Origin of the sequence: Hydrogenophaga pseudoflava NBRC 102511 (assembly GCF_001592285.1) — a bacterium.
GTDB lineage: Bacteria > Pseudomonadota > Gammaproteobacteria > Burkholderiales > Burkholderiaceae_C > Hydrogenophaga > Hydrogenophaga pseudoflava.
In genome coordinates this window covers 440937-496785 of sequence record NZ_BCWQ01000001.1, presented here as the reverse complement: position 1 = coordinate 496785, position 55849 = coordinate 440937, and the positions used below count along the sequence as shown (strand labels likewise).

Genomic DNA, 55849 nt, shown 5'->3' with positions numbered 1-55849 from the left:
CCGCGTCCTGCAGGGGGGCGTTGATCGTGGTGTCGAGGCGGACGTCGAGCCGGTCGAGGTTGTAGAGCGAGGTGCCCAGCCAGCCGGCCAGGCGGCTGCGCGCGGCGGTCGTGCCCTTGCCCGGGCTGGCGGGCAGCTTCGGCGGCTGGCGGGTCATGTCGCGGAACACCAGCCGCTGCCGCAGGGCGGCGTCGCGCCAGCCGGTGTCGATGAGGCCTTCGGCGGCCAGCAGCCGCAGGTAGGCGTCGGTGGTCCGGTCGAGCTCCTCGCGGCCCTCTGCCAGGTACCAGGACGGCCGCCGGTGCGCCACCATGAGTGCCACCACCTGCCGCAGCACCTGGGCCCGCTCGGCCGGGTCGGCCGCGAGCCCCTGGGCGGGCGTCAGCAGCGTCCGCGCGCGCTCGAAGTCGGTCCCGAACCACACCCACAGGCCGTCGCCCAGCCCGTGCACCTCGCCATGGCGAGGCGCCGCCGACAGCGGCACGGAGTTCAGGTAGTCCAGCAGGATCTGGCGCCGCACCGGCAGCGTGTCGGCACCCTGCCGGTAGGCGCGCACCGAGGCCGACGCCATCTGGCGCAGCTTTTCGCGGGCATCCTGCGTGAAGCCATCGGGCGAGTGGCGGTACTTTTCGATCTGGGTGGCCAGGGTGCTGCCGCCGGGGCTGTCCATGTCGGCGTCGATGCGGCTGGCCAGCTGGCCCAGCACCGCGCGGGTGAAGCGCACCCAGTCGACCGCCGGGTTCATCTGCGGCCGGTCGGGGTCGAGCAGGTCGCGGTTCTCGATGAACATCAGGGCCTGGGTCACCAGCGGCGGCACCTGCTCGAAGCGCTCGAATGTCCGGTACGGGTAGCGGAAGCTGTAGACCGGCTCGCGGTGGCAGTCCAGCACGGTCAGGCCGGTCCTGATCTTTTCGGTAAATGGGGCGTACAGACCGCGGTCCAGATAGGCCTGCAGCTCCGGGCTCTGACGCGCCTGTTCGGTGACCACGAAACCGCGCGGCGCCAGCCGGGACACCACATCCGGGATGGCGGTGTAGCCCAGCCGCTGGTCGAACGGGCCGTGGGTCGGGAAACGAATCCGGTCGCTCGCGCCCGGGGCGGTCTGGTGTTCCAGACCGGCGGCGTAACGGGTGAGGAGCCGGGCCTGCAGGCGGGACGTATGGGCCTCGTACACCGCAAGCCCGCCCACCGCCGCGCCCGCCAGCAGAAGCGCCGCACCGATCCATACCAGGCGCCGGGACGGGCGCCATCCGCGCCGCGGCAGGGTGGCCACGAGGCCGGTTTCTTCGGGCAAGGGGGGCTCCATCTGCTGTATCGCAACAATTGTGGGCCATCGGGTCCGGCCCCGGGATGAACCGTGGGTCGAAGGCACATTCAGTTACGTGCCATTCACCTGCGCCGCACACGCCGACCGGATAATTCGCGCCCATGTCTTTGCGTCTCTCGCGCCGCCTCCTTCTGGGCCTGGCCCTCACTGCCCCTGCCCCGCTGCTGCTGACCGCACCAGCGGCCCACGCCTCCACGTTCGACCTGCCGCCCATCGACCGGATCGTTCACTACCAGCCCAAGCTGCCGCTGCAGGTGTTCACCGCCGACGGCGTGGAGCTGGCCCAGTTCGGCGCCGAACGACGCGAGTACGTGCCGCTGTCCAAGACTCCCAAGCTGCTGCAGGACGCGGTGCTGGCGGTCGAGGACGCACGCTTCCGCGAGCACTCCGGCGTCGACCCCAAGGGCATGGCGCGCGCGGCCCTGGCCCTGATCACCGGTGGCCGCAAGCAGGGGGCCAGCACCATCACCCAGCAGCTTGTGCGCACCATGCTGCTCACGCGCGAACTGACGGTCGAGCGCAAGGCCAAGGAAATCCTGCTGGCCTTCAAGGTGGAGGAGGCGCTGTCCAAGGACCGGATTCTGGAGATCTACCTCAACGAGATCTTCCTGGGCCAGCGGGCCTACGGCTTCGCTGCCGCCGCGATGACCTACTTCGGCAAGTCCATGGACCAGCTGACGATCGCCGAAACCGCGATGCTCGCCGGCCTGCCGCAGAACCCGTACTACGCCAACCCGGTGGCCAACATGGCCCGTGCCACAGCGCGCCAGCGCGTGGTGCTGCAGCGCATGCACACGGTCGGCGTGATCGACGATGCCCAGCTGGCCGCCGCCCGCGACGAAAAAATCACCCTGCGCTCGCCCGGCCAGCGCGATGTGGATGCCGCCCACGTGGCCGAGATGGCGCGGCGGGTGGTGTTCGAGCGTTTCGGCGAGGCCGCCTACTCGCGCGGCATCCGCGTCACCACCTCCCTGCGCGCGGCCGACCAGCGCGCCGCCTACGCCGCGGTGCAGCGCGGCGTGCTGGCGCAGGACCGCCGCAATCCCTGGCGCGGCCCCGAGGGCAAGGAAGACTTGCCCGCTGCCAACGACTCCGAACTGGAACGCGCCGCCGCCGAGGCGCTGAAGGACCACCGTGACGACGACACGCTGCGCGCCGCCATCGTGCTGGGTGTGACGCCCAAGGAAGTGCGGGTGCAGCTGGCGAGCGGCGAACAGGTGCGCATCAAGGGCGAAGGCCTGCGCTGGGCCCAGCCGGGCCTGTCTGCCAAGGCCAAGGACGCGCTGCGCATCCAGCGAGGCTCGGTGCTGCGCGTGGTCAAGAACGGCAAGGACTGGTCGATCACGCAATGGCCCGAGGCCGAGGCCGCGCTGGTCGCGCTGGACACGCACACCGGTCGCGTGCGGGCGCTGGTCGGTGGCTTCGACTTCGCGCGGCAGCCCTTCAACCACGTGACCCAGGGCTGGCGCCAGCCAGGCTCCACCATCAAGCCGCTGCTGTATTCGGCTGCGCTGGAAGAGCGTGTGATGCCCTCGACCCTGGTCGACGACGGCCCCTTCACCGCACCCAACGGCTGGTCGCCCGGCAACAGCGGCAACGCCACCGGCGAGCCCCTGACCGTGCGGCACGCGCTCACCAAATCCAGCAACCTGGTGAGCGTGCGCGTGCTGCAGCACACCGGCACGCAGCGCGCGCGCGACTGGCTGGGGCGTTTCGGCCTCGACGTCGCCAAGCAGCCCGACAACCTCACGCTGGCGCTGGGCACCGGGCAGGTGACGCCGCTGCAGATGGCCCGCGCCTACGCCACGCTGGCCAACGGCGGCTGGTCGGTCGAGCCGGTGGTGATCGAGAAGATCACCGATGCCCAGGGCAAGGTGCTGTTCGAGGCGCCCACCGCGCCCGTGCTGACCGAGGAGAACCGCGCGATCCCCGCGCGCAACGCCTATGTGATGGGCAGCATGCTCAACGACGTGACCAGCGTCGGCACCGCCGCCCGCGCCCAGGCCCGGCTCAAGCGCAGCGACATCTACGGCAAGACCGGCACCACCAACGACGTGCTCGACGCCTGGTTCGCCGGCTACCAGCCCGGGCTGGCGGCGGTGGTCTGGATGGGCTACGACAAACCCCGCAGCCTGGGCGACCACGAGTCGGGCGGCCGGCTGGCGCTGCCCATCTGGACCGACTACATGGCCGCCGCACTCAAGGGTGTGCCGGTCGCCGCACCGGGCGATGCACCGGCGGGGCTGACCCGCATGAACGACGACTGGATTTACGCCGAATGGGCCAACGGCGGCGCCGTCGCCACCATCGAGGATGCGGCGGGTGCGCAGTACGCCGGACCGCCGACGATCCTCGACGCGATCCGGGAACTGTTCAAGAACTGAGCGGGGCGGGCGCGCTCAGCCCGCGCAGATGCGCGCCTTGGCCTCGGCGTATTCGCGCCGGAAGCGCGCCACCAGATCGGCCGCCGGCACCACCTCGCGGATGGCGCCGATGCCCTGGCCGCAACCCCAGATGTCCTTCCAGGCCTTGGCGGCGTTGGCGCCTTCGCCGGTGCTGAAGTTCATCTTGCTCGGGTCGCTCTCCGGCAGGTGGTCCGGGTCCATGCCGGCGTTGCGGATGCTGCCCTTGAGGTAGTTGCCGTGCACACCGGTGTAGAAGTTGCTGTAGACGATGTCGTCCGAGTTGCTCTCGGTGATCATCTGCTTGTAGCCCTCGACCGCACGGGCTTCGTCGGTGGCGATGAAGGCCGAGCCGATGTAGGCGAAGTCGGCGCCCATGGCCTGCGCCGCCAGGATGGCGCCACCCGAGGCAATGGAGCCCGACAGCGCCACCGGGCCGTCGAACCACTCGCGGATCTCCTGCACCATGGCGAAGGGGCTCTTGACGCTGGCGTGGCCGCCGGCACCGGCAGCCACCGGGATAAGGCCGTCCGCGCCCTTCTCGATCGCCTTGTGCGCGAACACGTTGTTGATGACGTCGTGCAGCACCACGCCGCCCCAGCTGTGCACGGCCTGGTTCACGTCTTCGCGGGCACCCAGGCTGGTGATGATCACCGGCACCTTGTACTTGGCGCAGAGCTCCAAGTCGTGCTCCAGCCGGTCGTTGCTCTTGTGCACGATCTGGTTGATCGCGAACGGCGCGGCCTTGTTGTCGGGGTTCGCCTTGTCGTGGGCGGCCAGCGCCTCGGTGATCTCGGCCAGCCACTCGTCCAGCTGCGAGGCCGGGCGCGCATTGAGCGCAGGCATGGAGCCCACCACCCCCGCCTTGCACTGGGCAATGACCAGCTTGGGGTTGCTGATGATGAACAGCGGCGAGCCGATCACCGGGAACGGCAGGTTCTGCAGCACCGGGGGCAGGTAGCGTTGGCGTTGGGTCATGGGGTCTCCAGTCTTGTCGGTGTCGGTTGTCAGAAGGCCTCGGCCGGCAGTGCGGTCACGGCCTCGGCACCTTCCACGATCGCATCGCGCACGCCCGGGGCGCGGCTGAGGATGTGGTCGGCGTAGAAGCGGGCGGTGGTGATCTTGGCCTGCATGAAAGGCACGTCCTGTCCCTTGGCGGACAGGTCTTCGGCCACCAGCAGCGCGCGCGCCAGCTGCCAGCCCGCCATCAGGTTGCCGGCCAGCAGCAGGTAGGGCACGCTGCCCGCGAAGGCCGCGTTAGGATTGCTCTTGGTGTTGGCGGCGATGAACTCGACCACATCCACGAACGCCTGGCGCGCGGCACCCAGGCGCTTGGCCACCGCCAGCGCGTTGGCACTGCCACGGGCCTTCAGTTCGGCCTCGGTCTTCTCGATCTGGGCCGCGATGGCTTTGGCCGAGGTGCCGCCGTCGCGCGCGGTCTTGCGGCCCACCAGGTCGTTGGCCTGAATGGCCGTCGTGCCTTCGTAGATGGTCAGGATCTTGGCGTCGCGGTAGTACTGGGCCGCGCCGGTCTCTTCGATGAAGCCCATGCCGCCATGCACCTGCACGCCGAGGCTGGTGACCTCCAGGCTCATCTCGGTGCTGTAGCCCTTGACCAGCGGCACCAGGAATTCGTAGAAGGTCGCGTTCTGCTTGCGCACCTCGGCGTCCGGGTGGTGGTGGGCCGCGTCGTAGGCGGCGGCGGCCACGCTGGCCATGGCGCGGCAGCCCTCGGTGGCGGCGCGCATGGTCATGAGCATGCGCTTGACGTCGGCGTGGTGGATGATGGGCGCGGCGGTGGTGAAGCTGCCGTCCACCGGGCGGCTCTGCACGCGGTCCTTGGCGTACTGCACGGCCTTCTGGTAGGCGCGCTCGGAGACGCTGATGCCCTGCACGCCCACCGCATAGCGGGCGGCGTTCATCATGATGAACATGTATTCGAGGCCGCGGTTCTCTTCGCCGACCAGGTAGCCGATGGCGCCGCCGTGGTCACCGTACTGGAGCACGGCGGTGGGCGAGGCCTTGATGCCCATCTTGTGCTCGATGGACACGCAGTGCACATCGTTGCGTGCGCCCAGCGTTCCATCGGCGTTGACCATGAACTTGGGCACGACGAACAGGCTGATCCCCTTCACACCCTCGGGCGCGCCGGTCACACGGGCCAGCACGAGGTGGACGATGTTCTCGGCCATGTCGTGCTCACCGTAGGTGATGAAGATCTTGGTGCCGAAGACCTTGTAGGTGCCGTCGGGCTGCGGCTCGGCGCGGCTGCGCACGGCGGCCAGGTCGGAACCGGCCTGCGGCTCGGTCAGGTTCATGGTGCCGGTCCACTGGCCGCTGACCAGTTTCTCCAGGTAGGTGGCCTTGAGCTGGTCGGAGCCGGCGGTCAGCAGCGCCTCGATGGCGCCGTCGGTCAGCAGCGGGCACAGCGCGAAACTCATGTTGGCGCTGTTGAGGATTTCGCCACAGGCCGCGCCGATGGTCTTGGGCAGGCCCTGACCGCCGAAGTCCACCGGGTGCTGCAGGCCCTGCCAGCCGCCTTCGGCGTACTGCCTGAAGGCCTCCTTGAAACCGGGCGTGGTGGTGACCTGGCCGTCCTTGAAGAAGGACGGGTTCTTGTCACCCTCGAAGTTCAGCGGTGCGATCACGCCTTCGTTGAGTTTGGCGCACTCCTCCAGCACGGCCTGTGCGGTCTCCAGACCAGCGTCTTCGAAGCCGGGCAAGGCGGCAACCTGGTCGATGCGCGCCAGGTGCTCGATGTTGAACAGCATGTCCTTGAGGGGGGCGGTGTAGCTCATGAAAGTCTCCGTGGATCGAATGCGGGTGCAAAAAAAGGGCATCGCACGCGATGCCCTTGTGGGTGCCGTCGGCTTACAGCTTCGACACCAGTTCCGGCACAGCCGTGAACAGGTCGGCTTCCAGACCGTAGTCGGCCACGCTGAAGATCGGGGCCTCGGGGTCCTTGTTGATCGCCACGATCACCTTCGAATCCTTCATGCCGGCCAGATGCTGGATCGCACCCGAGATGCCGGCCGCGATGTACAGCTGCGGCGCGACGATCTTGCCGGTCTGGCCCACCTGCAGGTCGTTCGGGGCGTAGCCCGCGTCCACCGCCGCGCGGCTGGCACCGATGGCCGCGCCCAGCTTGTCGGCCAGCGGCGTCATCACTTCGTTGAACTTCTCGCTGCTGCCCAGCGCCCGGCCACCGGAGACGATGATCTTGGCGGCCGTCAGTTCCGGGCGGTCGTTCTTGGCGATCTCGCTGCCCAGGTAGGTGCTCTTGCCGTTGCCCGAGGCAGCGGCGACGGTTTCCACCGCCGCTGAGCCACCCTGACCCGCGGCGTCGAAGCCGGTGGTGCGCACGGTGATGACCTTGGTCGCATCCGCGCTCTGCACGGTGGCGATGGCGTTGCCGGCGTAGATCGGGCGCTCGAAGGTGTCGCCACTCACCACCTTGGTGATGTCGCTGATCTGGGCCACGTCCAGCTTGGCGGCCACGCGCGGGGCCACGTTCTTGCCGCCAGCGGTGGCGGGGAACAAGATGTGGCTGTAGTTGCTGGCAATGGCCAGCACCTGGGCGGCGATGTTCTCGGCCAGGCCGTGGGCGAAGCCTTCGCCGTCGGCGTGGATCACCTTGCTGACGCCGGCGATCTGAGCGGCAGCAGCGGCGGCAGCGCCGGCGTTGTGGCCCGCGACGAGGACGTGTACATCACCACCGCAGGCAGCGGCGGCGGTGACGGTGTTGAGGGTGGCGCCCTTGATGGAAGCGTTGTCGTGTTCGGCAATGACGAGTGCGGTCATGTTCGGTATTCCTCTGGATCGTTGGGTTCAGCGGTCTTCAGATGACCTTGGCTTCGTTTTTCAGCTTGTCGACCAGGGTCGCGACATCAGGCACCTTCACACCGGCACCTCGCTTGGCCGGCTCGGCGACCTTGAGCGTCTTCAGGCGCGGGCTCACGTCCACGCCCAGGTCCGCGGGCTTGACGGTCTCCAGCGGCTTCTTCTTGGCCTTCATGATGTTGGGCAGCGTCACGTAGCGCGGCTCGTTCAGGCGCAGGTCGGTGGTGACCACGGCCGGCAGGCTCACTTCCAGGGTTTCCAGGCCACCGTCGATTTCGCGGGTGACCTTGGCCTTGTCACCGGCCACCTCCACTTTGGAAGCGAAGGTGGCTTGCGGCAGGTCCGCCAGCGCAGCCAGCATCTGGCCGGTCTGGTTGGCGTCGTCGTCGATCGCCTGCTTGCCCAGGATCACCAGGCCGGGCTGTTCCTTGTCCACCAAGGCCTTGAGCAGCTTGGCCACGGCCAGCGGCTGCAGTTCCACGTCGGTTTCGACCAGGATGGCGCGGTCGGCGCCGATGGCCATGGCCGTGCGCAGCGTTTCCTGGCACTGGGCCACGCCGCAGGAGACGGCGATCACTTCGGTGGCCGCGCCCTTCTCCTTCAGACGCACGGCTTCTTCCACGGCGATCTCGTCAAACGGGTTCATGCTCATCTTGACGTTGGCGATGTCGACGCCGGTGCCGTCGCTCTTGACGCGCACCTTGACGTTGTAGTCCACCACGCGTTTGACGGGGACGATGACCTTCATGTTCGGTTGCTCCTGATGAATGGAAAAGGCGGGTTGAAACGGGTGCTCGAATTGACGTGCACGTCAATTCGGATTGTAGGCGTCTGACGAGCAACGCGACATTTCTGGCCAGACTTTTGCTGCACGGCCACAAAATAGAACGATCGTGCTTTTTTTTGAATTATAGAAGAAGAATCGTGATGATCGCGAATGCCCCCAGGCGCGTCTGCCGCCACAACGACAAAGCAAGGGAAATCCCTATTAACCGACCAGTCGGTCGGCCAATTCGGGTAATTCACTAGGGGGCCGGCAAGGGGATTCGCCTATAGTGAATCAGGGTATTTTGTTTATCTTTCGTAACGATCCAACCCACTCCCAGGAGACAACACATGAAGTTCCGCCTTGCCGCCACCGCGGCGCTCACCGCTACCTTGTTCGCGGGCGCCGGCGCCCAGGCCCAGACCGTGTTCACCGCCTCGACCTGGGTACCACCCACGCACACGCTGAGCGTGGCGCAAAAGGAATGGTGCGATGCCCTGGAGAAGGAAAGCGCTGGACGCATGAAGTGCAACATCCTGCCGAAGTCCGTGTCGGCCCCTCCCGGCACTTTTGATGCCGTGCGCGACGGCCTGGCCGACATCTCCTTCACCGTGGACGGATACACCCCGGGCCGCTTCGTCAACACCCAGATGGCCGAGTTCCCCTTCCTGGGCGACAACTCCATGGCCACCTCGGTCGCTTACCAGCGCATCTACAGCAAGTACTTCGCCCCGCTGGGCGAGCACAAGGGCGTGAAGGTGCTGGGAGTGTTCACCCACGGGCCCGGCACCATCTTCAACAGCAAGAAACCGGTCAACAGCCTTGCCGACGGTGCCACGCTCAAGTGGCGCATCGGTGGCGGCAACATCAACGAGCTGACCAAGCTGATGGGCTGGAACACCACCCTCAAGCCTGCCACCGAAGCGTTTGAACTCCTGTCCACAGGCGTCATGGACGGCACACTGTTCCCCGACGAGTCGATCGCGTCTTTCAAGCTGAGCATGATCAAGCACGCCACCACCCTGCCGGGCGGCCTGTACAACACGAGCTTCGTGTTCATGATGAACCCGGCCAAGTACGACGCCCTCTCCGCGCAGGACAAGGCAGTGGTCGACAAGCTTTCGGGCGAATACGCGGCCCGCCTGTTCGGCGCCGGTTGGGACAAGGTGGACGACGCCTCGGTCAACGGCGCGCAGAAAGCACAGGGTGTTCAGCGCATCAAGGCCTCCGATGCGTTCGTGAACGAGATCAAGGCCAAGCAGGCCCCGCTGGAAGACAAGTGGGCTGCGGCGGCCGAAGCCAAGGGCCTGAAGAACGCCAAGGCGGTGCTGGCCGAGTTCCGCGCCGAAATCGCGAAGGTCAAGTAAGCCTGGTGCCAGCCAGGCACCGTCTGATAACCGGCGGGGTGGCCGCATTGGCTGCCCCGCCGGTTTGTCTTGTCTGACACCCATCATGCTCCAGACCCCCGAGAAGTTTCTGCGCTGGTCCAGCGGCCTGATCGCATCCATGGCGCTGTTCGCCATCATGTGGCTCACCCTCATCGACGTGACGGGCCGCAAGTTCTTCAACCATTCCGTGCCCGGCGGGCTGGAGCTGACGGAGATCCTCATGGTCATCGTCATCTTCGGCGCGCTGCCGCTGGTTTCATGGCGCAGCGAACATGTGGTGTTCGACTCGCTGGACGCCGTCGTCCCGGCCTGGCTCAAGGGCATTCAGGCGCGGCTGGTGCACCTGGTCTGTGCCGGCACCTTCGGCCTGCTGGCCTGGCTCATGACCACGCGCGCCCAGCGCTTTGCCGAATACGGCGACACCACGGTTCACCTGCAGCTGGCCATATCCCCTGTCGCCTGGCTGATGGCGGCGCTGCTGCTGCTGACCGCGCTGGTGCATGCCCTCTTCGTGTTCTCGCCACCCATTCCGGTGGCCCACGGGGAGACCACGCCATGACCGCCGCACTGCTGGGTTTCCTGGTGGTGTTCGCGCTGGCCTTCCTGCGTGTGCCCCTGGCTGTGGCCATGACCATTGCCGGCCTGGGGGGACTGGGCCTGATGCGCGGCTGGCAGCCGGCCTTTGCCAGCACCAGCCAGGTGATCTTCGAGACCGGCTTTCACTACGTGCTATCGGTGATTCCGCTGTTCGTGCTGATGGGGAATCTGGTGGCGCGCGCGGGCATGGCCAAGGAACTGTTCACCGCCGCCAACGCCTTCGTGGGGCACCGCCGCGGCGGGCTGGCCATGGCCAGCATCATCGCCTCGGGCGGCTTCGGCTCCATCTGCGGCTCCTCCATCGCCACCGCCGCCACCATGTCGCGCGTGGCCTATCCCGAGATGAAGGCCCACGGCTACAAGGACACGCTGGCCACCGGATCGATCGCCTCGGGCGGTACGCTGGGCATCCTCATCCCGCCGTCCACCATCCTGGTCATCTACGGGATCATCACCGAGACCGACATCGGCAAGCTGTTCATTGCCGGCATCCTGCCCGGCATCGTGGCCATCGTCTGCCTGTGCATGGCGGTGGTGTTCGTCACCTGGCGCGACCCCGCAGCGGGCCCGCCGGCCGAACGCTTCACATGGCCGCAGCGTCTGGCCGCCATCCGCGGCATCTGGAGCGTCGCCCTGCTGTTCGCACTGGTCATTGGTGGCATCTACGGTGGCGTGTTCACCGCCACCGAGGGTGCTGGGGTGGGCGCGGCGGGCGCCTTCCTGTTTGCACTGGCCCGCCGCACGCTCACGCCGCGCGTGGTCATGGACATCCTGCAGGAGAGCGCGCGCACCACGGCCATGCTGTTCACCATCCTCATCGGAGCCATGGTGTTCACCAGCTTCATCAACTTCACCAGCATGCCGGGTGACCTGCGCGACTTCGTGCTGCAGTTCAGCCCCAACCCCATCATGGTGGTCATCGTGATGATGGGTATCTACCTCGCTCTGGGCATGGTGATGGAGGAACTGGCCATCGTGTTGCTGACCATTCCCGTGTTCTTCCCGGTCATCACCGGCCTGGGCTTCGATCCCGTGTGGTTCGGCATCCTGATCGTCACCATCGTGGAAATCGGCATGATCTCGCCCCCGGTGGGTCTGAACCTCTTCGTGCTCAACTCGCTGCTGCCCGCAGTCAAGCTCACCACGCTCTACCGCGGTGTCTGGCCCTTTGTGATGGCCGACATCGTGCGCCTGGGCATCCTGATCGCTTTCCCCATCATCTCGCTCTGGTTGCCCGGTTTCATGGCCCGCTGAGGGCCTGCACCGCTCAGCTGGTGGGGCGCATGTGCACCACGCGCTGCGGATACGGAATCTCGATGCCGTGCATGCGCAGCGCGGCCAGCACCGCCAGGTTGATGTCGGAGCGCAGGTTCAGCTGACCATTCTCCGGATCGGCGATCCAGTACCCCAGCGTGAACTCCAGCCCGTCCGCCCCAAAGGCCGACAGCGCAGCACTCGGCGCCGGCTCGCGCAGCACGCGCGGCTGCGCCAGCGCGGCCTCCACCAGCAGGCGCCGCACCGCGTCCACATCGCTGTCGTAGCCCACCGACACCACGGTGGACTGCCACACCTTCGGGTCGGCCAGCGACAGGTTCTCCACCCGGTTGGTGATGAGCATCTCGTTGGGCACGATGGACTCGCGCCCCGCCGCCGAGCGGATCAGGGTGTAGCGGGTGGTGATGTCGGTGATGCGCCCTTCGAAGTTGTCGACGCGCACGTTGTCGCCGATGCGCATGCTGCGCTCGGCCAGGATCACGAAGCCGCTGACGTAGTTGGCCGCCAGCTTCTGCAGGCCGAAGCCGATGCCCACACCCACCGCGCCGCCGAGCACGGACAGCGCCGTCAGGTCGATGCCCACCGCGGACAACGCGACGATCAGGCCCAGGAACATCAGGATGGCGCGGGTCGCATTGCTCAGCGCCTTGCGCAGCGACAGGTCGCCGCCGATCGCCGACTTGAGCAGGCGCGCTTCGAGCGCCGCAGAAATCCAGAGTGTCACGATGAGCATGGCGCCCGCAGTCAGCGCCCCTTCGATCAGGGTGCGCAGACTCACCGTGCTGGCGCCCATCTTCCAGGTGATCTGCTCCATCTCTTCCAGCACGATGGGCAGCAGGCCGCTGACCCACAGCACCATGAAGCCCCAGGCCAACCAGGAGATGGTGCGCTCCATCACCCGCACCCAGGGCGCCGACGAGAACGCCGCCTGCAGCACTTTCACACCGAACCGGATCACCACCAGGGACACCAGCACCGGAATGGCGACCTTGAACACCGCCAGTGGCACCTGCTGGGCCAACGCACTGCGCGCCACATAGGCCAGGGTCAGCAGAAGCACGGGAAACAGCACGCCGTCGATCACCTGCCGGCCGAACAGGATCGACGACCCTTCCTGCTGCATGTTGAGCGCGCGCCGCAGCAGGGCCCCCAGCCCCCAGGCCATGCCGACGCACAGCGCCAGCACGCCGAGTTCGATCCACACGGTGGTCTGCTGGAATCCGGAAAGCCAGGCGTCGAAGTCCTGAATGGGCGGTGGTGCAGCGCTGTTGTTGCTCACCATCGGGGCGCCCTCTTCTCGATGAAGGCCTGCACACCCTCCTGCGCCACCTCGTGCACCATGTTGCAGGCCATGGTCTGGCCGGCCAGTTGGTACGCCGATTCCATGCCGGTTTCCAGCTGCCGGTAGAACAGCGCCTTGCCCATCGCGAGCGCCTCGCGCGGTTTGCCCAGGATGCGGTCGACCAACGCGGCCACTTCGGCGTCCAGGGCGTCGGCCGCCACCACACGGTTGACCAGCCCGCGGGCCTTCGCCTCTTCGGCCGAGATGAAGTCACCGGTCAGCAGCATCTCCATGGCCTGCTTGGGCAGCATGTTGCGCGACAACGCCACGCTGGGCGTCGCGCAGAACAGGCCAACGTCGATGCCGTTGACGCCGAAACTCGCCTCTTCCACGGCCACTGCCAGGTCGCACTGGGCGACGAGCTGGCAGCCGGCGGCGGTGGCCAGGCCATGGACGCGTGCGATCACCGGAACTTCCAGCTTGCGGATCGACAGCATCAGCTTCGAGCAGGTCGCAAACAGGGACTGGTAGTAGGCCAGCTCGGGACGTGCCTTCATCTCCTTGAGATCGTGTCCCGCGCAGAAGGCGCGGCCCTCGGCGGCGATCACCACAGCGCGCGCCGAGGGGTCGGCGGCCACGTCGTCCAGCGCCCGCTGGAACGCGGCCATCATGGCCTCGGACAGGACGTTGAAGGCCCTGGGGTTGTTCAGTGTGAGTGTGTGCACGCCGCGGTCGTCGCGGGTGCGCATCAGGACAAGGTCGTTCATTGCGTATCAGAAACAGATGCCACGGGAGGCGGATAGGAGCTGGTGGCGGCAAGATCCTGCGCCACATCGCGCCAGGAGAAGGCCGGGTCCGCGGGACCGACCTTCTCCACCACGATCTCCGAGTGGCCGTACAGGTTGTTCACCGGCTGATCCAGCAGGTAGCCCTGGCTTCCCTTGGCGAAGCGGCCGACGATGGGGCTTGAGAGACCGCTGTCGATCACCCGGAAACCCAGCCTCGGGTGAAACAGCTGCTCCAGGGCGCGGCTGTTGAACTGGAAGAAGTGCCACGGCGCTTCGTGTTCCGAGAAGGAAAAATGGGTTTCGATGAACGCCTTGCCCCCCGGGCGCAGCACCTTCGAAATCTCCTCCACCACGAGCCATGGGCACACAAGATGCTCGAAGACCGCACAGGAGAAGACGAAGTCGAACTGTCGGCCGGGGAGGTACTGCGAGAGGCGGTGAGCGTCGCCCACCACGTCCACATTGGGGCCCGGCAGGTAGTCGAACCCGGTGTACTGCACATCGGGCAGGTACTCCTTCCAGAGCGCGCGCGCCACCACCAGCCGAGAGCCGATTTCCAGCACCTCCAGCCCTGGCCGGTTGATGTGCTCCTGCAACCAAGGCCAGACGACGCTGTGCCCGCAGAAGGCAGGCGCTCGCGAACCAGCTTCCGGCAGCAGGATGTCGTCCAGATCAGAGCTGGCCCCGCACAACTGCAGTCGACCGATCATGTCACGGGCCTGCTGCAGCTCCCCTTGCAACCGCAAGCGCTCTTCATGGGCCCTTTGCTCGCGCTCCTGACCCGCCTGCACCTGCAGGCGCAGATCCGTCAGCTCCTGGGCCAGGCCTCTCAGACCTGGCATCCTTTTCAGTACTTTCTTCAGCATCTCAGTTCAAAACCCGTTCGGCCTCACAGGGCGTCTCTCGTTCCAGTCAAAGCCCCGCCAGCACACGCAGATGCGCCTCGACACTCCGCGCCAGAGCGCTGAGGTCGTAGCCTCCTTCGAGGCAGCTCACGATGCGGCCCTGGGCGTGGCGCTTCGCGACTTCCTTGATGCGTTCGGTGATCCAGGCGTAGTCGTTCTCCACCAGCCCCATCTGGCCCATGTCGTCTTCGCGGTGAGCGTCGAAGCCGGCGCTGATGAAGATCATCTGCGGCCGGTGGGCATCGAGCCGGGGCAGCCACATCATGTCGATCAGCTCCCTCACATCCATGCCCTTGGTGTACGCCGGCACCGGAAGGTTCACCAGGTTGGGTGCGGTCGAGTGGTTCCAGGGTGGGTAGAAGGGGTGCTGGTAGAAGCTGCACATGAGGATGCGCTCGTCGCCCGCGACGATGTCCTCGGTGCCGTTGCCGTGGTGCACGTCGAAGTCGATGATGGCCACGCGCTGCAGGCCGTGGCGCTCCAGGGCGTACTTGGCCGCCACCGCCACGTTGTTGACGAAGCAGAAGCCCATGGCCTGGTTGCGCGTGGCGTGATGACCCGGCGGACGCACCGCACAGAAGGCGTTGGCCAGCTCGCCGGCCATGACCGCGTCGGTGGCGTCGATGGCGGCGCCCGCGGCCATCAGGATCGCGTCCCAGCTGTGCACATTGATCGAGGTGTCGGGGTCGATCTGCGCATGGTCCGGGCCGCCGGCGGCGATGTCGTCGCGCAGCTGGTCCGACAGGCCGCGCAGCGCCGCCAGGTGCATGCGGCCATGGGCCAGTTCGAGGTCGGCCAGGGCGGCCGCGGTGGCCTCGCGCTTGTCCAGGGCAATGTCCAGCCCGGAGGCCAGCAGACGGTCCTGGATCGCATCCAGGCGGGCGGGGCATTCCGGGTGCCCCGGCCCCATCTCGTGCCGCCAGCAGTCCCTGTGGGTGAAATAACCGGTGGACTGGCTCATCACTTTTTTACGGTAAGGTTCGCGGCATGCAAGCCGACACAAAAATCAGACAGCTTCTGGACCAGCTTAACACGGTCATTGTGGGCAAATCGGCCCAGGTTTCAGACTGTGTCGGCTGTCTTCTGGCCGGTGGACACCTGCTGATCGAGGACGTTCCCGGGGTCGGCAAAACCACCCTCGCCCATGCGCTGTCGCGGTCTTTCGGACTGCAGTTTGCGCGCGTGCAGTTCACCGCCGACCTGATGCCCAGCGACCTGGTCGGCATCTCCATCTACGAACGCGGCCGCGAGGGTTTCGTGTTCCACCCCGGTCCGGTGTTCGCGCAGGTGCTGCTGGCCGACGAAATCAACCGCGCCAGCCCCAAGACCCAGAGCGCGCTGCTCGAAGCCATGGAGGAAAAGCAGGTCACTGTCGAGGGGCAGACCCGGGCCCTGCCGGTGCCCTTCTTCGTGATCGCCACCCAGAACCCGTTCGACCAGCTCGGCACCTACGCCCTGCCCGAATCGCAGCTGGACCGCTTCCACATGCGCATCTCGCTGGGCTATCCGGACCGCGCCGCCGAGCGCGAGCTGCTGCGCGGCGCCGACCGGCGCGAGCTGATCGAACAACTGCCGGCCGTGCTCTCGCCGGCCGACCTCGCACGGCTGCAGGCCGATGTGCTGGCCGTCCACGCGGCCGAGCCGGTGCTGGAGTACCTGCAGGACCTGGTGGCCGCCACGCGCTCGGGCCGCTGGTTCGCCCAGGGGCTCTCGCCCCGGGCCGCGCTGGCGGTGGTGCGGGCCGCCAAGGCGCAGGCCTTTCTGCAAGGGCGCAATTACGTGGCGCCGGACGACATCGCCGCCATCCTGCCGCAGACCGCCGCGCACCGGCTGGTGCCAGTCAGTGACGCCGGCCGCGGAGCGATGGAGCAGGTGCGGGCCATGATCGACGCCACGCCCATCCCGTGAGCCCGCTGGCCCCGCTGCACGCCCTGCGCCGACGGCTGCGACAGTGGTTCCATGCGCGGCTGCCGCGCAGCGACACCCTGCTGCTGACCCAGCGCAACGTCTACATCCTGCCCACCCGCGCCGGCTGGATGCTGGCGCTGACCCTGCTCCTGCTGCTGGTGGGCAGCATCAACTACCAGCTGAACCTGGGTTATCTGCTGACCTTCCTGCTGGCCGGCAGTGCGCTGACCGGCATGCACAGCAGCCACGCCAACCTGCGCGGCCTCACCCTGCACCTGAGTCCGCCCGCGCCGGTGCATGCCGGCCACGCAGCGGCGCTGGACATCCGGCTGGCCAACGAACAGGGCAAGGCGCGCCACGGCATCGGCATTGGCGTGATCGGTGATGCATCCGCTGGCGACACACACCTGGCGTGGACCGATGTGCCGGCCCAGGGCAGCACGCGCCTGCAGGTCGCAGCGGTGTTTGCCCGGCGCGGCCTGCACGCGCTGGCGCCGCTGACTGCGGTCACGCTGTTTCCCATGGGCACCTTCCGCGTCTGGACCGTGTGGCGCCCCGCGGCCCAGGTGCTGGTCTACCCCGCACCCGAGACCCACCCGCCGCCGCTGCCGCCCGGTGAGCCGCAGCCGGGCTTCGCCGGCAGCGCGAGCGTGCAGACCACCGGCGAGTTCGACGGCGTGCGCGCCTACCGGCGGGGCGACCCGCAGAAATCCATCGTCTGGAAGAAGGCGGCGCAGACCTTTGCCGCCGGTCGCGACGACCTGGTCAGCCGCGATGCCCTGTCCACGCAGCGCCAGCAGCTCTGGCTGGACCACACCCGCTGCGGCGCCCCCGACCTCGAATCCCGCCTGTCGCGCCTCACCGCCTGGGTGCTGATGGCCGAGCGCCTGGGGCTGGACTATGGCCTGCGCATCCCCGGCCGCGAACTGGCCCCCGACCAGGGCCCGACCCACCGCGCCCGCTGCCTGGAGGCGCTGGCCCTGGTATGAAACTCCCCCTGCGCCGCTCCGCGTCTTCCCGCGAAAGCTGGACAGCCACCTTGCCCAGGGACACGCGCGACACCCTGTTCCTGCTGGCCGTCATCGCCTGGGTCGTGATGATGCAGGTGCCGCACATCCCGTGGTGGTGCTCGGCGCTCACCGCTTGCGTGCTGGTCTGGCGCGCCTCGCTCACCCTGCGGGGCCGGCCGCTGCCCGGATGGCGCTGGCGCATCGGCCTGCTGCTGGTCACACTCGCCGCCACCTGGTGGACCCACAAGACCCTGCTCGGCCGCGACGCAGGGGTCACGCTGATCGTCGTGCTGCTGGCGCTCAAGACGCTGGAGCTGCGGGCGCGCCGCGATGCCTTCGTGGTGTTCTTCCTCGGTTTCTTCACGCTGCTGACGCACTTCTTCTATTCGCAGTCGCTGCTGACGGCCGCCGGCATCCTGGTGGCGCTGCTGGGGTTGCTGACCGCCGTCGTGAATGCCCACATGCCGGTGGGGCATCCGCCGCTGCGGCAGACCGCGGGCATTGCGACGCGGCTGGCCCTGCTGGGCGCGCCGATCATGGTGGTGGCCTTCATGCTGTTCCCCCGCCTCTCGCCGCTGTGGGGCGTGCCGGGCGACGGCATGGACGGCCGCTCGGGTCTGTCCGGAAAGATGCGGGTCGGCCAGATCGCCGAGCTGGTGCTGGACGACCGCATTGCGCTGCGTGTGCGCTTTGACGGTCCGGTGCCGCCGCAGCGCGAGCTGTATTTCCGCGGACCGGTGCTCACCGATTTCGACGGCGTCGAATGGAAGCCGCTGCGCTCGACCTTTCCGCCCCACATGGAGCTGCAGGCCAACCTGACCTTTGCGGGTGAGCCGATCCGTTACGAAGTCACCATGGAGCCGAACCACCGGCCCTGGGTGTTCGTGCTCGAGGCCGCGAGCCAGGCGCCCGAGCTGCAAGGTATGCGGGCCTTCATGACGCCCGACCTGCAATGGTTCGTGCGCCGGCCACTCACCGAGCTGGTGCGCTACCGCGCCGAGAGCCACACCCGCTTCCGCCACGGTCCGCTGGAGCCGTCGCTGGCGCTGCAGGACCAGATCGCGCTGCCCGCCGGCTTCAACCCGCGCACCCTGGCCTTCGCCCAGGAGCTGCGGCGCGAGCACGGGTCGGGGCCGCAGTCCGCTCCGGCGCTGATCGAGGCGGCACTCAACCGCCTGCGCACCGGCGGCTACACCTACACACTCGATCCCGGGGTCTATGGCCAGCACACCGCCGACGAGTTCTGGTTCGACCGCAAGGAAGGCTTCTGCGAGCACATCGCGTCCAGCTTCGTGATCCTGATGCGCGCGCTCGACATCCCGGCCCGCATCGTCACCGGCTACCAGGGCGGCGAGCTCAACGCCGTCGACGGCTACTGGACCGTGCGCCAGCGCGACGCCCACGCCTGGGCCGAGGTCTGGCTGCAGGGCCAGGGCTGGGTGCGTGTGGACCCCACGAGCGCGGTGGCACCGTCCCGCATCGGGTCGTTCGAGCGATTGGTGGCGCCCCAGGGCGCCATTGGGGCGGCCCTGGGCACGCTGAATCCCACCCTTGCGCAGCAACTCCGCGACGTCTGGGAAGCGGTGAACAACAGCTGGAACCAGTGGGTGCTGAACTACACCCAGGGCCGCCAGCTGGACCTGCTCAAGAGCCTGGGCTTCGAGTCGCCGAGCTGGACCGATCTGGCCTATGTGCTGATCGGCGTGATCGTGGTAGTCAGCCTTCTGGGCGCCGCCTGGGCCCTGTGGGAACGCCAGCAGCACGACCCCTGGCTGCGCACGCTGGCGCGCGTGCGCCGGCGCCTGGCCCGACTGGGCGTCGAGGCCAGTGAGCACGCGACACCGCGCGAACTGGCGCGCGTCGCATCGGCGCAGCTTGGTGACGGCCTTTTCACGCAGCAGCTGAGTGCCTGGCTGCTGCGCCTCGAAGCACTGCGCTACGCGCCCCACAGCCCGGATACGCTGGCCGCGCTGCAGAAACAGTTTCAACAGATGTCCTGGCCCGAACGGCGGGCAACCCCATGAGCACACGATCCCGCTCCGCCCTGGTGTCCGCACTGCTGCCCCTGTCTCTCGCCTGGGCGGCCGCGCAGGCCCAGACACAGACGCCGGTGGAAACCACACCTGTCGCACCCACCCTGGTACCGGCCACCCCGCTGCCCGCGGCTGAGCCGGCTGGCGAGCCTCTGGCGGCCGAGCCCCGGCCTGCTGCACCACCGCCTGTTGCGCCAGCGCCCACACCACCTGCAGCGGAGATCACGGTGTACGCCGAGTCGCCGGCGGCCATGGCGTTTGCCGACGACCTGGCCCAGCGCCGCGGTCTCGACCCCCAATGGGTGCGTGAGCAGATCGGCGCCGCCCGCCGCCAGCCCACCGCGATCCGGCTGTCGCTGCCGGCGCCCCGCGCCGCCTACAAAAACTGGGCCGCCTACCGCGCACGTTTCATCGAACCGGTGCGGCTGCGCGCCGGGCAGCGCTTCTGGGACACCCACCGCGCAGCCCTGGAACGCGCCGAGCGCGAGTACGGCGTGCCCGCCAGCCTGATCGTCGGCGTGATCGGGGTCGAGACCCTGTATGGCCAGCACACCGGCAATTTCCGCGTGATCGACGCGCTGGCCACGCTGGCCTTCGACTTCCCGGCCAGCCACCCGCGCGCCGAGGCCCGGGCCGAGTTCTTCCGCAGCGAGCTGGAACAGTTCCTGAGCCTGACCCACCGCACCGGCATGGACCCGCAGGCCCTGCGCGGCAGCTACGCCGGCGCCATGGGCTGGCCGCAGTTCATGCCCAGCAGCTGGGCGCGCTTCGCGATCGACTTCGATGGCGACAGCAAGATCGACCTGTTCAACAGCCCGGTCGACGCCATCGGATCGGTGGCCAACTACTTCAAGGCCTACGGCTGGCAGCCTGGCCAGCCCACGCACTACCCGGTGAGCTTCGACCTGAACACGCTGGACAAGGACGCCCTGCTCGCCCCCGACATCCTGCCCAGCTTCAGCGCAGAGAGCTTTGCCGCCAAGGGCGCCGTGCTGGAAGCCGAAGCGAAGAAACACATCGGCAAGCTGGCGCTGATCGAACTGCAGAACGGCGACCCGGCCAACGGCGGGTCGGCCCCCACCTACCTCGCCGGCACCGACAACTTCTACGTCGTCACGCGCTACAACTGGAGCAGCTACTACGCACTGGCGGTGATCGAGCTGGGCCAGACCATCGAAGCCTTGGTCAACCGCCGACAGTGACTCACATCCAGGGGCCGATGCGGATGTCCACCGCCATGTCCTCGTCGCCCCCGCCTCGCCGCAGCCCCTTGACCGGCGTGCAGGCGCTGTAGTCGGTGGCAGCCGCGAGGCGGATGTGGCGTTCGTCGGTCGGGCAGCGGTGGGTCACGTCCAGGCTGAGCCAGCGCCGGTTCGCCGGGTCCACGCACACGTCCACCCAGGCGTGGCTGGCCAGATCGGGTTCGTTGGCGGCGTAGAAATACCCGCTGACGTAGCGCGCCGGCAGGCCGATGCTGCGGCACACCGCCACCATCACATGCGCCTGGTCCTGGCACACGCCCAGCTCCCAGTCGAAGGCCTCCAGTGCGGTGGTCTCCACCCCGGTGCTGCCTTTGCGGTACTGCACCTTGTCGGCCACGGCGCCGGCCAGGGCCACCAGGTCGGCGGTGCTCGGCCGTTCACCCCGCCCACGCGCGGCCATCAGGCCCGGCACCGCCTGCAAAGCCCACATGGCCATGCGCGGGTGCGGCTCGGCCAGCGGGGTCGAGCGCAGGTAGAAGCCGGGCGGCGGCAGGGTCGGCGGATCGGTGAACTCGGCCACCCCGTGGGTCACCACGGTCCCCCGGGCGGTGACGCTGTTCTCGCGCAGGTTCTTCTCGGGCCGCGCGGAGAGCGAGTAGCTGTGCACACGGTTGCCCTCGATGTCGGGCTGGCTGCACAGCGTGCCGGGCACGCGCAGCTCCCAGTGCTCGACGCTCTGGCAGGCGCTGCTCACAGGCCACAGGTGAAGCGACTGCACCGTGTGGAGCAGCGGCTGGCTGTAACGGAAGCGGGTGTGGTGGTGGATGACGAGTTTCATGCGGGTTCCGGTTCGCGCCGGGGACCCGCATGGTACCCGTCCGGATCAGTGACTCGGCACCAGGAAGTCCTGGCTGATGCGGCCGCCGAGTTCGTTCACCCGGTCGAGGAACTGCGTGAGGAAGGCGTGCAGGCCGGTCGAGAGGATCTCGTCGATGCGCGCGTATTGCAGGTCGGCCTTGAGCTTGCCGGCGCGGCGTTGGGTTTCACCTGAGATCTCGTTGGCCACCACGCTCAGGTTGGCCACCACCTCGTTCATGCAGGCGGCCAGGCTGCGCGGCATGTCCGGGCGCAGGATCAGGAGCTCGGCCACGCGCTCGGGCGTGATGACGTCGCGGTAGACCTTGCGGTAGACCTCGAAGCCGGACACCGAGCGCAGGATCGCGCTCCAGTGGTAGAAGTCGTACTCCTGATCCTGCTCGCTGGCGGCACCGAAGAAGTCGCTGTGCACCGCATGGAACTTCACATCCAGCAGTCGCGCGGTGTTGTCGGCCCGCTCCAGGAAGGAGCCCATGCGGTAGAAGTGGAAGGCCTCGTCCTGCAGCATGGTGCCCACCGCCACACCACGCGACAGGTGCGAGCGGTGCTTGACCCATTCGAAGAAGGCGCCCGGGTCGCGCTCGAAGTCCCTGGACTTGAGGTATCCCGCCAGCTTGAGCCAGGTGGCGTTCTGCGTCTCCCACAGCTCGGTGGTCAGCGCGCCGCGCACCGCCCGCGCGTTCTCGCGCGCCGCGCGCAGGCAGGACACGATGGACGACGGGTTGGACTCGTCGCGCACCATGAAGTCCATGACGTTGCGCGGCGTGATGTCATGGCCGTACTTGGCGGTGTAGCTGGGCATGAGCTCGCTGATCGACAGCAGGCCCTGCCAGCCCACCTGCGCCACCGCGGCGGACTGCGGCAGCAGCGAGGTCTGGTAGTTCACATCGAGCATGCGCGCGGTGTTCTCGGCCCGCTCGGTGTAGCGGGACATCCAGAAAAGGTGGTCGGCGGTACGCGAAAGCATGTCGTGTCTTTCTCAGTTTTCCAGAATCCAGGTGTCTTTGGTGCCACCGCCCTGCGACGAGTTGACCACCAGCGAACCTTCTTTCAGCGCCACGCGCGTCAGGCCACCGGGCACCATCTGCACCTCCTTGCCACTGAGCACGAAGGGCCGCAGGTCGATGTGGCGCGGGGCGATGCCGCTGTCCACATAGGTCGGGCAGGTCGAGAGGCTGAGCGTGGGCTGCGCGATGTAGCCGTCGGGCTTGGCCCTGACCACGGCGCGGAACTCGTCCACCTCGGCTTTGGTCGCAGCGGGGCCGACCAGCATGCCGTAGCCGCCCGCGCCGTGCACTTCCTTGACCACCAGTTCGTGCATGTGGTCGAGCATGTACTTCAGGTCGTCGGGGTTGCGGCCCATGAAGGTCGGCACGTTGTTCAGGATTGGTTTTTCGCCCAGATAGAACTCGATCATCTTGGGCACGTAGGGGTAGATGGACTTGTCATCGGCGATGCCGGTGCCCACCGCGTTGCAGATGGTCACGTTGCCGCTGCGGTAGACGCCGAGAAGACCGGCGCAACCCAGTGTGGAGGTCGGGCGGAACACCAGCGGGTCGAGGAAGTCGTCGTCCACGCGGCGGTAGATCACGTCCACGCGCCTGGGGCCCTTGGTGGTGCGCATGTAGACGAAGTTGTCCTTGACGAACAGGTCCTGGCCTTCGACCAGCTCCACGCCCATCTGCTGCGCCAGGAACGCATGCTCGAAGTAGGCGCTGTTGTACATGCCGGGCGTGAGCACCACCACCGTGGGCTCGGCGGTGGTGGCGGGGCTGACCGCGCGCAGGGTCTCCAGCAGCAGGTCGGGGTAGTGCGCGACCGGCGCCACGCGGTTCTGGCCGAACAGGTCGGGGAACAGCCGCATCATCATCTTGCGGTCTTCCAGCATGTAGCTCACGCCGCTGGGCACGCGCAGGTTGTCTTCGAGCACGTAGTACTCGCCCTCGCCTTGCGCATTCGGTGCCCGCACGATGTCGACGCCCGCGATGTGCGAGTAGATCTGGCTGGGCACCTGCACGCCCATCATCTCGGGGCGGAACTGCGCGTTCTGGAAGATCTGGTCGGCCGGGATGTGGCCCGCCTTGATGATCTCCTGGTCGTGGTAGACGTCGTGGATGAAGCGGTTGAGCGCGGTCACGCGCTGCACCAGCCCGGCCTGCATGCTCTTCCACTCGTGGGCGGGAATGATGCGCGGGATGAGGTCGAAGGGGATCAGGCGCTCGGTGCCGGCGCCGTCCTCGTCCTTGGCGCCATAGACCGCGAAGGTGATGCCGACGCGGCGGAAGATCATTTCCGCCTCCTCGCGGCGCGATGCCATGACTTCCTCGGGTTGTTGTGCCAGCCACCGTGCGTAGTTCAGGTAGTGGGCCCGCACCTCGGTGGGCGAGGCGTTCATTTCGTCAAACATCGGTCGGCTCATGGGCTTTTTCTCCTGCACCCAGCATAGCAAGGAGCGGGCCAGTGGTCACCCGCCGGGGTCCGCCTCATCGCCCTCGTCCGCCACAGGCGCACCCGGATGGTGCCAGTAGCGGCGCACTGCATCCCGGTGGCAATGCACGCTCAAGGGCCCATCGCTGCGCCACAGAGCCGCACCACATTGGGGCGATGCCACCCACCGCATGCCCCGCGCGTCGTAGCGGTCCCGGACCACCGGTGCCGGGTGCCCGAACCGGTTGCGGTAGCCCGACTGGACCAGCGCCACCGAAGGCCGCAGGGTGTTGAGCAGCACCGGGCTGCTGGACGAGGCACTGCCGTGGTGCGGTGCCAGCAGCAGGTCGGCCCGCAACTGTGGCTGCGCCAGCGCCAGCCGGGTTTCGCGCTCGGCATCCAGATCGCCGCTGAGCCAGGCCCAGCGCCGGCCATTGCCCACGCGCAGCACGCAGGACATGGCGTTGCTCGGCAGCCGTCCCTGGCCGGTGTCGTCAAAGTGTTCCGGCGACGGATGCAGCACTTCGAAGTCCACCCCGTCCCAGTGCCAGCGCTGACCGGCCAGGCAGCGCTCACCCTCGCCGAACGAGGACAGCCAGCGCGCCCTTGGCCAGGCCGCGTGCACCGCGCCCGAACCACCCGAGTGGTCGCTGTCGCGGTGGCTCACCACCACGGTGTCGGGCGCCTCGCCCAGCGCGCGCAGCAGCGGCACCACCACCCGGTCGCCGGCGTCGCTGCCGGGGCCGTAGCGCGGACCGGTGTCGTAGAGCAGGCTGTGGCCGGCGGTGCGCACCAGCACCGCACTGCCCTGGCCGACATCCACCGCCAGCACCTCGAACTCGCCGGTCTCAGGCCGCTGGGGTGTCCAGGCCAGCATCGGCCCCAGCAGCACCAGCCCGGCCGAGCGCAACGACCAGGGCAGGCGCAGCACCAGCAGCAGCCCGCCGGCCACTCCACACAGCGCCAGCGGCAGGGGCGGGATGGGCTGAAACAGCGTGGCCCAGCGCCAGCCGCCCAGCCACTCCAGACACACCACCAGCCCCTGAACGGCCCACGCCGCCAGATCCCACAGCGGCGGCACGATCACGCCCAGCATGGCCAGCGGCGTGACCACACCCGTCACCCAGGGAATGGCCAGCAGGTTGGCCACCAGCCCCGCCAGCGACAGCTGCCCGAACAGCAGCACCCCCAGCGGCGCCAGCGCCACCGTGACGACCGCCTGCTCGCGCAGCAGGCGGCGCACCGGCCCCGCCTTCTGCCGCGATCCCGAGGCGAACAGGATGCCCACCGCCACAAAGCTGAGCCAGAACCCCGGCTGCACCAGCGCCCAGGGGTCCAACGCCAGCACCGCCACCATCGCCAGCAGCCAGACCAGGGGCCAGGGCCACTGGCGCACGCCCTGCCGCAGCCCCACCACCAGCGCCAGCATCAGAACCGTTCGTTGCGCCGGCACGCCCCAGCCCGAAAACAGCGCGTAGGCCGCCGCGGCCGCCACACCACCCCAGGCCGCCGCCCGCGGTGCCGGCACCGCCAGCAGCACCCCCGGCCACGCATGGGCCCAGCGCCGCCAGCCCCAGCCGATGCACGCCGTGGCCAGCCACGCAAACACGGTGACATGAAGACCGGAGATGCTCATCAGATGAGCCACACCCGTGTCGCGGAAAAGGGTCCAGTCGCTGCGCTCGATCGCCGCCTGGTCACCCACCACCAGCGCCGCCAGCACACCGGCGCTGCGCGGGTCCTGCACACGCGCAGCGATGCGGCCGGCGACCCACTGGCGCGCGGCTTCGACCGGGTGGCTGCCGCTGGTCCCGAGGAACAGCGGCGCCGGGTCGCGCGGGCCATCGCGCAGGTAGCCGGTGGCGCCGATGCCCTGCTCCCAGAGCCAGCGCTCGCGGTCGAAGCCATGGGGGTTGGAGGCACCGTGCGGACGCTTGAGACGCACCGTCAGCCGCCAGGCGTCGCCCGCGCGCCAGGTGCGTCCCGCCCCCCGACCCCGGAAGTCGCTGATCAGCAACCGTGGCGGCAGGTCCACCGCCTGGCCGTCCCGCGTCGCCGATTCGACGGTGAACTCGAAGCGGTCGTTGTCGGCGCCGCGCTGGGGCATGGTGGCCACCTGCCCGGTGACCACCAGGTTCACGCCTTCCAGACCGGTGGCCAGCGCCTGCGCCTGGTGGCGCGCAGCGCGCAGGCCCGTTGCTCCGGCTGCCGCGAGCGCACCCGCCAGCAGGGCGGCGCCCAGCGCAAGCCCGGCACGTCGCCTGGCCCCGACCCGTGCAGCAACGCCGGCCAGCAAGAGCGCCGCCGCCAGCAGCCCCGCGTACCCCGCCACCGGCCACAGCCGGGCCTGCAGCAGTTGCAGGGCCACGCCCAGCACAGCACCGGGCAGCACCGCCCACAGCGGGTGCATCAGCCCGCCTGCCAGAGGGCCGTGCGCCGTGGCGCGGGACTTGCTAGTTTTTGTCGAACGCGCGCGGCAGCCCGCCCTGGCAGCGTTTTCATTGTTTGTGACTCCCTGTTGAAAGTGACCCCAGCATGGCCATCCATGTCGCCCTGAGCCACATCACCCATTATCGGTACGACCGCCTGGTCAAACTCGGCCCGCAGGTGGTCCGCCTGCGGCCGGCACCGCACAGCCGCACCAAGGTGCTGTCGTACTCGCAGAAGATCGAACCGGCGGGCCATTTCATCAACTGGCAGCAGGACCCGTTCGCCAACTACCAGGCGCGCCTGGTCTTTCCCGAGCCGACCACCGAGTTCAAGGTCACGATCGACCTGGTGGTCGAGATGGCGGTGCACAACCCGTTCGACTTCTTCCTCGAACCACGCGCCGAGAAGTTCCCCTTCACCTACGACGAATCCCAGAAGCGGGAACTGGCCCCCTACCTGGCCACCGCACCGATGACGCCCCTGCTCAAGGGCTATCTGGAGCAGGTCGACCGCAGCGAGCAGCGGACCATCGACTTCCTGGTCGGCATCAACCAGAAGCTCTGGAAGGACATCGCCTACACCATCCGCATGGAACCGGGCGTGCAGACGCCAGAGGACACCCTCACGCTCAAGAGCGGCTCCTGCCGCGACTCGGGCTGGCTGCTGGTGCAGTTGCTGCGCCACCTGGGTCTGGCCGCGCGCTTTGTCTCGGGCTACCTGATCCAGCTCACGCCCGATGTGAAGGCCATCGACGGCCCCAGCGGCCCCGAGAAGGACTTCACCGACCTGCACGCCTGGTGCGAGGTGTTCCTGCCCGGCGCCGGCTGGATCGGGCTGGACCCGACCTCGGGCCTGCTGGCAGGTGAAGGACACATCCCGCTGGCCTGCACGCCGCAGCCCTCCAGCGCCGCGCCGGTCGAAGGCGGCGTGGACAAATGCGAGGTCGAGTTCAGCCACCACATGGCCGTCACCCGCATCTACGAATCGCCGCGCGTGACCAAGCCCTACACCGAAGACCAGTGGGCCGAGGTGCTGAAGCTGGGTGAGCAGGTCGACGCCGATCTGGTGAGGGGCGACGTGCGGCTGACCCAGGGCGGTGAGCCCACCTACGTGGCCGTGAGCGACCGCGACGCCGCCGAATGGAACACCGACGCGCTGGGCCCGACCAAGCGCGGCTACGCCACCGAGCTGCTGGGCCGCCTGCGCGAGCGCTACGGCGACGGCGGTTTCGTGCACATGGGCCAGGGCAAGTGGTACCCGGGCGAACAGCTGCCGCGCTGGGCGCTGTCGGTGTTCTGGCGCGCCGACGGCGAACCCTGCTGGGGCAACCCAGCCCTGCTGGCCGACGAGCGCGACGAAGCCCACTACAGCGCCGACGACGCGCAGCGCTTCACCCAGGCGCTGGCGCGCCGCCTGGGCCTGTCGCCCCAGTACATCACCCCCGGCTACGAGGACACCTGGTACTACCTGTGGCGCGAGCGGCGCCTGCCGGTCAACGTCGACCCGTTCGATTCCAAGCTCGACGACGAGCTGGAGCGCCAGCGCCTGCGCCGCGTGTTCGGCCAGGGCCTGGACGCCACCGTGGGCTACGTGCTGCCGCTGCAGGCCTCGGGCCACGGCCCGCTCTCGAACAACGGCAAGAGCAGCTACCACCGCGTCAGCGGCACCGTGTGGTCCACCGGCCCCTGGTTCTTCCGCGACGAGCGCATGTACCTGATCCCAGGCGATTCGCCCATGGGCTACCGGCTGCCGCTGGATTCGCTGCCCTGGGTGTCGATGGGCGACTACCCCTACCACATCGAGCAGGACCCACACAGTGCGCGCGACCCGCTGCCCACCGGCGCGGCGCTGCGCCACCAGGTGCACCCGCACACCGTGGGTGGCGGTTTCGCCGAAGGCGGCACCGTCTCGCTGCAAGGCACCGACTGGTTCGACGAACAGGGGCCGGGAAACGAAACCGAAGCACTCGGCCTGCGCCGCGGCCACCCGCACCCGGGCTCGACCCCGGCGCAGCAGCTCTCGTCCCGCTTGCCGCAGCGCGGCGAGTCGGCCGCCTGGCTGACCCGCACCGCGCTGGTGGTGGAGGCGCGCGACCCGCAGCGCGCCAACGGCCCCAAGGCCGAGAAGGCCAGCGGCGGCAAGGTCCAGCACCTCTACGTCTTCATGCCGCCGATGCAGCGGCTGGAGGACTACCTCGACCTGCTCTCCGCGGTCGAGGACACAGCCGAGCGCCTTGGCGTGAAGATCGTGCTCGAAGGCTACCCGCCGCCGCGCGACCCGCGCCTGACGATGCTGCAGGTCACGCCCGACCCCGGTGTGATCGAGGTCAACATCCACCCCAGCAGCAGCTTCGCCGAACTGGTCGAGCGCACCGAGTTCCGCTACGAGGCGGCGCACCAGACGCGCCTGTGCGCCGAGAAGTTCATGACCGACGGCCGCCACACGGGCACCGGTGGCGGCAACCACTTCGTGCTCGGCGGCGCCACGCCATCGGACTCGCCCTTCCTGCGCAAGCCCGAGCTGCTGGGCAGCCTGGTCGCCTACTGGCACAACCACCCATCGCTGTCCTACCTGTTCAGCGGCCTGTTCATCGGCCCGACCAGCCAGGCCCCGCGCGTGGACGAGGCGCGCAACGACCAGCTGTACGAGCTGGAGATCGCGCTCAACCAGATCGAACAGAACCGACAGCGCTTCGGCCAGGACATGCCGCCCTGGCTGGTGGACCGCACGCTGCGCAACATCCTGATCGACGTCACCGGCAACACCCACCGCAGCGAGTTCTGCATCGACAAGCTCTACTCGCCCGACTCGTCCACCGGCCGCCTGGGCCTGCTGGAGCTGCGCGCCTTCGAGATGCCGCCGCACGCCCGCATGAGCATCGCCCAGCAGCTGCTGCTGCGCGCCCTCATCGCGCGCTTCTGGCAGCAGCCCTGGCGCGGCCAGCTCACCCGCTGGGGCACCGAGCTGCACGACCGCTTCCTGCTGCCTACCTTCATCCGCATGGACTTCGAGGACGTGCTGGCCGATCTGGCCGGGGTGGGCTACCGCTTCGACATGGCCTGGTTCGAGCCGCACTTCGAGTTCCGTTTCCCGCTGGTGGGCCAGGTGGCCGCGCGCGGCATCGAACTCACGCTGCGCAACGCGCTGGAGCCCTGGCACGTGATGGGTGAAGAAGGCGCACCCGGCGGCACGGTGCGTTATGTGGACTCGTCGCTGGAGCGCATCGAGGTGCGCGTGAGCGGCTACAACGACAGCCGCTATGTGATCACCTGCAACGGCCGCGCCCTGCCCCTGCAGCCCACCGGCACCGCGGGCGAACACGTGGCCGGCGTGCGCTACAAGGCCTGGAACCCGCCGTCGGCGCTGCACCCTTCCATCGGCGTGCATGCCCCGCTGACCTTCGACATCGTCGACACCTGGATGCACAAGTCGCTCGGCGGCTGCCAGTACCACGTCGCCCACCCGGGCGGCCGCAACTACGACAGCTTCCCGATCAACGCCTACGAGGCCGAAAGCCGGCGCCTCTCGCGCTTCTTCCAGATGGGCCACACCGCGGGCAAGCTGGTGGTGAACGCCGCGACACCCAGCCGGGAGTTCCCGTTCACGCTGGATTTGCGCCAGTGATCGCAGCCACGGGTCTTTGAAGGATGCAACGGCCCGAACCGCCCCGGGGTCCCCCAAAGAAGGAGCCACGGGCATACTCCAGAGCCGTGACCCCGGAAGAATCCAGAGACAACCTGTTCGACGAACTCAGCCCCGAATCCCCCGGGGACTGGGCCCTGTCGTGGTCGGTGCCCGCCGACGCCGGGCACCGCGACGAGCTGCGCGACAGCGGCGACCCGCGGGCCCTGGCCCCGCGCTGGGGCCGCTTCTTCGACCACGTAGGTACCGACGGTCTGGCCGACCTGAACCGCCGCGCCGAGAACCTGCAGCGCCAGATCCGCGACAACGGCGTCACCTACAACGTCTACGCCGACGCCGCCAGCGGCCTGCAGCGCCCCTGGGCGCTCGACCTGTTCCCCATGATCGTGGACCCGCGGGAATGGGCACAGATCGAGGCCGGCGTGCTGCAGCGCGCACGCCTGCTCAACGGCATGATGGCCGACCTCTATGGCCCGCAGGAGTTGCTGCGCCGCGCCCTGCTGCCCACGGCGCTGGCCCAGGGCCATCCAGGCTACCTGCGCGCCATGAAGGGTGTGACGCCGCCGGGCAACACCTGGCTGCACATCGCCGCCTTCGACCTCGCGCACGGTCCCGATGGTCGCTGGTGGGTGGTCGGCCAGCGCACCCAGGCGCCCTCGGGTCTGGGCTACCTGCTGGAAAACCGCATCGCCATCGCACGGCAGTTCCCCAAGGCCTTTGCCGGCATGAAGGTGCAGCGCCTGGCTGCCAGCTACCGGGCGCTGATGGACGGCATCAAGGCGCTGTCGCCCGAGGGTGAGGACGCGCGCATCGCCCTGCTCACGCCCGGCCCCTACAACGAAACCTACTTCGAGCACGCCTACCTGGCGCGCTACCTGGGCCTGACCCTGGTCGAGGGCAACGACCTGACGGTGCGCGACCAGCGCCTCTACCTCAAGACGCTCAAGGGGCTGGAGCCGGTGCACGCGCTGATCAAGCGCGTGGACGACCAGTGGCTGGACCCGCTGGAGCTGCGCCCGGACTCCGGCCTGGGCGTGCCCGGCCTGCTGCAGGTGCTGCGCGCGGGCAACCTGCTGCTGGCCAACGCACCGGGCTCGGCGCCGCTGGAATCGAGCGCGCTGCTGGGCTTCCTGCCCGCCATCAGCCGCCACCTGCTGGGCGAGGAACTGGAACTGCCCTCGCTGGCCACCTGGTGGTGCGGCGAAGACGCTGCGCTGCGCGAGGTGCTGCCCCTGCTCAAGGGCGGCGTGATCAAACCCACCTACCCTGGCTCGGGTCTGGAGACGGCCATCGGCCAGAGCCTGAACGCCCGCGAGCTGGACGAATGGTCGGGCCGCATGGTGCGCCACCCCGACGACTACACCGTGCAGTCCTGGTTGCCGCTCTCGCAAACGCCCACCTGGACCGGCGAGCGCCTGTTGCCGCGCTCGGCCATGCTGCGCGTGTTCGCGCTGGCCGACGGGCCGCAGAGCTGGCGCGTGCTGCCCGGCGGGCTGGTGCGGCTGGCGCCCCGCGGTCAGCTGATGGCGTCCATGCAGCGCGGCGGATCCAGCGCCGACTGCTGGGTGATGACCGACGGCGAGGTCGACACCACCAGCCTGCTGCAGTCGCAGCCCAGCACCCTGGCCCTGGCGCACCAGAAACGCCCGGTCACCAGCCGCGCGGCCGAAAACTTGTTCTGGCTGGGCCGCTACACCGAGCGCGCCGAAAACGCGGTGCGGCTCGCGCGCATCGTGCTCGACCACCTTGGTGGCGAAGAGCCCAGCTCGCGCGCCCTGCTGGCCTGGCTCTCGGCCACCGCCCGCGAAAACGCCCTGGTGCTGGACGACGTGCCCGGCGCCGAGCAGGCCGCGCGCGTGTTCGCGCGCTCGCTCATGGCCAGCCTGTCGCCCGCGCCGGGCTCGCCCCTGGCGGGCCAGAGCTGCAGCGTGGGCCACAACCTGCGCGCGCTCAAGGGCGCGGCCGCCCAGGTGCGCGACCGGCTCTCGCCCGAACACTGGAACCTGATCGAACACGCCGAGGCCAGCTTCGCGCAGGACTGCGCCGCCATGGCGGCCGACGCCGAGTACGGCACCGCCGAGGCGCTGGCCGCGCTCGCGGCGCTGAGCGAGCGGCTGGCCGCCATCACCGGCGCGCAAACCGACCGCATGGTGCGAGACAACGGCTGGCGCCTGCTGTCCGTGGGTCGCCACATCGAGCGGCTGATCACGCTCTCGCGCGCGCTCTCGCTCGGGCTGGAGCACCGCTGCATGGACGACCCGACGGGCTTCGAGTCGGTGGTCGCGCTGTTCGACAGCACCATCACCTTCCACGCCCAGTACCAGCAGCGGCGCGACATGGTGGCGCTGATCGATCTCCTGGTGATGGACCGGGACAACCCGCGCTCCATCGCCTGGGTGGTGCAGACCCTGCGCTCGCGGCTGGCCAAGCTCTCGCAGAGCGCCACGCCACAGGACGCGGTGCTGGCCCAGGGCCTGCCCGACCCCGACGTGTGGGTGCTGACCGAGCTGAGCAGCTGGCAGCGCGAGGGGCAGACCATGCGCTACAGCACCCTCGCCGAGCTGCTGGACGGCTGCGAGACCGCGGCGGCCGAGCTGTCCGACGAAATCACGCGGCTGCACTTCAGCCACGCCGACCGCAAGACGCAAAGCGTCGGCGTCTGAGCCATGGACCTGCGCATCCTGCATACCACCACCTACCGCTACCAGGGCAGCGTGGACCTGGCGCAGCACATGGTCCACCTCTCGCCGGTGGACACGCCCACCCAGACCGTGCGGTCGCACACGCTGACGATCTCGCCCGAACCGGCGGCCCGCAGCCAGACCACCGACGCCTTCGGCAACCTGCGCACCTTCTTCTCGCTGCAGGCGCCGCACGAGGTGCTCACCGTCACGGCCGACAGCCGGGTGGACACCCGGGCGCCCGCGCCGCTGCCCGACGACCCGGCCTGGCAGATGCAGACCTGGGAGGCCGTGCGCGACCACTTCCGCTACCGCGCCCGCGCGCCCTACGACCCCGCCAGCGAGTTCCTGTTTGCGTCCCCCCATGTGCCGCGCGACGATGCTTTCACTGCCTTTGCCCGGCCGGCCTTCGAAAACGGCCTGCCCATGCTGTCCGCCGTGCATGCACTCATGGAGCGCATCCACAGCGGGCTGACCTACGAAACCGCCAGCACCGAAGTCAACACCCCGGCCCTGGTTGCGCTGGCGCAGGGCAAGGGCGTGTGCCAGGACTTCGCCCACATCATGACCGGCTGCCTGCGCAGCCTGGGCCTGCCTGCGCGCTATGTCAGCGGCTACCTGCTCACCCAGCCTCCACCGGGCCAGCCGCGCCTGATCGGCGCCGACGCCTCGCACGCCTGGGTCTCGGTCTACGTGCCCCTGCCACCGGGAACCGGCGCGCAGGCCGGCGACGAACCGGCGCTGGGCGCCTGGTTCGACTTCGACCCCACCAACAACCGCTGCGGCTGGGGCAGCCCCGGCGAGGACTATGTGACGCTGGCCACCGGCCGCGACTTCGCCGACGTCTCGCCCATGCGCGGCGTCATCCAGGGCGGCGCCCGCCACACGCTCGACGTGGCCGTCACGGTGGCACCACCCTACGAGCTGGAGGCGCTGCAGAACCCGCCCGCGGGCCGGTAACATCACGCGATCGGCCGCAGTGCGTGGCCATTTCCAACGGAGCACACCATGGGCAAGGAACAGCGCAACGAAAAGATGAGCAAGAAGCCGAAAAAGGACACGTCGGTGCCCAAGGGCCCGGTCAGTTCCGACCGTCCGGTCCCGCCGGTCACCGCGGTGATCCCGCGCGGCAAGGACAAAGACAAATTCAAGTGAGCCGGGGACGGTCCGCATGAAAGCCACCTGGAACGGCGCCGTGGTCGCCGAGAGCGACGACACGGTGCTGGTCGAAGGCAACCACTACTTTCCCGAGGGCGCGCTCAACCGCGCTTTCGTCACGTTCAGCAACCACCGGACCACCTGCCCCTGGAAGGGCGAGGCCAAGTACCTCTCCCTGCTGGTCAACGGCGAGCTCAATGCCGACGCCGCCTGGTACTACCCGGACCCCAAGCCCGAAGCCGAGCACATCCGCGGACGGGTCGCGTTCTGGAAGGGCGTGAAGGTCGAGGACTGAACGCGGCGCAGACGGCCGCTCAGGCCGCCTGCGTTCCCAGCTTGCGCAGCTTCGCGCACCACTGCGCCACGCCCGGCTCGCCCAGCCGGTCCACCAGCCCGACCAGGGTTTCGTGCACCGGGGCGATGCCGACGAAGCCAAGGATGTTGCGCTCCAGCGACTTGACGCTGTGGGCGCGGAAGTACCAGCGGTAGACCAGGGCCGGCATGCCCATGGTCACCACGATGCGGGCCGAGCGCCCGCCCAGCGCTTTCTGGCCGAACGGGTTCTTCTCGTCGCGGTGGAAGGCAAAACCGGGCCGCGCCACCTGCTCCAGGAAGCCCTTGAGCATGGCCGGCATGTCACCCAGCCAGAGGGGAAAGCACAGCAGCAGGTGCTGGCACCAGGCGATGTCGTCCTGGGCGGCCTTCAGCCCTTCGGGCAGCGCGCCATGCTCCCATTCCGCCGCGCTGCGCAGCAGCGGAAAGTCCAGCGCCCCGACGTCCACCCGCCGAACCTGATGGCCCGCCGCCTGCGCGCCCCCGGCGTAGGCATCGATCAACTGGTGCAGCAGGTGGCGCGCCCCGGCGTCGGGGTGGCCGTTGACGATCAGGATGCGGCGGGGTTCGGTGGACATGTGCGACTCCAAAAAAGCCCATGCTGCACCCGCGCGCCGGCGCCGTCCTTGACCCGGCTCAAGCCTTCTGGAACTCCGGGTCCACTGGCACCTGCAGCCCCGTGGCGAGCTGGTTGGTCTTGGCTGCCAGCGCAATGATGGACAGCAGCTCGGCGTGCTGCTCGCGCGTCATGCCCTTGGCCGTGGCGGCCGCCGTGTGCGAGTGCACGCAGTAGCTGCAGCCGTTGATGATGGACGCGGTGATGTAGACCATCTCCTTGGTCAGCGGGTCCAGCGTGGACGGCGTGGCCATCACCCGCTTGACCTCGGCCCAGGTCTGCTCCAGCAGCGCCGGATCGAAGGCCAGGTAGCGCCACATGTTGTTGATGAAATCCGTCTTTCGCGTGGCGCGGATGTCGTCGAAGATGGCCTTGACGCGCGGATCGGCTTCGGGGTTCTGGGGCGGGGTGATGGTGGACATGGGCGTCTCGGGTGGGTCAACGAGGCTTGCGCGCCGCTGAACGTTTGTCAGGCTTGGGTTTGCGCTCCGGTCTGATGTGCCCCTCGTCGCGCAGTTTCTTCTTTCGCGCTGCACGTTCGGCGTCGGCCTGTTTTCCAGCCTTGAGCCAGCGCGCGAACTGCTCGGGCGTCTCCAGCGTGATGCGGCCGATGTGCAGGGCGCGGAAATCGGCGATCACCAGCTCTGCGGCCTTCTGCATGTTCACCCGGCCGCCGCCGGCCAGCGCGCCGCGCTTGCGCCCGATGGCTTCGACCAGTTCGTCGTCGTGGGTCTGCGCCCAGGCCTCGGGCGACAGGCCCAGCTGGTAGCGCGCCTCCATGAGTTGCGGGTAGTCGGTCTTGAGCTTGGCGATCAGCTCGTAGGCCACCTCTTCTTCGTCGTAGGCGTTCTTGCCCACCGCACCGCTGGCGGCCAGGTTGTAGCCGCTCTCGGGCACGAAGATGCGCGGCCAGAGCATGCCCGGCGTGTCGTACAGATAAAAGTCGTCGGCCAGCGCGATGCGCGCCTCGGTGCGCGTCACGCCGGCCTCGTCGCCGGTCTTGGCCGCGCGCTTGCCCTTGAGCGTGTTGATCAGCGTGGATTTGCCGACGTTGGGAATGCCGCAGATCAGCACCCGCATGGGCTTGACCATGCCGCCGCGCCTGGGCGCCAGCTCGAAGCAGGCGTCGATGAGCGCCCGCGCCGGTGCGGTGACGCTGGCGTCCAGCGCGATGGCGCGCGTGTCGGGCTGGGCGTTGTAGTGCGCCAGCCAGAGCGCGGTGCGCGCCGGGTCGGCCATGTCCTGCTTGTTGAGCACCTTCAGCGTCGGGCGGCCGCTGGTGAGCTGCTGCATCAGCGGGTTGGCGCTGCTGCCGGGCAGGCGTGCGTCGAGCATTTCGATCACGACGTCGATTTCCTTGACGCGCTCGGCGATCGCCTGCCGCGTGAGGTGCATGTGACCGGGGAACCACTGGATGCTCATGTATTGCCGTTCTGTGTGCGTGGCCGCTGCGTGCCACAATGATTTTTCAGCCAACCACAAGAGGAGACCCCATGGCCATCACCGTGAAGATCGATCTGGGCTACGAATTCAACGTCAAGGCCAAAGCCGCCGAGGTGTTCGAGCTGCTGTCGGACGTGCCGACGTCGGTCAGCCATTTTCCCAAAGTCGACCAGCTGGTCGATCTGGGCGGCAACAGCTACCGCTGGGAGATGGAAAAGGTGGGCACGGCCCAGGTCAACATCCAGACGGTCTACGCCTGCAAGTACGTGAGCAAGTGGGACGCAGCCAAGGGCGTGGGCACGGTGAAATGGACACCGGTCAAGGGCGTGGGCAACGCCCTGGTCTCAGGCAGCTGGGACATCAGCGACCAGAAAAAGCACACGGCGGTCGCACTCGCCATTCAGGGCGATATCGAGGTGCCGCTGCCCGGGCTGATGAAGATGGTGGTGGTGCCGGTGGTCGAGGGCGAGTTCGAGAAGCTGGTCGAAAAGTACATCGCCAACCTGATCAAGCGCTTTGGCGGCGAGGCCTGATCAAGAAGCGCTGCGGACCTGCAGCTCCACCAGCGGGCAGGCGTTGATGATCGCGGTGGTGAGCACCAGGCCGGCCGAGGCGTAGGTCAGCACCTGCAGCAGGCCGGTGAGCGAAAACACCGCTACCAGAAGAATGGCGGCGCCGGAGAGCAAGCGGTAGGCCCGGTCTGCGCCGGTGAGGCTGTACATGGTCTAAAAACAGGTTCAGGAAAAACCTTGGACTCTAGCCAGACCGCATCCCGATGGCTTTGACACTTCTCAACTTGTCCCAAGATTTCCGGGACAAGCTTGTGGATAAGCTTGGAGAAGTCCTGTACGGGGCTCCCAAGTCATTGATGTACAAAGGCAATCTTCAATCTGCCTATTGAACAGGCAGGCACTGGCAACCCGCCCAACGGTTAGATTCGGGCCATGCCGACAGAAGATATCCCCCGCAGCTGGGTTCTGGACCTTCCCGATCAGGGCCTCGCGCTGCAGGCCCCCGAACAGCGCACCCTGCTGCAGACCCTGCAGACCGCCGGTGTGCCCTGGCCAGCCTCCTGCCGCAACGGCACCTGCCGGACCTGCATCGGCCGGCTCACCGCGGGACAGGTGCGCTATGGCGTGGACTGGCCCGGGCTGCTGCCCGAAGAAAAGACCGCAGGCGCGGTGCTGCCCTGTGTGGCCTACCCGCTCAGCGATGTCCGGCTGGAGGGTCCGGACAACTGAGCCCGCTCAGGCTTTCAGGTGCTGGGCGAAAAACGCCAGGGTGCGGTCCCAGGCCAGTTTCGCGGCGGCGGCGTCGAAACGCGGCGTGGTGTCGTTGTTGAAGCCATGCTGGGTGCCCGGGTACTGGTGGGCGGTGTAGCGCACGCCGGCGGCCTTGAGTGCGGCTTCATAGGCGGGCCAGGCGGCGTTGATGCGCTCGTCCACCGCGGCGAAGTGGATCAGCAGCGGCGCCTTGACCTTGGCGGCGTCCTCCACCGGCGGGTGGTTGCCGTAGAAGGGCACGGCAGCCGCCAGATCGGGCAGCTGGGTGGCCAGGAAATGCGCCATGCCACCGCCGTAGCAGAAGCCCACCACCCCCAGCTTGCCGGTGCCGTCGGCGCGCGCCTTGAGCACGGCCGCCGCGGCCAGGAAGTCCTGCCGGGTCTTGGACTGGTCGAGCTGGGCGAACAGCGCGCGGGCCTTGTCCTCGTCGCCGGGGTAGCCACCCAGCGGCGTGAGCGCATCGGGAGCCAGCGCCAGGTAGCCGTCCACCGCCAGCCGGCGGGCGATGTCCTCGATGTGCGGGTTCAGGCCACGGTTCTCATGCACCACCAGCACCGTCGGCAGCTTGCCCGAGGCCTTGGCCGGTTTGGCCAGGTAGGCCTTGACCTTGCCCGAACCGCTGGGCGAGTCCACGTCGATGCGCTCGGTGGTGATGCGCGGATCGCCCTGGGGCACCACCTGGGCGATTGCGAAGTCCGGGCTGAGCGCCGCGAGCAGACCGGCGGCCGTGATGCCCCCGACCGCGAACTTCGCCGCCTTGTCCAGAAACCCCCGGCGGTCGATGTCGCCGTGCACGTAGGCGTCGAAAAGGATGAGCAGTTCCTGGTCGAAATCGGCGGCGGTCAGGCGCGGGGTGGGTGCCATGGCGGTCTCCTGGATGAAAAGGAGGGCACAGGATAGGACCGGAGACCGCAGGAATTCACCGCCGCGGACATACACCCTGCACCAGCAGGGTGTTTCGCAACAGACTCAGGCAGCCTGGGCCACCACCGAGCGCGGCATCAGGCGGGCCGGGGACACGTACTCCTGCCGGTAGACCTCGAACGGCATGGAATCGGCCGCTTCGATGGCCTGCTGAGCCGCCAGTGAGCTCACCGCCATGTCCACGTAGCGAGACTGTTGCTGCGCATTCCAGGGCAGGTCCAGCAGCTGTTGGCGGATGGCACGCGAGCGGGTGCGGACAAAGTCGATGAACGAGGAACCGTGCTGCTGCCGGGTGGCGGCCAGCACACGCGCCGACGGCAGCGTGTCCGGGGACAGCAGCGCGGCACGCGCTGCGGCGACCGCCTCGCGATGCGAGGCGCCACCATGCAGCGCGTCCAGGTGGTCGGCAATCGGCGCAAGCTGGTCGAGGATCTCCAGCCCCCAGTCCTGCAGCGCCACTTCGCTTCCGCCGCGCAGCAGGTGCAGGCCGGGTTCTCGGCCGCGCGCAGCGGTCAGGTGCTGGTTGTGGGCCAGTTCGCGGATTTCCTCCGGTGTGTCGGGCGGGCTGTCCGACAGCAGACAGTGCAGCAGGAACACGTCCAGGAAGCGCAGCGTGGCCGCATCGATGCCGATGGCCTCGAAGGGGTTGAGGTCCATCAGGCGCACCTCGATGTACTCGACCCCGCGCTCGCGCAGGGCGTGCAGCGGGCGCTCGCCCTGGTGGATCACGCGCTTGGGCCGGATGGTGCCGTAGAACTCGTTCTCGATCTGCAGCAGGGTGGTGGCCAACTGGTTGTAGTCGCCCCCGGGGTTGCGGATGCCCACGGTTTCGTAGGCCGGCCACGGCCGTGTGAGCGCGTCGTGCAGTGAGGCCGCATAGCCTTCGAGGCTGTTGTAGCTCACGGCCAGCGAGGACTGTGCATCGCTCTGGTAGCCCAGGCGCCCCATGCGCAGACTGGTGCCGTGCGGCATGTGCAGGGTGCCGCTGCTGCCGAGGGGCTGCAGCTCGTGCTGGCGCCCTTCGACGAAGGTCGAACACAGGGCCGGCGATGCTCCGAAGAGCGTCAGCAGCAGGAAGGCGTGGCGGCGAAAGTTGCGGATGAGCGCGAAGTAACCCTGGTTGTCCACCCCGGGCAGCGACCAGTTGTAGTGGATGCCGCTGATGGTCTGCATGCGGCGGCCGTAGCGGTGCCCCAGGCCCATGCGGTAGACGCTCTTGGCCCGCCCGACATTGGAGGAGCCGTAGCGCCCGAGCGGAATGGTTTCATCGGTCGGCAGGCCACACGGCATGCTGGACGCCCAGAGCATCTCTTCACCCGCCGCACCGCCCTGTGCCTGCAGGCTGCGCAGGGTGAACTGGTGGATCTCGGTGAGTTCGGCCAGGCAGCTCTCCACGCTGGCGTGCACACCGGTGATCAGCTCCAGCTGCGATTCGGAATAGTCGGTGGTGATGTGCGGGTGCGTGAGCGCGCTGCCGAGCGCCGCCGGGTGCGGCGTCAGCGCGAGTTTGCCGTCGGGTTGCGACCTCAGGCTCTCCTTCTCCAGGCCACGCCGCATGCCGCGCAGTCGTTCGGCTCCCAGGCTCTCCAGCCGCTGTTCCAGGGTCTTCATGATGGTTTCTAGTCTTGACCGGGGCCGGACCTTAGCACGCCACCGGAATTTCCGCTGCAGGCACGGGCATGGGCTCCTGTGGCAGCGTTTGCGCCTGCAGCCAGGCCTCCACACGGGCCGGGTCGTTGGACTCGCGCAGCTCGTCGAACGCGCGCTGAGCTTCGGGATAGCGCTTGCGCAGGTAGTTCAGCCACTGCTTGAGCCGGCCGGCGCGGTGCCGCCGCTCGACCCGGCCACACACCTGGGCCCAGAACACCGACAGCAGCGGCAGGATCTGCGACCAGGGCACACCGCCCTGCCCCCTGATCGCCAGCGCCAAGCCGGGATCGGTCACCATGCCGCGGCCGATCATGAGCCTGTCGCAGCCCGTCACCTCGCGGCAGCGCTGCGCCTCGGCCACGGTCCAGATCTCGCCGTTGGCGATCACCGGCAGGTTGGCCGGCAGCACGGTCCGCACCTCGGCAATGCGCTCCCAGTAGGCCGGCGGCCGGTAGCCGTGGGCCTTGGTGCGCGCATGGATCACGAGTTCGTCGGCACCGGCCCCGGCGATGGCCAGCGCGCAGTCCTCCGCCACGCGGTCGTCGCCGTAGCCCAGCCGCATCTTGGCCGACACCGGCAGGTGCGCCGGCACCGCGCGCCGCACCGCCGACACGATGCGGCCGATCAGCTCGGGCTCGTCCAGCAGCACCGCACCGCCCCGGCTGCGGTTGACGGTCTTGGCGGGGCAGCCGAAGTTGAGGTCGACGCCGAACGGGCTGAGGGCCGCCAGCCGCGCGGCGTTCTCGGCCAGACAGACCGGGTCGGAGCCGAGCAGTTGCGGCCGCACCGGCACCCCAGCAGCGGTCCGCCCGCCGTTGAGCAGCTCGGGCACCACACGCACGAAGGCCCGCTCGGGCAGCAGGGTGTCGGTGACCCGGATGAACTCGCTCACGCAGCGGTCGACGCCGCCGGTGCGCGTGAGCACATCACGCAGCGTGGCGTCGAGCAGGCCTTCCATCGGCGCCAGCAGCAGGGTCGGAGTCATCACGGCAAAGGGGGTTGGGGCCGACAGAAACGTGACGCATGTCACTGGAAGTCCGGTCGGGTCGCGGATTGTAGGTGCATGCCTTGTGCCACGCGAAATGCAGCGACTAGGATGCCGAGTTAAACCATTTGGAGTAAAGATGCCCGCCCTGTCCGCCCGCCGCCTGTTCCGCACCTCGCCCGCCGTTGTGCTTGCGCTGGCGGCTTCCGTGGCAGCGGCACAGTCCCCAGACATCGCGCCCGACACCCGTGCCGGCACCTTCAAGCAGGTGCAGGGCGAGGTGCGGCTGGGTGGCGGCGATGGCCGCGCCGTTCAGCCGGGTGAGGCCGTTCGCGCAGGCGAACGCATCCGCACCGGCCAGGACGGCGCTGCCAGCATGGTGCTCAAGGACGGCACGGTGATGGTGCTTGGACCTGACAGCACCGCCGACCTGAGCCAGTACCGGTTCGACTCCACCACCCAGGAGGGCAACCTGCTGGTGGAACTGCTCCAGGGATCGATGCGTGTGGTCACCGGCCTGCTGGCCCGGGTCAACCCCGAACGCTTCAAGGTCAAGACCCCGACTGCGGTGGTCGGCGTGCGCGGCACCGACTTCATCGTCGAGGCCAACCCCAGGCCCGAGCCGCTCTATTACTACCTGCGTCACCACTGGGGTGACGATAGTAGACTGCGCCGATGACGCTTCCACTCATCAGGTGCATCACCGCCGCCTCCGCAGTCGCCCTGTGCGCCGCCTGCGCACCGGCCGGCCGGGTGATCCTCCTGCCCCAGCCCGACCGCCCCACCGCCGTGGTGGTGTCCACCGCCCAGGGCTCGGCCGACCTGGCCTCCCCCTACGCCGCCGCCGAACTGGGCCACAAGGGTGAGCTCCAGCCGGCCCAGTCCAGCGAGGCCGAGGTGCGCGAGCGCTACCCCGCGCTGCTGAAGCTGGTGCCTCCGACACCGCAGCGCTTCACGCTCAACTTCCAGCCGGGCACGTCCGACCTCACCCCCGAATCGGCGGCCGAACTCGACCAGGTGGTGGTGGTCGCCCGCGCGCGCAGCGGTGGCGAAATCGTGATCATCGGCCACACCGACCGCCAAGGCGCGGCCGACGCCAACGACGTTCTCTCGCTGGAGCGCGCCAACGCCATCCGCGACCTGCTGGTCGGCAAGGGCGTCCGACCCGAACTGATTGAACCGGTGGGGCGCGGCGAGCGTGAACCGGTGGTGCCCACGGACGACGACGTGCCGGAGCCGCGCAACCGCCGGGCCGAGATCGTTGTCCGCTGAGGGGGCACCCTTGGGAGAACACAGCCTGACCCGGGCCCTGCGCGAGTTGCTGCTGGCGCGCCGCACCGCCGCGCTGGGCACGCTCGACGAACACGGTGGCGTGTTCGTTTCCATGGTGCCCTTCGCCATCGACAGTACCGCCAGCGAACTGGTGCTGCACGTCAGCGGTCTGGCGGCCCACAGCGGCAACATGCAGCGCACGCCCCGCGTCTCGCTGCTGGTGTGTGCGGCCGAGCCCGAGGGCGAGCCGGTGCACGCCCTGCCGCGCGTGACGCTGGATGCGCTGGCGCGGTTTGCCGAACCCGGCAGCCCCGAAGCCGAGGTGTCGCGCTCGGTCTATCTGCAACGCTTCCCGGAGGCCGGGATGATGTCCACGCTGGGCGACTTCCGCTTCGTCCGACTGCAGCTGCTGGGCGCGCGCCAGGTCGCCGGCTTCGGTGCTGCGCGCAGCCTGCCGGCCGACGAAGCGCGCCGCGCGCTCGAGGCACCATGAGCCCCCACGCTCCACCGCTACGCGGGTCGCTGCCCCAGGACGGGGAAGGGGCCCAGTCTGTGCCGGGCCCGGGGGCTGATCCGGCTTGGGGCGGCCCTGCGCCGGATCGTGTGAGCCCCCACGCCCTGCCGCTGATCCACGCCGACGAGCACCTGCTGGTGTTCGACAAGCCGGCCGGGCTGCTGGCCGTGCCCGGCCGCGGGCCGGAGAACCAGGACTGCCTGAGCGCCCGCGCCCAGACGCGGTACCCCGACGCCCTGATCGTGCACCGGCTGGACATGGCGACCTCGGGCCTGATCGTGATGGCGCGCGGCATTGACGCCCAGCGCCGCCTGAGCATGGCCTTCGAGAAGCGCCGGGTGCACAAGCGCTACACCGCCGCCGTCGCGGGCGAGCTGCACAACCCGCAGCCGGACAACGGCTGGAACAGCATCGACCTGCCGCTGATCGTCGACTGGCTGGCGCGGCCGCGCAGCAAGGTCGACCACGAGATCGGCAAACCCAGCCTGACGCGCTGGCGCCTGGCACCCGATCCGGCCCCGGTCCCGGGCTCGACCCGGCTCGAACTGGAACCGGTCACCGGCCGCTCGCACCAGCTGCGGGTGCACCTGATGGCCATCGGCTTTCCCATCGTGGGCGACCCGCTCTACGCCAGCGAGGCGCAGCAGGCCATGGCCCCGCGCCTGCTGCTGCACGCGCAGGCGATCGAGATCCCGCACCCGGCGACCGACCAGCCCATGCGCTTCGAGGCACCCTGCCCGTTCTGAGGTTGGTCGGGTCCTGTCACACTGGTGGCATGCAAGACCTTGTCATCCTCACCGGTGCCTCGCGCGGCCTGGGGCTGGCGATGGCGCGACAGCTGGTCGCGCCGGGCCGGCGTCTGCTCTGCCTCTCGCGCCACACCAACCCCGAACTCGATGCCCTGGCCCGTTCCCAGGGCGCCACGGCCCTGCAATGGTCTGTAGACCTTGCCGACCCGGCGCCGGTTGCGGCACGCCTGCAGCAGTGGCTGTCGCAGCTGGACGCGCCCAGCCTGGCCAGCGCCACCCTGATCAACAACGCCGGCGTGATCCCGGAGATCGCGCCGCTGGAGCATTGCCCGCAGGACGGGATCGCCCGGGCCCTGCGGGTCGGGCTGGAGGCGCCCATGCTGCTGACCGCCGCGTTCCTGCACGCCAGCGGCGCCTGGGTCGACGCCGGCTGGCGCGGCCCGCGCAAGGTGCTCAACATCTCCTCCGGGCTGGGGCGCCGGGCGATGGCGGCCCAGGCGCCCTACTGCGCGGCCAAGGCCGGTATGGACCACTTCTCGCGCTGCGTGGCGCTGGATGAGGCGCACCGCGAGCATGGTGCCCGCATCGTCTCGCTGGCCCCGGGCGTGATCGACACCGACATGCAGGTCCAGCTGCGCGCGGGCGACCCCGCCGGCTTCCCCGACCTCCAGCGCTTCGTGGAACTCCAGCGCCAGAAGCAGCTCACAAGCCCCGAGGACGCGGCGGCCCAGGTGCTGGGCTGGCTGCAGCGTCCGGACTTTGGCCGTGAGCCCGTGGCCGACGTGCGGGGCTGATCGACGGTCCGCAACAACCGTCCCGACCCCATGCCGCTGCCCACCACCACCCACCCGAATCGTCGCCAGACGCTGCTGCTGGCGGCCGGTGCGGCCTGCGGCCTGGCCCGGGCCCAGTCCGGGCCAGGCGGCTTCTGGCCCCTGCTGCGCCAGGGCGGCTGCGTGGTGCTGATGCGCCACGCCCAGACCGAACCCGGCGTGGGCGACCCGCCGGGTTTCACGCTCGGCCGCTGCGAGACGCAGCGCAACCTCAGCGCCGCCGGTCGCGCACAGGCAGGCCGTGTGGGCGAGGCCTTCCGGCGCGAGGACATCGCCATCGCCGCGGTGCGCAGCAGCGCCTGGTGCCGCTGCACCGACACCGCGCGGCTGGCTTTCGGTCGCTACACCGTGTGGCCCGCCATCAACTCCTTCTTCCAGGGTCAGGGCGACTCGGGGCAGCAGACCCGCGAGGTGCTGGAGACCGTCGCCGCCCTGCGCGCGCCGGTCAACTGGGTGCTGGTCACGCACCAGGTGAACATCACGGCGCTGACCGGTGAACACCCCGCCATGGGCGAGCTGTTCCTGACCCGCGCCGACCCCGCCGCGCCGGGGCGCTTGAAGCTGCTGGCGCGGCACACGGTCTGAGCCTGTCTTCTGCTTGACGTGGCACAAGGCCGGCGTAAGGGTGCTGGCCTTACCATGTGCCGTTGACCCCATACCCCATCCACAGAGGAGCATTCCATGAGCCGTGAAGTCGTCGTCGTCAGCGCTGTCCGTACCGCCATCGGTACCTTTGGCGGCAGCCTCAAGGACAGCCCGCCCACCGAACTGGGCGCCCTGGTCGTGCGCGAGGCCCTGGCCCGCGCGGGCACCGAAGGCAAGGATGTCGGCCACGTCGTCTTCGGCCACGTGGTGAACACCGAACCCAAGGACATGTACCTCTCGCGCGTGGCCGCCATCAACGGCGGCTGTGCCGAAGGCACGCCCGCCTTCAACGTCAACCGCCTCTGCGGCTCGGGTCTGCAGGCCATCGTGAGCGCCTCGCAATCCATCCTGCTGGGCGACACCGACGTCGCCATCGGTGGCGGCGCCGAGTGCATGAGCCGCGCACCGTTCGCGTCGCTCAACATGCGCTGGGGTGCCCGCATGGGCGACACCGAGATGGTGGACATGATGATCGGCGCCCTGCACGACCCCTTCCACAACATCCACATGGGCGTGACGGCCGAGAACGTGGCCGCCAAGTACGGCATCACCCGCGAGATGCAGGACACGCTGGCGGTGGAAAGCCACAACCGCGCCGAGCGCGCCACCGCCGAAGGCCGCTTCAAGGACCAGATCGTGCCCGTCATGCTCAAGAGCAAAAAGGGTGAGGTGGCCTACGCTACCGATGAACACTTCCGCGCGGGCTGCAAGCTCGAAGACATGACCAAGCTCAAGCCGGTGTTCCTGAAGGAAAACGGCACCGTCACCGCCGGCAACGCCTCGGGCATCAACGACGCCGCCGCGGCCGTGGTGCTGATGGACGCCAAGGCCGCGCAGGCCCGTGGCGCCAAGCCGCTGGCCCGCCTGGTCGGCTACGCCCACACCGGCCTGGACCCGAAGATCATGGGCGTGGGCCCGATCTCGGCCACGCAGGCCGTGCTGAAGAAAACCGGCCTGTCGGTCAACGATCTGGACGTGATCGAGGCCAACGAAGCCTTCGCCGCCCAGGCCTGCGCCGTGACCAAGGAACTGGGCCTCGACCCGGCCAAGGTCAACCCCAACGGCTCGGGCATTTCGCTGGGCCACCCCATCGGCGCCACTGGCGCGCTGATCACCGTGAAGGCGCTGTACGAACTGCAACGCGTCAACGGCCGCTACGCCCTCGTCACGATGTGCATCGGCGGCGGACAAGGCATCGCGGCGATCTTCGAGCGGATGTGACCGTCATGCGCTGGACCGCCGCCATTGACGAACTCGAGCGCGGCCTGCTCCAACGCGACGTGGCCGCCCGGGCGCTGCTGCTGGCGGCGCTGGCGGGTGAACACGTGCTGCTGCTCGGCCCGCCGGGCACGGCCAAGAGCGAACTCGCCCGCCGCCTGCAGCGCCTGCTGCCCGGCGCGCACTATTTCGAGCGCCTGCTGACCCGCTTCTCGGTGCCCGAGGAGCTGTTCGGTCCGCTGTCGCTCAAAGCCCTGGAAGACGACCGCTACGAGCGCCTGACCGCCGGCTACCTGCCGTCGGCCGAGGTCGCGTTTCTCGACGAAGTGTTCAAGGCCAACTCGGCCATCCTCAACACCCTGCTCGGCCTGCTGCACGAGCGCTGCTTCGACAACGGACAACACCGCGTGGACGTGCCCCTGGTCTGCCTGGTGGGCGCGAGCAACGAGGTGCCGCAGGACGAGAGCCTGCACGCCTTCTACGACCGCTTCCTGCTGCGCGTGCCGGTGGCACCGGTGGACGATGCGCACTTCGCCGCGCTGCTGCAAACCGCCCTGCCCGAGGGCGAGGCGCACCCGGATGCACAGCTCTCGTCGGCTTCGCTGCAGGCGCTGCGCGCACAAGCCCAGGCCGTGCGGCTGGGCGACGAGGTGATTGCCCTGCTGTCCTCGGCCCGCGAACGCGCGAAGGACACTCAGCAGACCGTTTCCGACCGCCGCTGGCGCCAGACCGCCGCGCTGCTGCAGGTGCAAGCCGCCAGCCGCGACGCGAGCGAGGTCTCGACATGGGACACCTGGCTGCTGCCCTTCACCCTGGCCGCCGACCCGGACCAGGTGCCCGGCTGGACCGACTGGTTCCTGCTGACCGTGGCGAAGGCCACGCCGCTGTCCATCGACGGGCTGGAGCGCGCCGCCACCGCATTCGAGCAGCAGCTGGACGTGGAACGCCGCGCCCCGGCCGACGCACAGGACGACAGCGCCGGCAAGCTGGCACTGGCCCGCGCCATCGCCGGGCCGAGCAGCGAGAGCGAACTCGTGCGCATTGCCAGCGAACGGGCGCACCGCCGCTACGGCGCGCTGCACATCCGTGCGCGCGTCGCGCAGGTGGCCGAGGTGCAGCAGCGCCTGGACGGCGTGCGGGCCGAGGTGCACGCGACCGCCGGGGTCGTGCTCGCGCAGGCGCGCGCCCACGGCTGGCTGCCGCCGTCGTGGATGGCGCGCATTGAGGCCGTGCATGCGCAGCGTTGCGCGCAGGTGGACGCGCTGGCGGCGCGGTTGACCGAGTTGCACGAGGGCTTTGCGGCCCTGCCCCGTCTGGCCGAGGACACGTCCGAGTTCGTGCCCACGCCTGTCAGCTGGCAAGCCTGAACCCCATGGCATGAAGGCCCCCGCCGACCGCCCCTACCACCACCTCGACGGCATCGCGCGCGAACTGTGGCGCTGGTCGGTGGTCTGCAGCGGCGGCACGGCCGAGGCCCGGCTGGCCCAGGCCGCACCCTGGCACGACGCGCTGCTGGCCGGCCGCCTGCCCGACGCTGCGCTGGACCTGGGCGACCCCGAGGCGGTCGCGCCGCTGCGCCGCCTGCTGACCGAACTCGACCTGCTCGCACTCACCCAGGGCAACACCTCGCTCACCCGCCAGATGCTGCAAAGCCTGCTCTGGCACCTGGACAGCCTGATCGAACGGCCCGCCAACGAGACCCGCGCCGAGGCCATCGCGCGCATGGCCGACGAGTTCCGCGAGAACTGGACCCTGCAGCGCCAGGGCTGGGAAGAAGCCATGTCGCTGCTCAAGTCGCTGGGCGACCCCTCGCACCTGAACTGGGACGACCTCAAAGGCCAACTCAATCGCCGCGAATGGGCCGACGCACGCCGCATCGGCGACCTGCTCGAACGCCTGCCGGCGCTGGCCCAGTTCATCGACGGTGTGGGCCGGCGCCAGCTGGCCGCCCACCAGCCGCTGGCGCGCACCGCCACGCCGCAGGCGCAGGCCGTCGACCAGGCGGCGCCGCGGCCCACGGACGACGACGAGCGGCGGCCCGAACCCACCGCGGTGGACGGCGTGCACCGCTCGCGGGCGCTGGCCCGCATGACCGGCAGCGAAAGCCTGAACCTGACCCACCCGGTGCTGCGCCGCCTGTGGCGCGCCCGCTTCGCCGAAGCGCAGCTGCTGACCTACGACGACCGGGCGCGTGAACCGCGGCCCAACCCCCGCCCCCAGCCAGAAGGCGCCACGGCCCGCCCGCAGGAGGCGCCGCTGGGCCACGGACCGCTGATCGTCTGCCTGGACACCTCGGGCTCGATGCAGGGTGCGCCGGAAAACGTGGCCAAGGCCTGCGTGCTGCAGGCCCTGCGCAGCGCCCACGCGGGCGACCGCGCCTGCCGGCTGCTGGCCTTCGGCGGGCCGGGCGAGTTGCTGGAGCGGCCGCTGACGCGCGACGCCGCCGGCCTGGACGCGCTGCTGGACCTGATGGGCCAGGCCTTCGACGGCGGCACCGACGTGCAGACACCGATTGAACGCGCCATCGAACAGGTGCAGCAGCAGGGCTGGCGGGACGCCGACGTGCTGATCGTGAGCGACGGCGAGTTCGGCCTCACGTTCGCCACGCTGGCCGCGCTGCGCCAGGCCAAGGAGCGGCTGGGCCTGCGCGTGCACGGTATCCTGATCGGCGACCGCGAGACGATTGGTCTGGTGGAGATCTGCGACGCCCTGCACTGGGTGCGGGACTGGCGGCGTTACGGCGCAGCCAGCGGCGCGGCGGCCGAAGGCTTTTCTCCCGTGCACAGCCGCAGCCTGACGGCGATGTACTTTCCCAACGCAATACGACGGTGATCGCACGGGGAACCTTGCACTTGCAAACGCGGTCCATCGCCCCACACTTGGTGGAGTCCGGGTGCCCCGGACCGCAAGCGACCTGGAGGTGAACGTATGTGGAAACGTCTGTCGGTGCTCTGGCTGGCCGTGCGCGGCGACGCGAAACGGCTCTGGTACGCACTGGGCCATCCGGACGCGCCGGTCTGGCTCAAGGCCGGCACGGCGGCCATCGTGCTCTACCTGCTCTCGCCCATCGACCTGATCCCCGAGATGATCCCGGTGCTGGGTGTGGTCGACGATCTGGTCATCGTGCCGATGGCGATGCGCTGGCTGCTGTCGCGGCTGCCCGCCAACATCCGGGACCATGCAGAAGCACGCGCCAGCGGCGCGAAACCTCAGTCTCCCTGGAATCCGTTGCGGCGGTAGGTCAGCACCAGTGTGTCCCGCCAGCCCAGCTCGCCCGCCACCAGCGGCTGGATCGGCGTGGTCTCGTGGATCACGCGCGCATCGTCCAGCAACAGCAGCGACCACGGATCGGTCAGCGTGAAGCGCTGACCGGCCGGTCCCTCGGCTTCGAAGACCCGGCTCTCACCGCCCTTGATGCGGTGGCGTTCGAGCATGAACACGGCCACCAGGTCCACACCGTCGCGGTGTGCGCCTTCGGGCGTGGGCCGGCCGATGCCATCGGTGGTGTCGATGCGGAACGGGTGCGCCTCCACATACCAGGGGTGCTCGCCGTGCAGCGCCGATACCGCCTCGCCGACCCGGACCAGGAGGCGCCGCCACAGCGGATCGGCGCGCGTCTGTTCTGCCATGGGCTCGAACCAGCGCTGCATGCCGCCGTGCAGTGCGTTGTATTCCAAGGGCTGCCAGTGCGCCCGGTGCGGTGATTCGATGACCTGCGCACCGTCCACCACGAAGCAACTGTGGCGCCGGCGACGGTAGCGCCCACCGTCCTTCAGATAGCCATCCGCGGGCAGATCGTTCCAGGCGCCGTGCAGCCGCTCCAGATCCGCCATGGAGGCACCCAGCCATGCCGCCACATCGTTGGCGCCAAGCAGGCTGAAACCCTGTCGGGCCAGATGGGCGTCGGACTGGGCAAGGGGGGAATAGGGAGGGTCGAAGGCGCGTGTCATGCAAGCAGTGTAGCGGTCTGAGCTAGGGCAAACCCGGTCAAAAAAGCAGCCGGATCCCGCCTGGTCTGCGCGCGATTTCTGCGCTGGATCAAGGATCGGCCGCGCGCACGCTGTCAAGCTGCCTTCAACAGACGGAGGTACCGCAATGAACACTGTTGAATGGTCCGAATCACTGCTGCTGGACTTCCCGCCCATGGACGAGGTGCACCACACTTTTGTGGACCTGCTGGCGCTGGCGCAAACCGCGCCCGACGAGACACTGCCGCAAGCCTGGTCGGCGGTCATCGACCACACCGTCCGGCACTTCGGCAGCGAGGACGACTGGATGAAGCGCACACGTTTTGCCGCCGCAGATAACCACATCATGCAGCACAAGGTGGTGCTGAACGTCATGCGCGAGGGGCTGGCGCTGGCGCGCGCCGGCAACGTGGCGGCGGTGCGGGAGATGGCGGGTGAGCTGGCGGTCTGGTTCGCCAAACACACCCAGACCCTGGACGCCGCGCTGGCCCTGCACATGCGCTCGGTGCAGAGCGACCTGCCCGCCCGCCGGACGCACCGCACGAGAACACATCCGGCGCCGGCGCCCTGACCCGGCTGGCACCGGGGTCTCCGGGAAAACCATGTAAACCCAGTATGCGCGCATGGTTATATTGATTTTTATCAAAAGGAGACCCCATGGCCGAGGCCTTGCACGCGCATGCTGTTCCCGCTTCCGCTCCGGAAGCCGAAACCGCGGAGACCCCCGACGAACGACCGGATGCGGAGGCGGAAGCCCGTGCTCCCTCGGTGTTCTCGCTGCCGCTGGCGACGCTGTCCGTCGGTGACCCGCTGCACTGGCTGAAGCTGGGCTGGGAAGACTTCCGTCGCTGCCCGCGCATCGGCCTGTTCTACGGCTTGTGCTTTTTCCTGATGGGCCATGCGCTGCTGGCCGTGTTCCAGAACGCACCGGCCTACGTGCTCGCGCTCAGTGCCGGCTTCCTGCTGATGGGCCCGTTCCTGTGCCTGGGCCTGTACGACGCCAGCAAGGCCCTGCAGACGCAGGACCACCGGCCGTCGCTGCGCGCCTCGCTGCAGGCCTGGCGGTCCACCAAGGGCACGATGGCGATCTTCGCGGGTGTGCTGCTGATCCTGGAGATGCTCTGGGGCCGCGCCTCGCTGGTGGTGTTTGCGGTGAGCTTCAACACCATGCCGGAGAAGGCCAACATCCTGGCGATGCTGATCGACCCCGAGAACATCGGCTTCCTGGTCACCTACACGGTCGTCGGCGCGGTGTTCGCAGGCCTGATCTTCACCACCAGCGTGATCTCGATCCCGATGATCATGGACCGCCAGGTCGATGCGATCTCGGCGGGACTGACCAGCATCCGCGCCTGCCTGCAGAACCCGGGCGTGATGCTGCTGTGGGGCGCGCTGATCACCGGCATCATCCTGCTGGCCATGCTGCCGGCGTTCCTGGGCCTGTTCGTGGCCGGGCCGGTGATCGGTCACGCCACCTGGCACGCGTACAGGCACATCGTCCCGAAAGAGTGAGCGGCGCTCACTCCTTTTCCTGCAGCAGGCGCCACATCACCTTGCCCGAGCCGCTCTTGGGCAGCGCGTCGACGAACTGCACCACGCGCGGCGCCTTGTACACCGCCATGTTCTCTCGGCACCAGTCGATGATGTCCTGCTCGGTGGTCTGGCCCTTGGCGGCGTCGCGCAGCACCACCACGGCCTTCACGCTTTCGCCGCGGTAGTCGTCCTTTGTGCTGATGACGCAGGCCTCGGCGATGGCCGGGTGCTTGAACATCAGCGCTTCCACCTCGGCTGGCCAGACCTTGAAACCGCTGGCGTTGATCATGCGCTTGAGGCGGTCGGTGATGAAGAAGTAGCCATCCTCGTCCACGCGCCCCAGGTCGCCTGAGCGGAAGTACTTCCGGCCGTTGAAGTCGATGAAGGCGGCCTCGGTCGCATCGGGCCGCTTCCAGTAACCGCTGAACACCTGCGGGCCGCGGATGATGATCTCGCCGGCTTCGCCGGTCGGCATCTCCTGCAATGTGTCGGGGTCGACCACGCGGGCGTCCACGCTCAGGAAGGGAATGCCCAGGCACTGCTGCTTGGGGTGGTCGGCCGGGTTGTTGTGCGAGGGCGCCGCAGTCTCGGTCAGGCCATAGCCCTCGGCGTAGCGCAGGCCGAACTGCTCGAACAGGCGCTGCGCCACCGCCTGCGGCATGGCGGCGCCACCGCCACCGATGAAGACCAGGCTGGAGAGGTCGTACTGGTCGAAGCGCGGGCTGGCCAGCAGATCGATCACCATGGTGGGGATGTTGGTCCAGTGCGTGACCTTCCACTGCGAAATCAGGCGGCCGGCCAGCTCGCGGTCCCAGCGCGGCATCAGCACCAGGGTGGTGCCGGTGTAGACCCCGCAGTGCATGCCCACCACCATGCCGGTGATGTGGAACATCGGCACCACCAGCAGCGCCACGTTCTCGTGCGTGCCACCGGTCCACAACTGCCCGGCCACGGCGTTGTGCATGATCGACGCGTGGGTGTGCATGCAGCCCTTGGGCAGGCCCGTGGTGCCGCTGGTGTAGGGCAGCACGCTCAGATCCTCGGGCCTGCGGTCGTGCACCGGCGGCGCGGCGTTGCAGGTCAGTGCGTCCGCCCAGTCGGCCACGGTGCCGCCCGCCAGCGCCGGCAGGGGGTGCCGGGTGGCCAGCCAGTCCGCCCAGGCCGGGGGGATGTCGGCGTCCGGTCCGATGGCGTCGTGGTAGTGGGCCACCACCAGATGCGACAGCCGTTGCGCCTCGGGCAGTTCGGCGCTGGCCTTGAGCAGGTCGCCCGCCAGATCGGCGGCCGCGATGGCCACCTTCACATCCGGATCGGTGATGTAGTGCTTGAGCTCCTCGGCCCGGTTCATCGGATTGACCGGCACCACCACCGCGTTGGCTCGCAGGATGGCGTAGTGCGCCACCACCCACTGCGGACAGTTCTGCATGAACAGGATGACCCGGTCGCCGGCCTTCACACCCTGCGCGTGCAGGTGGGCCGCCAGACGCTCGGCCTGTTCGAGCAGTTCGCGGTACGAGGTGCTGCGGTCGAAAAACACCAGGGCCGGCTTGTCCGGATAGCGCCTGGCACTGACCTCCAGGTTGAACCAGAGCGAGGTGGCCGGCGGCGTGATCGCGTGTGGCAGCCGGCGCGGCCAGAAGCGGTGGTGAGGGCGCAGGCCGGCGGGTGCGGCGCTGGTGGCGGCAGGGTTCGTCATGGCTTGTCTCCTGGTGTGCTTTTTCGGTCGCAGCATACGGGCCGACGCTGCAAAAAGGAAAGCACGCATGTCGCTGGGGAGACGGCGCGTGGACAGGTCTTTGGCATGGAACCTGCTGATGCGATGCAGCCAGGCACGGAGCGGGCCCGCGGGCCATGCGTTCATACATTCTTCGCATAGTTTTCCCACGTAAACCCCGATGTCCCGGCCCGCTGGGCGGTAATACAGTCGTTCAGCGGGTGCGGGGCGCCCCGACCTGGTGCGCCTCGCCACTGGCTGTTCACAACTTCCCTACAAAACGGAGTGACCGATGAAACTGAATTCCCTCAAACTGACGGCCCTGGGACTGGGCGCCGCGGCGGCCCTGATGAGCCTGCCCGCCCATGCGGGCAAAACGATAGACGCCATCAAGGCGCGCGGTCAGCTGATCTGCGGTGTGAACGTTGGCCTGGCAGGCTTCTCCGCTGCCGACAGCAACGGCAACTGGACCGGTCTGGATGTGGACTACTGCAAGGCCGTGGCGGCCTCGCTGCTGGGTGATGCCACCAAGGTCAAGTGGGTGCCACTGACGGCGCAGCAGCGCTTCACCGCCCTGCAGTCCGGTGAAGTCGACATCCTCTCGCGCAACACCACCAACACCCTCTCGCGCGACGCCTCGCTGGGCCTGCACTTCGTGGGCGTGAACTACTACGACGGCCAGGGCTTCCTGGTCAACAAGGGCAAGATCAGCAGTGCCAAGCAGCTCAAGGGCGCCACGGTCTGCGTGCAGTCGGGCACCACGACCGAGAAGAACCTGACCGACTTCTCGCGCGCCAACAACCTGGGCATCAAGGCCGTGGTGTTCGAGAAGCTCGAAGCCTCCACCGGCGCCTACTTCTCCGGCCGCTGCCAGGCCTACACCACCGACGCCTCGGGTCTGGCCTCGATCCGCGCCAAGGAAGCCAAGGACCCGGCCGCCCACGTGATCCTGCCCGACCTGATTTCCAAGGAACCTCTGGGCCCCATGATCCGCCGCGGTGACGACGAGTTCTTCGCCATCACCAAGTGGGTGCTCAACGGCCTGATCGAAGCCGAGGAGTACGGCATCACCCAGGCCAACGTCGACCAGATGAAGACCAGCACCGACCCGCAGGTCGGCCGCATGCTGGGCACCACGGAAGACTTGGGCAAGCACCTGGGCCTGGACAAGGAATGGCTGGCGCGCGCCATCAAGGCCGTGGGCAACTACGGTGAAAGCTTCGAGCGCAACGTCGGCCCCAAGACGCCGATCAACCTGCCGCGCGGCAAGAACAACCTCTGGAGCAACGGCGGCTTCATGTACGCCGCTCCGCTGCGCTGACCCGTCGCACACGGCACTTGGCCGTTGCAGGCACAAGGGCTCTATGAACTAGTTTCGTAGGGCACTTGTGCCATTTTTTTAGCCTCTCCCGCCCGGAGCTTCCACCATGTCCCAAACGACCATGATCGAGGCACGCCCCATTCCCTCAAAAAAACGGCGCTCGATATCCTGGAACAGCCGCGAAGGCCGCAGCGTCATCTACCAGGTGGTCGCCATCGCCTCGGTGGCCACCCTGATCTGGCTGCTGGTCCGCAACACGCTGCGCAACATGCGCGAGCGCGGCATCCAGAGCGGCTACGACTTCATGGGCCAGCCCTTCGGTTTCGATGTCAGCGAAACCATGATCCCGTACGATGTCATGAGCACGTACTGGACGGCCTTCTCCATCGGCCTGCTCAACACCCTGAAGGTGGCCGTGATCGGCATCGTGCTGGCCACGATCCTCGGCACCCTGATCGGCGTGGGCCGCTTCTCCAGCAACTTCCTGGCGCGCAAGATCTGCTACGGCTATGTGGAGTTCTTCCGCAACGTGCCCATCTACCTGCAGCTGCTGATCTGGTACATCGTCTTCACCGAAATCCTGCCCCCCTTCGAAGAGGCCTGGCAGGCCGGCCACTTCTACCTCAGCAAGGGTGGGTTTTCCTTCCCCTGGCCGGTCTGGAAGCTGGGCCAGACGCTGGCGCTCATCGGTCTGCTGGCGGGTGTGGTCGGGTCCTGGCTGTATGCCCGCAAGGCCAGCAAGCACTTCGACCTCACCGGCCAGCAGAAGCCGGTGCTGCTGGTGTCGCTGACACTCATCGTCGGCCTGGCCCTGCTGGGCTGGCTGGCCGGCGGCGCGCCGACCGGCTGGAACCTGCCGGTCAAGGGCACCTTCCAGATCGAGGAAGGCGCGGCCTTCAGTCCCGAGTTCC

General features: G+C 68.6%; 50 protein-coding genes and 1 pseudogene (2 of these 51 only partly in view). 29 read left to right on the top strand and 22 right to left on the bottom strand.

Annotation, left to right across the window (positions count from 1 at the left end; all coding sequences use genetic code 11):
• A protein-coding gene (locus tag HPS01S_RS02410) for a transglycosylase domain-containing protein (protein ID WP_255284131.1) crosses the window boundary here: on the bottom strand, positions 1 to 1294 show its 5' end (the start). It extends 1745 nt beyond the left edge of the window; the window shows 1294 of its 3039 coding nt (coding positions 1–1294); it begins with the start codon at positions 1292 to 1294; its stop codon lies off the left edge, out of view.
• A 134-nt stretch (positions 1295 to 1428) separates the two neighbouring features.
• On the opposite strand from HPS01S_RS02410, the gene HPS01S_RS02405 reads away from it, so the two are divergent.
• On the top strand, positions 1429 to 3711 hold the full coding sequence (locus HPS01S_RS02405; protein WP_066150632.1) for a penicillin-binding protein 1A: 2283 nt from the start codon (positions 1429 to 1431) through the stop codon (positions 3709 to 3711).
• A gap of 15 nt (positions 3712 to 3726) precedes the next feature.
• On the opposite strand, the gene HPS01S_RS02400 is transcribed toward HPS01S_RS02405, so the two are convergent.
• The 4 genes from HPS01S_RS02400 to HPS01S_RS02385 form a co-directional block, all read right to left on the bottom strand.
• Positions 3727 to 4707 (bottom strand): NAD(P)H-dependent flavin oxidoreductase, encoded by a 981-nt coding sequence (locus HPS01S_RS02400; RefSeq protein WP_066150630.1) that lies wholly within the window; start codon positions 4705 to 4707, stop codon positions 3727 to 3729.
• Between the two features lie 29 nt (positions 4708 to 4736).
• Positions 4737 to 6527, bottom strand: coding sequence for an acyl-CoA dehydrogenase (locus tag HPS01S_RS02395; RefSeq protein ID WP_066150629.1), 1791 nt, complete (start codon positions 6525 to 6527; stop codon positions 4737 to 4739).
• Between the two features lie 73 nt (positions 6528 to 6600).
• Positions 6601 to 7530 (bottom strand): electron transfer flavoprotein subunit alpha/FixB family protein, encoded by a 930-nt coding sequence (locus HPS01S_RS02390; protein WP_066150627.1) that lies wholly within the window; start codon positions 7528 to 7530, stop codon positions 6601 to 6603.
• Between the two features lie 37 nt (positions 7531 to 7567).
• Positions 7568 to 8317, bottom strand: a complete 750-nt coding sequence (locus HPS01S_RS02385; protein ID WP_066150625.1) for an electron transfer flavoprotein subunit beta/FixA family protein — start codon at positions 8315 to 8317, stop codon at positions 7568 to 7570.
• 368 nt (positions 8318 to 8685) lie between these two features.
• Between HPS01S_RS02385 and HPS01S_RS02380 the strand changes: the two genes are divergently transcribed.
• The 3 genes from HPS01S_RS02380 to HPS01S_RS02370 all read left to right on the top strand — a co-directional run bounded on the left by HPS01S_RS02380 (position 8686) and on the right by HPS01S_RS02370 (position 11574).
• Positions 8686 to 9702 carry a TRAP transporter substrate-binding protein gene (locus HPS01S_RS02380; RefSeq protein ID WP_066150622.1) on the top strand — a complete coding sequence of 339 codons (1017 nt, stop codon included), beginning with the start codon at positions 8686 to 8688 and terminating at the stop codon, positions 9700 to 9702.
• 85 nt (positions 9703 to 9787) lie between these two features.
• Complete coding sequence (locus tag HPS01S_RS02375) at positions 9788 to 10282, top strand: TRAP transporter small permease (protein ID WP_066150619.1); 495 nt, start codon at positions 9788 to 9790, stop codon at positions 10280 to 10282.
• Positions 10279 to 11574, top strand: coding sequence for a TRAP transporter large permease (locus tag HPS01S_RS02370; protein WP_066150616.1), 1296 nt, complete (start codon positions 10279 to 10281; stop codon positions 11572 to 11574). Before HPS01S_RS02375 ends, HPS01S_RS02370 begins: the two co-directional genes overlap by 4 nt.
• 13 nt (positions 11575 to 11587) lie before the next feature.
• Here HPS01S_RS02370 and HPS01S_RS02365 read toward each other — a convergent pair whose 3' ends face one another.
• From HPS01S_RS02365 to HPS01S_RS02350, 4 genes are all read right to left on the bottom strand, one after another.
• Positions 11588 to 12877: a mechanosensitive ion channel family protein gene (locus HPS01S_RS02365; RefSeq protein ID WP_066150611.1), complete on the bottom strand. Its 1290-nt coding sequence runs from the start codon at positions 12875 to 12877 to the stop codon at positions 11588 to 11590.
• The gene (locus HPS01S_RS02360; protein WP_066150608.1) at positions 12871 to 13644 is read right to left on the bottom strand and encodes an enoyl-CoA hydratase; all 774 of its coding nucleotides are present in this window, start codon (positions 13642 to 13644) and stop codon (positions 12871 to 12873) included. Before HPS01S_RS02360 ends, HPS01S_RS02365 begins: the two co-directional genes overlap by 7 nt.
• Entirely contained in the window at positions 13641 to 14507 is an 867-nt protein-coding gene (locus HPS01S_RS02355) for a class I SAM-dependent methyltransferase (protein WP_066150605.1), read from the bottom strand. The genes HPS01S_RS02360 and HPS01S_RS02355 overlap by 4 nt, the downstream gene beginning before the upstream one ends.
• Before the next feature lie 70 nt (positions 14508 to 14577).
• The gene (locus HPS01S_RS02350; protein ID WP_066150602.1) at positions 14578 to 15531 is read right to left on the bottom strand and encodes a histone deacetylase family protein; all 954 of its coding nucleotides are present in this window, start codon (positions 15529 to 15531) and stop codon (positions 14578 to 14580) included.
• Positions 15532 to 15557: 26 nt separating this feature from the next.
• Here HPS01S_RS02350 and HPS01S_RS02345 point away from each other — a divergent pair, with 26 nt between their 5' ends.
• The 4 genes from HPS01S_RS02345 to mltB are packed head-to-tail and all read left to right on the top strand — an operon-like array spanning position 15558 to position 20723.
• The gene (locus HPS01S_RS02345) at positions 15558 to 16478 is read left to right on the top strand and encodes an AAA family ATPase (RefSeq protein ID WP_066150599.1); all 921 of its coding nucleotides are present in this window, start codon (positions 15558 to 15560) and stop codon (positions 16476 to 16478) included.
• A 5-nt stretch (positions 16479 to 16483) separates the two neighbouring features.
• Positions 16484 to 17467 carry a DUF58 domain-containing protein gene (locus HPS01S_RS02340; RefSeq protein ID WP_066150956.1) on the top strand — a complete coding sequence of 328 codons (984 nt, stop codon included), beginning with the start codon at positions 16484 to 16486 and terminating at the stop codon, positions 17465 to 17467.
• Complete coding sequence (locus HPS01S_RS02335; protein WP_066150596.1) at positions 17464 to 19512, top strand: transglutaminase TgpA family protein; 2049 nt, start codon at positions 17464 to 17466, stop codon at positions 19510 to 19512. Before HPS01S_RS02340 ends, HPS01S_RS02335 begins: the two co-directional genes overlap by 4 nt.
• Entirely contained in the window at positions 19509 to 20723 is a 1215-nt protein-coding gene (gene mltB, locus HPS01S_RS02330; RefSeq protein ID WP_084396953.1) for a lytic murein transglycosylase B, read from the top strand. The genes HPS01S_RS02335 and mltB overlap by 4 nt, the downstream gene beginning before the upstream one ends.
• Position 20724: 1 nt before the next feature.
• Here the strand turns inward: mltB and HPS01S_RS02325 are convergent, their stop codons facing one another.
• Genes HPS01S_RS02325 through HPS01S_RS02310 form a run of 4 tightly spaced genes read right to left on the bottom strand, consistent with a single transcriptional unit; the run spans position 20725 to position 26436 of the window.
• Positions 20725 to 21561 carry a transglutaminase family protein gene (locus tag HPS01S_RS02325; protein ID WP_066150593.1) on the bottom strand — a complete coding sequence of 279 codons (837 nt, stop codon included), beginning with the start codon at positions 21559 to 21561 and terminating at the stop codon, positions 20725 to 20727.
• 45 nt (positions 21562 to 21606) lie between these two features.
• Entirely contained in the window at positions 21607 to 22566 is a 960-nt protein-coding gene (locus HPS01S_RS02320) for an alpha-E domain-containing protein (RefSeq protein WP_066150590.1), read from the bottom strand.
• A gap of 12 nt (positions 22567 to 22578) precedes the next feature.
• The gene (locus HPS01S_RS02315) at positions 22579 to 24018 is read right to left on the bottom strand and encodes a circularly permuted type 2 ATP-grasp protein (RefSeq protein ID WP_066150587.1); all 1440 of its coding nucleotides are present in this window, start codon (positions 24016 to 24018) and stop codon (positions 22579 to 22581) included.
• 45 nt (positions 24019 to 24063) lie between these two features.
• A complete protein-coding gene (locus tag HPS01S_RS02310) occupies positions 24064 to 26436 on the bottom strand; it encodes a ComEC/Rec2 family competence protein (protein WP_066150585.1) in 2373 nt (790 codons plus the stop codon).
• A 125-nt stretch (positions 26437 to 26561) separates the two neighbouring features.
• Between HPS01S_RS02310 and HPS01S_RS02305 the strand changes: the two genes are divergently transcribed.
• From HPS01S_RS02305 to HPS01S_RS02290, 5 genes and pseudogenes are all read left to right on the top strand, one after another.
• Complete coding sequence (locus tag HPS01S_RS02305) at positions 26562 to 30080, top strand: transglutaminase family protein (protein WP_066150582.1); 3519 nt, start codon at positions 26562 to 26564, stop codon at positions 30078 to 30080.
• Positions 30081 to 30103: 23 nt separating this feature from the next.
• Positions 30104 to 32761: a circularly permuted type 2 ATP-grasp protein gene (locus HPS01S_RS02300; RefSeq protein ID WP_084396952.1), complete on the top strand. Its 2658-nt coding sequence runs from the start codon at positions 30104 to 30106 to the stop codon at positions 32759 to 32761.
• 3 nt (positions 32762 to 32764) lie between these two features.
• Positions 32765 to 33739, top strand: coding sequence for a transglutaminase family protein (locus HPS01S_RS02295; RefSeq protein WP_066150575.1), 975 nt, complete (start codon positions 32765 to 32767; stop codon positions 33737 to 33739).
• A 48-nt stretch (positions 33740 to 33787) separates the two neighbouring features.
• Positions 33788 to 33934, top strand: coding sequence for a hypothetical protein (locus HPS01S_RS21935; protein ID WP_164868321.1), 147 nt, complete (start codon positions 33788 to 33790; stop codon positions 33932 to 33934).
• 13 nt (positions 33935 to 33947) lie between these two features.
• Positions 33948 to 34232 (top strand): annotated as a pseudogene (locus tag HPS01S_RS02290) (DUF427 domain-containing protein); the annotation flags it as partial.
• 19 nt (positions 34233 to 34251) lie between these two features.
• On the opposite strand, the gene HPS01S_RS02285 reads toward HPS01S_RS02290, so the two are convergent.
• Genes HPS01S_RS02285 through ylqF form a run of 3 tightly spaced genes read right to left on the bottom strand, consistent with a single transcriptional unit; the run spans position 34252 to position 36308 of the window.
• Positions 34252 to 34848, bottom strand: a complete 597-nt coding sequence (locus HPS01S_RS02285; RefSeq protein ID WP_066150570.1) for an NAD(P)H-dependent oxidoreductase — start codon at positions 34846 to 34848, stop codon at positions 34252 to 34254.
• 58 nt (positions 34849 to 34906) lie between these two features.
• Positions 34907 to 35308, bottom strand: a complete 402-nt coding sequence (locus HPS01S_RS02280; protein WP_066150567.1) for a carboxymuconolactone decarboxylase family protein — start codon at positions 35306 to 35308, stop codon at positions 34907 to 34909.
• Positions 35309 to 35324: 16 nt separating this feature from the next.
• A complete protein-coding gene (gene ylqF, locus HPS01S_RS02275) occupies positions 35325 to 36308 on the bottom strand; it encodes a ribosome biogenesis GTPase YlqF (protein ID WP_066150564.1) in 984 nt (327 codons plus the stop codon).
• 71 nt (positions 36309 to 36379) lie between these two features.
• Here ylqF and HPS01S_RS02270 point away from each other — a divergent pair, with 71 nt between their 5' ends.
• Positions 36380 to 36862 carry an SRPBCC family protein gene (locus tag HPS01S_RS02270; protein ID WP_066150561.1) on the top strand — a complete coding sequence of 161 codons (483 nt, stop codon included), beginning with the start codon at positions 36380 to 36382 and terminating at the stop codon, positions 36860 to 36862.
• Here HPS01S_RS02270 and HPS01S_RS02265 read toward each other — a convergent pair whose 3' ends face one another.
• Positions 36863 to 37051, bottom strand: a complete 189-nt coding sequence (locus tag HPS01S_RS02265; protein WP_066150559.1) for a YgaP-like transmembrane domain — start codon at positions 37049 to 37051, stop codon at positions 36863 to 36865. It abuts the gene before it with no gap.
• A 222-nt stretch (positions 37052 to 37273) separates the two neighbouring features.
• Between HPS01S_RS02265 and HPS01S_RS02260 the strand changes: the two genes are divergently transcribed.
• Positions 37274 to 37570 carry a 2Fe-2S iron-sulfur cluster-binding protein gene (locus HPS01S_RS02260; RefSeq protein WP_079365915.1) on the top strand — a complete coding sequence of 99 codons (297 nt, stop codon included), beginning with the start codon at positions 37274 to 37276 and terminating at the stop codon, positions 37568 to 37570.
• A 6-nt stretch (positions 37571 to 37576) separates the two neighbouring features.
• Here the strand turns inward: HPS01S_RS02260 and HPS01S_RS02255 are convergent, their stop codons facing one another.
• From HPS01S_RS02255 to HPS01S_RS02245, 3 genes are all read right to left on the bottom strand, one after another.
• Positions 37577 to 38476 carry a dienelactone hydrolase family protein gene (locus tag HPS01S_RS02255; RefSeq protein WP_066150556.1) on the bottom strand — a complete coding sequence of 300 codons (900 nt, stop codon included), beginning with the start codon at positions 38474 to 38476 and terminating at the stop codon, positions 37577 to 37579.
• 105 nt (positions 38477 to 38581) lie between these two features.
• Complete coding sequence (gene gshA, locus HPS01S_RS02250; RefSeq protein WP_066150553.1) at positions 38582 to 40147, bottom strand: glutamate--cysteine ligase; 1566 nt, start codon at positions 40145 to 40147, stop codon at positions 38582 to 38584.
• A 31-nt stretch (positions 40148 to 40178) separates the two neighbouring features.
• Positions 40179 to 41171 (bottom strand): tRNA dihydrouridine synthase, encoded by a 993-nt coding sequence (locus tag HPS01S_RS02245; RefSeq protein WP_066150550.1) that lies wholly within the window; start codon positions 41169 to 41171, stop codon positions 40179 to 40181.
• A 139-nt stretch (positions 41172 to 41310) separates the two neighbouring features.
• On the opposite strand from HPS01S_RS02245, the gene HPS01S_RS02240 reads away from it, so the two are divergent.
• The 10 genes from HPS01S_RS02240 to HPS01S_RS02195 all read left to right on the top strand — a co-directional run bounded on the left by HPS01S_RS02240 (position 41311) and on the right by HPS01S_RS02195 (position 49642).
• Positions 41311 to 41850 carry a FecR family protein gene (locus HPS01S_RS02240; RefSeq protein ID WP_066150548.1) on the top strand — a complete coding sequence of 180 codons (540 nt, stop codon included), beginning with the start codon at positions 41311 to 41313 and terminating at the stop codon, positions 41848 to 41850.
• The gene (locus HPS01S_RS02235; RefSeq protein ID WP_066150545.1) at positions 41847 to 42443 is read left to right on the top strand and encodes an OmpA family protein; all 597 of its coding nucleotides are present in this window, start codon (positions 41847 to 41849) and stop codon (positions 42441 to 42443) included. Before HPS01S_RS02240 ends, HPS01S_RS02235 begins: the two co-directional genes overlap by 4 nt.
• A 10-nt stretch (positions 42444 to 42453) precedes the next feature.
• On the top strand, positions 42454 to 42936 hold the full coding sequence (locus tag HPS01S_RS02230; RefSeq protein WP_066150542.1) for a HugZ family pyridoxamine 5'-phosphate oxidase: 483 nt from the start codon (positions 42454 to 42456) through the stop codon (positions 42934 to 42936).
• Positions 42937 to 43046: 110 nt separating this feature from the next.
• Complete coding sequence (locus HPS01S_RS02225) at positions 43047 to 43703, top strand: RluA family pseudouridine synthase (protein WP_255284129.1); 657 nt, start codon at positions 43047 to 43049, stop codon at positions 43701 to 43703.
• A 29-nt stretch (positions 43704 to 43732) separates the two neighbouring features.
• Entirely contained in the window at positions 43733 to 44500 is a 768-nt protein-coding gene (locus HPS01S_RS02220) for an SDR family NAD(P)-dependent oxidoreductase (RefSeq protein WP_066150539.1), read from the top strand.
• A 30-nt stretch (positions 44501 to 44530) separates the two neighbouring features.
• Complete coding sequence (locus tag HPS01S_RS02215; RefSeq protein ID WP_084396947.1) at positions 44531 to 45124, top strand: histidine phosphatase family protein; 594 nt, start codon at positions 44531 to 44533, stop codon at positions 45122 to 45124.
• A gap of 96 nt (positions 45125 to 45220) precedes the next feature.
• Positions 45221 to 46405, top strand: a complete 1185-nt coding sequence (gene bktB, locus HPS01S_RS02210; protein WP_066150537.1) for a beta-ketothiolase BktB — start codon at positions 45221 to 45223, stop codon at positions 46403 to 46405.
• A 5-nt stretch (positions 46406 to 46410) separates the two neighbouring features.
• Positions 46411 to 47769: an AAA family ATPase gene (locus tag HPS01S_RS02205; protein ID WP_066150536.1), complete on the top strand. Its 1359-nt coding sequence runs from the start codon at positions 46411 to 46413 to the stop codon at positions 47767 to 47769.
• Positions 47770 to 47779: 10 nt separating this feature from the next.
• Positions 47780 to 49234: a VWA domain-containing protein gene (locus tag HPS01S_RS02200; protein ID WP_066150533.1), complete on the top strand. Its 1455-nt coding sequence runs from the start codon at positions 47780 to 47782 to the stop codon at positions 49232 to 49234.
• 96 nt (positions 49235 to 49330) lie between these two features.
• The gene (locus HPS01S_RS02195; protein ID WP_066150531.1) at positions 49331 to 49642 is read left to right on the top strand and encodes a YkvA family protein; all 312 of its coding nucleotides are present in this window, start codon (positions 49331 to 49333) and stop codon (positions 49640 to 49642) included.
• On the opposite strand, the gene HPS01S_RS02190 is transcribed toward HPS01S_RS02195, so the two are convergent.
• Complete coding sequence (locus HPS01S_RS02190; protein WP_066150529.1) at positions 49612 to 50352, bottom strand: 2OG-Fe dioxygenase family protein; 741 nt, start codon at positions 50350 to 50352, stop codon at positions 49612 to 49614. The genes HPS01S_RS02195 and HPS01S_RS02190 overlap by 31 nt on opposite strands.
• A 145-nt stretch (positions 50353 to 50497) precedes the next feature.
• Between HPS01S_RS02190 and HPS01S_RS02185 the strand changes: the two genes are divergently transcribed.
• Both HPS01S_RS02185 and HPS01S_RS02180 read left to right on the top strand, forming a co-directional pair.
• Positions 50498 to 50941, top strand: a complete 444-nt coding sequence (locus tag HPS01S_RS02185) for a bacteriohemerythrin (protein ID WP_066150527.1) — start codon at positions 50498 to 50500, stop codon at positions 50939 to 50941.
• A gap of 86 nt (positions 50942 to 51027) precedes the next feature.
• Complete coding sequence (locus HPS01S_RS02180) at positions 51028 to 51882, top strand: DUF2189 domain-containing protein (RefSeq protein WP_084396946.1); 855 nt, start codon at positions 51028 to 51030, stop codon at positions 51880 to 51882.
• Positions 51883 to 51889: 7 nt separating this feature from the next.
• On the opposite strand, the gene HPS01S_RS02175 is transcribed toward HPS01S_RS02180, so the two are convergent.
• Entirely contained in the window at positions 51890 to 53599 is a 1710-nt protein-coding gene (locus tag HPS01S_RS02175) for a long-chain fatty acid--CoA ligase (RefSeq protein ID WP_066150524.1), read from the bottom strand.
• Between the two features lie 367 nt (positions 53600 to 53966).
• On the opposite strand from HPS01S_RS02175, the gene HPS01S_RS02170 reads away from it, so the two are divergent.
• Together HPS01S_RS02170 and HPS01S_RS02165 are read left to right on the top strand one after the other, a co-directional pair.
• Entirely contained in the window at positions 53967 to 54938 is a 972-nt protein-coding gene (locus tag HPS01S_RS02170) for an amino acid ABC transporter substrate-binding protein (protein WP_243721762.1), read from the top strand.
• A gap of 106 nt (positions 54939 to 55044) precedes the next feature.
• Positions 55045 to 55849, top strand: the 5' portion of a protein-coding gene (locus tag HPS01S_RS02165; protein ID WP_255284128.1) for an amino acid ABC transporter permease. It continues 395 nt past the right edge of the window; 805 of the gene's 1200 nt are visible here — the first part of the coding sequence; its start codon is at positions 55045 to 55047; its stop codon lies off the right edge, out of view.

Coding starts and splice junctions, on each gene's coding strand:
- HPS01S_RS02405 (WP_066150632.1), top strand. CDS start 1,429: ATGTCTTTGCGTCTCTCGCGCCGCCTCCTTCTGGGCCTGGCCCTCACT.
- HPS01S_RS02400 (WP_066150630.1), bottom strand. CDS start 4,707: ATGACCCAACGCCAACGCTACCTGCCCCCGGTGCTGCAGAACCTGCCG.
- HPS01S_RS02395 (WP_066150629.1), bottom strand. CDS start 6,527: ATGAGCTACACCGCCCCCCTCAAGGACATGCTGTTCAACATCGAGCAC.
- HPS01S_RS02390 (WP_066150627.1), bottom strand. CDS start 7,530: ATGACCGCACTCGTCATTGCCGAACACGACAACGCTTCCATCAAGGGC.
- HPS01S_RS02385 (WP_066150625.1), bottom strand. CDS start 8,317: ATGAAGGTCATCGTCCCCGTCAAACGCGTGGTGGACTACAACGTCAAG.
- HPS01S_RS02380 (WP_066150622.1), top strand. CDS start 8,686: ATGAAGTTCCGCCTTGCCGCCACCGCGGCGCTCACCGCTACCTTGTTC.
- HPS01S_RS02375 (WP_066150619.1), top strand. CDS start 9,788: ATGCTCCAGACCCCCGAGAAGTTTCTGCGCTGGTCCAGCGGCCTGATC.
- HPS01S_RS02370 (WP_066150616.1), top strand. CDS start 10,279: ATGACCGCCGCACTGCTGGGTTTCCTGGTGGTGTTCGCGCTGGCCTTC.
- HPS01S_RS02365 (WP_066150611.1), bottom strand. CDS start 12,877: ATGGTGAGCAACAACAGCGCTGCACCACCGCCCATTCAGGACTTCGAC.
- HPS01S_RS02360 (WP_066150608.1), bottom strand. CDS start 13,644: ATGAACGACCTTGTCCTGATGCGCACCCGCGACGACCGCGGCGTGCAC.
- HPS01S_RS02355 (WP_066150605.1), bottom strand. CDS start 14,507: ATGCCAGGTCTGAGAGGCCTGGCCCAGGAGCTGACGGATCTGCGCCTG.
- HPS01S_RS02350 (WP_066150602.1), bottom strand. CDS start 15,531: ATGAGCCAGTCCACCGGTTATTTCACCCACAGGGACTGCTGGCGGCAC.
- HPS01S_RS02345 (WP_066150599.1), top strand. CDS start 15,558: ATGCAAGCCGACACAAAAATCAGACAGCTTCTGGACCAGCTTAACACG.
- HPS01S_RS02335 (WP_066150596.1), top strand. CDS start 17,464: ATGAAACTCCCCCTGCGCCGCTCCGCGTCTTCCCGCGAAAGCTGGACA.
- mltB (WP_084396953.1), top strand. CDS start 19,509: ATGAGCACACGATCCCGCTCCGCCCTGGTGTCCGCACTGCTGCCCCTG.
- HPS01S_RS02325 (WP_066150593.1), bottom strand. CDS start 21,561: ATGAAACTCGTCATCCACCACCACACCCGCTTCCGTTACAGCCAGCCG.
- HPS01S_RS02320 (WP_066150590.1), bottom strand. CDS start 22,566: ATGCTTTCGCGTACCGCCGACCACCTTTTCTGGATGTCCCGCTACACC.
- HPS01S_RS02315 (WP_066150587.1), bottom strand. CDS start 24,018: ATGAGCCGACCGATGTTTGACGAAATGAACGCCTCGCCCACCGAGGTG.
- HPS01S_RS02310 (WP_066150585.1), bottom strand. CDS start 26,436: ATGCACCCGCTGTGGGCGGTGCTGCCCGGTGCTGTGCTGGGCGTGGCC.
- HPS01S_RS02305 (WP_066150582.1), top strand. CDS start 26,562: ATGGCCATCCATGTCGCCCTGAGCCACATCACCCATTATCGGTACGAC.
- HPS01S_RS02300 (WP_084396952.1), top strand. CDS start 30,104: ATGCAACGGCCCGAACCGCCCCGGGGTCCCCCAAAGAAGGAGCCACGG.
- HPS01S_RS02295 (WP_066150575.1), top strand. CDS start 32,765: ATGGACCTGCGCATCCTGCATACCACCACCTACCGCTACCAGGGCAGC.
- HPS01S_RS21935 (WP_164868321.1), top strand. CDS start 33,788: ATGGGCAAGGAACAGCGCAACGAAAAGATGAGCAAGAAGCCGAAAAAG.
- HPS01S_RS02285 (WP_066150570.1), bottom strand. CDS start 34,848: ATGTCCACCGAACCCCGCCGCATCCTGATCGTCAACGGCCACCCCGAC.
- HPS01S_RS02280 (WP_066150567.1), bottom strand. CDS start 35,308: ATGTCCACCATCACCCCGCCCCAGAACCCCGAAGCCGATCCGCGCGTC.
- ylqF (WP_066150564.1), bottom strand. CDS start 36,308: ATGAGCATCCAGTGGTTCCCCGGTCACATGCACCTCACGCGGCAGGCG.
- HPS01S_RS02270 (WP_066150561.1), top strand. CDS start 36,380: ATGGCCATCACCGTGAAGATCGATCTGGGCTACGAATTCAACGTCAAG.
- HPS01S_RS02265 (WP_066150559.1), bottom strand. CDS start 37,051: ATGTACAGCCTCACCGGCGCAGACCGGGCCTACCGCTTGCTCTCCGGC.
- HPS01S_RS02260 (WP_079365915.1), top strand. CDS start 37,274: ATGCCGACAGAAGATATCCCCCGCAGCTGGGTTCTGGACCTTCCCGAT.
- HPS01S_RS02255 (WP_066150556.1), bottom strand. CDS start 38,476: ATGGCACCCACCCCGCGCCTGACCGCCGCCGATTTCGACCAGGAACTG.
- gshA (WP_066150553.1), bottom strand. CDS start 40,147: ATGAAGACCCTGGAACAGCGGCTGGAGAGCCTGGGAGCCGAACGACTG.
- HPS01S_RS02245 (WP_066150550.1), bottom strand. CDS start 41,171: ATGACTCCGACCCTGCTGCTGGCGCCGATGGAAGGCCTGCTCGACGCC.
- HPS01S_RS02240 (WP_066150548.1), top strand. CDS start 41,311: ATGCCCGCCCTGTCCGCCCGCCGCCTGTTCCGCACCTCGCCCGCCGTT.
- HPS01S_RS02235 (WP_066150545.1), top strand. CDS start 41,847: ATGACGCTTCCACTCATCAGGTGCATCACCGCCGCCTCCGCAGTCGCC.
- HPS01S_RS02220 (WP_066150539.1), top strand. CDS start 43,733: ATGCAAGACCTTGTCATCCTCACCGGTGCCTCGCGCGGCCTGGGGCTG.
- HPS01S_RS02215 (WP_084396947.1), top strand. CDS start 44,531: ATGCCGCTGCCCACCACCACCCACCCGAATCGTCGCCAGACGCTGCTG.
- bktB (WP_066150537.1), top strand. CDS start 45,221: ATGAGCCGTGAAGTCGTCGTCGTCAGCGCTGTCCGTACCGCCATCGGT.
- HPS01S_RS02205 (WP_066150536.1), top strand. CDS start 46,411: ATGCGCTGGACCGCCGCCATTGACGAACTCGAGCGCGGCCTGCTCCAA.
- HPS01S_RS02200 (WP_066150533.1), top strand. CDS start 47,780: ATGAAGGCCCCCGCCGACCGCCCCTACCACCACCTCGACGGCATCGCG.
- HPS01S_RS02195 (WP_066150531.1), top strand. CDS start 49,331: ATGTGGAAACGTCTGTCGGTGCTCTGGCTGGCCGTGCGCGGCGACGCG.
- HPS01S_RS02190 (WP_066150529.1), bottom strand. CDS start 50,352: ATGACACGCGCCTTCGACCCTCCCTATTCCCCCCTTGCCCAGTCCGAC.
- HPS01S_RS02185 (WP_066150527.1), top strand. CDS start 50,498: ATGAACACTGTTGAATGGTCCGAATCACTGCTGCTGGACTTCCCGCCC.
- HPS01S_RS02180 (WP_084396946.1), top strand. CDS start 51,028: ATGGCCGAGGCCTTGCACGCGCATGCTGTTCCCGCTTCCGCTCCGGAA.
- HPS01S_RS02175 (WP_066150524.1), bottom strand. CDS start 53,599: ATGACGAACCCTGCCGCCACCAGCGCCGCACCCGCCGGCCTGCGCCCT.
- HPS01S_RS02170 (WP_243721762.1), top strand. CDS start 53,967: ATGAGCCTGCCCGCCCATGCGGGCAAAACGATAGACGCCATCAAGGCG.